General features: G+C 56.1%; 52 protein-coding genes (1 of these 52 running past the window's edge). 33 read left to right on the plus strand and 19 right to left on the minus strand.

Features of this window, described 5'->3' with window-relative positions; genetic code table 11:
• The first annotated feature begins 127 nt into the window (after positions 1 to 127).
• Both ACOI6Z_RS23625 and mdtD read left to right on the plus strand, forming a co-directional pair.
• Complete coding sequence (locus ACOI6Z_RS23625) at positions 128 to 829, plus strand: FadR/GntR family transcriptional regulator (RefSeq protein ID WP_023291487.1); 702 nt, start codon at positions 128 to 130, stop codon at positions 827 to 829.
• Positions 830 to 841: 12 nt separating this feature from the next.
• Positions 842 to 2239 (plus strand): multidrug transporter subunit MdtD, encoded by a 1398-nt coding sequence (gene mdtD / locus ACOI6Z_RS23630; protein WP_065813023.1) that lies wholly within the window; start codon positions 842 to 844, stop codon positions 2237 to 2239.
• Here the strand turns inward: mdtD and rbsR are convergent.
• From rbsR to kup, 7 genes are all read right to left on the minus strand, one after another.
• Positions 2236 to 3228, minus strand: a complete 993-nt coding sequence (gene rbsR / locus ACOI6Z_RS23635) for a ribose operon transcriptional repressor RbsR (RefSeq protein ID WP_086076398.1) — start codon at positions 3226 to 3228, stop codon at positions 2236 to 2238. The genes mdtD and rbsR overlap by 4 nt on opposite strands.
• Before the next feature lie 3 nt (positions 3229 to 3231).
• Positions 3232 to 4161 (minus strand): ribokinase, encoded by a 930-nt coding sequence (gene rbsK, locus ACOI6Z_RS23640; protein WP_023291484.1) that lies wholly within the window; start codon positions 4159 to 4161, stop codon positions 3232 to 3234.
• 103 nt (positions 4162 to 4264) lie between these two features.
• Positions 4265 to 5155, minus strand: a complete 891-nt coding sequence (rbsB, locus tag ACOI6Z_RS23645; protein ID WP_065813022.1) for a ribose ABC transporter substrate-binding protein RbsB — start codon at positions 5153 to 5155, stop codon at positions 4265 to 4267.
• 27 nt (positions 5156 to 5182) lie between these two features.
• A complete protein-coding gene (rbsC, locus tag ACOI6Z_RS23650) occupies positions 5183 to 6148 on the minus strand; it encodes a ribose ABC transporter permease (RefSeq protein ID WP_065813021.1) in 966 nt (321 codons plus the stop codon).
• A gap of 5 nt (positions 6149 to 6153) precedes the next feature.
• The gene (rbsA, locus tag ACOI6Z_RS23655; RefSeq protein ID WP_023291483.1) at positions 6154 to 7659 is read right to left on the minus strand and encodes a ribose ABC transporter ATP-binding protein RbsA; all 1506 of its coding nucleotides are present in this window, start codon (positions 7657 to 7659) and stop codon (positions 6154 to 6156) included.
• A gap of 10 nt (positions 7660 to 7669) precedes the next feature.
• Positions 7670 to 8089 (minus strand): D-ribose pyranase, encoded by a 420-nt coding sequence (gene rbsD / locus ACOI6Z_RS23660; protein ID WP_004202320.1) that lies wholly within the window; start codon positions 8087 to 8089, stop codon positions 7670 to 7672.
• A gap of 185 nt (positions 8090 to 8274) precedes the next feature.
• Positions 8275 to 10143, minus strand: coding sequence for a low affinity potassium transporter Kup (kup, locus tag ACOI6Z_RS23665; RefSeq protein WP_004202319.1), 1869 nt, complete (start codon positions 10141 to 10143; stop codon positions 8275 to 8277).
• A 217-nt stretch (positions 10144 to 10360) separates the two neighbouring features.
• On the opposite strand from kup, the gene ravA reads away from it, so the two are divergent.
• Positions 10361 to 11860, plus strand: a complete 1500-nt coding sequence (gene ravA, locus ACOI6Z_RS23670; protein ID WP_065813020.1) for an ATPase RavA — start codon at positions 10361 to 10363, stop codon at positions 11858 to 11860.
• Positions 11857 to 13305 (plus strand): ATPase RavA stimulator ViaA, encoded by a 1449-nt coding sequence (gene viaA / locus ACOI6Z_RS23675; RefSeq protein ID WP_032454444.1) that lies wholly within the window; start codon positions 11857 to 11859, stop codon positions 13303 to 13305. Before ravA ends, viaA begins: the two co-directional genes overlap by 4 nt.
• A gap of 3 nt (positions 13306 to 13308) precedes the next feature.
• Here the strand turns inward: viaA and asnA are convergent, their stop codons facing one another.
• Complete coding sequence (asnA, locus tag ACOI6Z_RS23680) at positions 13309 to 14301, minus strand: aspartate--ammonia ligase (protein WP_023291478.1); 993 nt, start codon at positions 14299 to 14301, stop codon at positions 13309 to 13311.
• A 151-nt stretch (positions 14302 to 14452) separates the two neighbouring features.
• Here asnA and asnC point away from each other — a divergent pair, with 151 nt between their 5' ends.
• The 22 genes from asnC to ACOI6Z_RS23790 all read left to right on the plus strand — a co-directional run bounded on the left by asnC (position 14453) and on the right by ACOI6Z_RS23790 (position 38303).
• Positions 14453 to 14911 (plus strand): transcriptional regulator AsnC, encoded by a 459-nt coding sequence (gene asnC, locus ACOI6Z_RS23685; protein ID WP_002882510.1) that lies wholly within the window; start codon positions 14453 to 14455, stop codon positions 14909 to 14911.
• Between the two features lie 99 nt (positions 14912 to 15010).
• The gene (gene mioC, locus ACOI6Z_RS23690; RefSeq protein ID WP_017899651.1) at positions 15011 to 15451 is read left to right on the plus strand and encodes an FMN-binding protein MioC; all 441 of its coding nucleotides are present in this window, start codon (positions 15011 to 15013) and stop codon (positions 15449 to 15451) included.
• Between the two features lie 381 nt (positions 15452 to 15832).
• On the plus strand, positions 15833 to 17722 hold the full coding sequence (gene mnmG / locus ACOI6Z_RS23695) for a tRNA uridine-5-carboxymethylaminomethyl(34) synthesis enzyme MnmG (protein WP_044525111.1): 1890 nt from the start codon (positions 15833 to 15835) through the stop codon (positions 17720 to 17722).
• Positions 17723 to 17837: 115 nt separating this feature from the next.
• On the plus strand, positions 17838 to 18461 hold the full coding sequence (gene rsmG / locus ACOI6Z_RS23700; protein WP_044525110.1) for a 16S rRNA (guanine(527)-N(7))-methyltransferase RsmG: 624 nt from the start codon (positions 17838 to 17840) through the stop codon (positions 18459 to 18461).
• A gap of 616 nt (positions 18462 to 19077) precedes the next feature.
• Positions 19078 to 19458: a F0F1 ATP synthase subunit I gene (atpI, locus tag ACOI6Z_RS23705; protein ID WP_004202310.1), complete on the plus strand. Its 381-nt coding sequence runs from the start codon at positions 19078 to 19080 to the stop codon at positions 19456 to 19458.
• A gap of 8 nt (positions 19459 to 19466) precedes the next feature.
• Positions 19467 to 20282, plus strand: coding sequence for a F0F1 ATP synthase subunit A (gene atpB, locus ACOI6Z_RS23710; protein WP_023291475.1), 816 nt, complete (start codon positions 19467 to 19469; stop codon positions 20280 to 20282).
• Positions 20283 to 20330: 48 nt separating this feature from the next.
• Positions 20331 to 20570, plus strand: coding sequence for a F0F1 ATP synthase subunit C (gene atpE, locus ACOI6Z_RS23715; protein ID WP_000429386.1), 240 nt, complete (start codon positions 20331 to 20333; stop codon positions 20568 to 20570).
• 50 nt (positions 20571 to 20620) lie between these two features.
• The gene (gene atpF, locus ACOI6Z_RS23720; RefSeq protein ID WP_004107293.1) at positions 20621 to 21091 is read left to right on the plus strand and encodes a F0F1 ATP synthase subunit B; all 471 of its coding nucleotides are present in this window, start codon (positions 20621 to 20623) and stop codon (positions 21089 to 21091) included.
• Between the two features lie 14 nt (positions 21092 to 21105).
• A complete protein-coding gene (gene atpH / locus ACOI6Z_RS23725; RefSeq protein WP_004202307.1) occupies positions 21106 to 21639 on the plus strand; it encodes a F0F1 ATP synthase subunit delta in 534 nt (177 codons plus the stop codon).
• 12 nt (positions 21640 to 21651) lie between these two features.
• On the plus strand, positions 21652 to 23193 hold the full coding sequence (atpA, locus tag ACOI6Z_RS23730; RefSeq protein WP_004144995.1) for a F0F1 ATP synthase subunit alpha: 1542 nt from the start codon (positions 21652 to 21654) through the stop codon (positions 23191 to 23193).
• 50 nt (positions 23194 to 23243) lie between these two features.
• The gene (atpG, locus tag ACOI6Z_RS23735; protein WP_004144996.1) at positions 23244 to 24107 is read left to right on the plus strand and encodes a F0F1 ATP synthase subunit gamma; all 864 of its coding nucleotides are present in this window, start codon (positions 23244 to 23246) and stop codon (positions 24105 to 24107) included.
• A 26-nt stretch (positions 24108 to 24133) separates the two neighbouring features.
• Positions 24134 to 25516 (plus strand): F0F1 ATP synthase subunit beta, encoded by a 1383-nt coding sequence (gene atpD, locus ACOI6Z_RS23740; RefSeq protein WP_023291474.1) that lies wholly within the window; start codon positions 24134 to 24136, stop codon positions 25514 to 25516.
• Positions 25517 to 25536: 20 nt separating this feature from the next.
• Complete coding sequence (locus tag ACOI6Z_RS23745) at positions 25537 to 25956, plus strand: F0F1 ATP synthase subunit epsilon (protein ID WP_004107274.1); 420 nt, start codon at positions 25537 to 25539, stop codon at positions 25954 to 25956.
• Between the two features lie 696 nt (positions 25957 to 26652).
• Positions 26653 to 28023: a bifunctional UDP-N-acetylglucosamine diphosphorylase/glucosamine-1-phosphate N-acetyltransferase GlmU gene (gene glmU, locus ACOI6Z_RS23750; protein ID WP_420687529.1), complete on the plus strand. Its 1371-nt coding sequence runs from the start codon at positions 26653 to 26655 to the stop codon at positions 28021 to 28023.
• A 186-nt stretch (positions 28024 to 28209) separates the two neighbouring features.
• Positions 28210 to 30039 carry a glutamine--fructose-6-phosphate transaminase (isomerizing) gene (gene glmS / locus ACOI6Z_RS23755; RefSeq protein WP_023291472.1) on the plus strand — a complete coding sequence of 610 codons (1830 nt, stop codon included), beginning with the start codon at positions 28210 to 28212 and terminating at the stop codon, positions 30037 to 30039.
• Between the two features lie 338 nt (positions 30040 to 30377).
• A complete protein-coding gene (gene pstS / locus ACOI6Z_RS23760; RefSeq protein ID WP_420687530.1) occupies positions 30378 to 31418 on the plus strand; it encodes a phosphate ABC transporter substrate-binding protein PstS in 1041 nt (346 codons plus the stop codon).
• Between the two features lie 127 nt (positions 31419 to 31545).
• Positions 31546 to 32505 carry a phosphate ABC transporter permease PstC gene (gene pstC / locus ACOI6Z_RS23765; RefSeq protein ID WP_004145004.1) on the plus strand — a complete coding sequence of 320 codons (960 nt, stop codon included), beginning with the start codon at positions 31546 to 31548 and terminating at the stop codon, positions 32503 to 32505.
• Positions 32505 to 33395, plus strand: coding sequence for a phosphate ABC transporter permease PstA (gene pstA / locus ACOI6Z_RS23770; protein ID WP_023291470.1), 891 nt, complete (start codon positions 32505 to 32507; stop codon positions 33393 to 33395). The genes pstC and pstA overlap by 1 nt, the downstream gene beginning before the upstream one ends.
• 46 nt (positions 33396 to 33441) lie before the next feature.
• Positions 33442 to 34215 (plus strand): phosphate ABC transporter ATP-binding protein PstB, encoded by a 774-nt coding sequence (gene pstB / locus ACOI6Z_RS23775; protein ID WP_004145006.1) that lies wholly within the window; start codon positions 33442 to 33444, stop codon positions 34213 to 34215.
• A 50-nt stretch (positions 34216 to 34265) separates the two neighbouring features.
• Complete coding sequence (phoU, locus tag ACOI6Z_RS23780; protein WP_004145007.1) at positions 34266 to 34991, plus strand: phosphate signaling complex protein PhoU; 726 nt, start codon at positions 34266 to 34268, stop codon at positions 34989 to 34991.
• A gap of 475 nt (positions 34992 to 35466) precedes the next feature.
• Complete coding sequence (locus ACOI6Z_RS23785; protein ID WP_065813017.1) at positions 35467 to 37098, plus strand: carbohydrate porin; 1632 nt, start codon at positions 35467 to 35469, stop codon at positions 37096 to 37098.
• A gap of 38 nt (positions 37099 to 37136) precedes the next feature.
• Positions 37137 to 38303 (plus strand): esterase, encoded by a 1167-nt coding sequence (locus ACOI6Z_RS23790; protein WP_065813016.1) that lies wholly within the window; start codon positions 37137 to 37139, stop codon positions 38301 to 38303.
• Between the two features lie 163 nt (positions 38304 to 38466).
• Here ACOI6Z_RS23790 and yieH read toward each other — a convergent pair whose 3' ends face one another.
• On the minus strand, positions 38467 to 39132 hold the full coding sequence (gene yieH / locus ACOI6Z_RS23795) for a 6-phosphogluconate phosphatase (RefSeq protein WP_065813015.1): 666 nt from the start codon (positions 39130 to 39132) through the stop codon (positions 38467 to 38469).
• Positions 39133 to 39301: 169 nt separating this feature from the next.
• On the opposite strand from yieH, the gene ACOI6Z_RS23800 reads away from it, so the two are divergent.
• On the plus strand, positions 39302 to 40639 hold the full coding sequence (locus ACOI6Z_RS23800; protein ID WP_023291466.1) for an NCS2 family permease: 1338 nt from the start codon (positions 39302 to 39304) through the stop codon (positions 40637 to 40639).
• A 45-nt stretch (positions 40640 to 40684) separates the two neighbouring features.
• Here the strand turns inward: ACOI6Z_RS23800 and ACOI6Z_RS23805 are convergent, their stop codons facing one another.
• The 10 genes from ACOI6Z_RS23805 to rpmH form a co-directional block, all read right to left on the minus strand.
• Positions 40685 to 41251, minus strand: a complete 567-nt coding sequence (locus ACOI6Z_RS23805) for an NADPH-dependent FMN reductase (protein WP_023291465.1) — start codon at positions 41249 to 41251, stop codon at positions 40685 to 40687.
• Positions 41252 to 41287: 36 nt separating this feature from the next.
• A complete protein-coding gene (locus ACOI6Z_RS23810) occupies positions 41288 to 41863 on the minus strand; it encodes a 4'-phosphopantetheinyl transferase family protein (protein WP_072096716.1) in 576 nt (191 codons plus the stop codon).
• 309 nt (positions 41864 to 42172) lie between these two features.
• Entirely contained in the window at positions 42173 to 43132 is a 960-nt protein-coding gene (yidZ, locus tag ACOI6Z_RS23815; RefSeq protein WP_004202291.1) for an HTH-type transcriptional regulator YidZ, read from the minus strand.
• Positions 43101 to 44285 (minus strand): MFS transporter, encoded by a 1185-nt coding sequence (locus ACOI6Z_RS23820; protein WP_044525103.1) that lies wholly within the window; start codon positions 44283 to 44285, stop codon positions 43101 to 43103. The genes yidZ and ACOI6Z_RS23820 overlap by 32 nt, the downstream gene beginning before the upstream one ends.
• A 99-nt stretch (positions 44286 to 44384) precedes the next feature.
• Positions 44385 to 44804, minus strand: coding sequence for a GNAT family N-acetyltransferase (locus tag ACOI6Z_RS23825; RefSeq protein ID WP_044525102.1), 420 nt, complete (start codon positions 44802 to 44804; stop codon positions 44385 to 44387).
• 118 nt (positions 44805 to 44922) lie between these two features.
• Positions 44923 to 46287 carry a tRNA uridine-5-carboxymethylaminomethyl(34) synthesis GTPase MnmE gene (gene mnmE / locus ACOI6Z_RS23830; protein WP_023291461.1) on the minus strand — a complete coding sequence of 455 codons (1365 nt, stop codon included), beginning with the start codon at positions 46285 to 46287 and terminating at the stop codon, positions 44923 to 44925.
• A gap of 122 nt (positions 46288 to 46409) precedes the next feature.
• The gene (yidC, locus tag ACOI6Z_RS23835) at positions 46410 to 48056 is read right to left on the minus strand and encodes a membrane protein insertase YidC (protein WP_023291460.1); all 1647 of its coding nucleotides are present in this window, start codon (positions 48054 to 48056) and stop codon (positions 46410 to 46412) included.
• 2 nt (positions 48057 to 48058) lie between these two features.
• Positions 48059 to 48316 carry a membrane protein insertion efficiency factor YidD gene (gene yidD / locus ACOI6Z_RS23840; RefSeq protein ID WP_004151536.1) on the minus strand — a complete coding sequence of 86 codons (258 nt, stop codon included), beginning with the start codon at positions 48314 to 48316 and terminating at the stop codon, positions 48059 to 48061.
• Complete coding sequence (rnpA, locus tag ACOI6Z_RS23845; RefSeq protein ID WP_004151535.1) at positions 48280 to 48639, minus strand: ribonuclease P protein component; 360 nt, start codon at positions 48637 to 48639, stop codon at positions 48280 to 48282. Before rnpA ends, yidD begins: the two co-directional genes overlap by 37 nt.
• A gap of 15 nt (positions 48640 to 48654) precedes the next feature.
• On the minus strand, positions 48655 to 48795 hold the full coding sequence (rpmH, locus tag ACOI6Z_RS23850; RefSeq protein WP_000831330.1) for a 50S ribosomal protein L34: 141 nt from the start codon (positions 48793 to 48795) through the stop codon (positions 48655 to 48657).
• A gap of 621 nt (positions 48796 to 49416) precedes the next feature.
• Between rpmH and dnaA the strand changes: the two genes are divergently transcribed.
• The 6 genes from dnaA to ACOI6Z_RS23880 all read left to right on the plus strand — a co-directional run.
• Positions 49417 to 50820 carry a chromosomal replication initiator protein DnaA gene (gene dnaA / locus ACOI6Z_RS23855; protein ID WP_017899658.1) on the plus strand — a complete coding sequence of 468 codons (1404 nt, stop codon included), beginning with the start codon at positions 49417 to 49419 and terminating at the stop codon, positions 50818 to 50820.
• Positions 50821 to 50824: 4 nt separating this feature from the next.
• Complete coding sequence (gene dnaN / locus ACOI6Z_RS23860; RefSeq protein WP_004145090.1) at positions 50825 to 51925, plus strand: DNA polymerase III subunit beta; 1101 nt, start codon at positions 50825 to 50827, stop codon at positions 51923 to 51925.
• A 144-nt stretch (positions 51926 to 52069) separates the two neighbouring features.
• Positions 52070 to 53143, plus strand: a complete 1074-nt coding sequence (gene recF, locus ACOI6Z_RS23865; protein ID WP_023291459.1) for a DNA replication/repair protein RecF — start codon at positions 52070 to 52072, stop codon at positions 53141 to 53143.
• Between the two features lie 28 nt (positions 53144 to 53171).
• Positions 53172 to 55586, plus strand: coding sequence for a DNA topoisomerase (ATP-hydrolyzing) subunit B (gene gyrB / locus ACOI6Z_RS23870; protein ID WP_004202281.1), 2415 nt, complete (start codon positions 53172 to 53174; stop codon positions 55584 to 55586).
• A gap of 200 nt (positions 55587 to 55786) precedes the next feature.
• The gene (gene yidA, locus ACOI6Z_RS23875; RefSeq protein WP_023291455.1) at positions 55787 to 56599 is read left to right on the plus strand and encodes a sugar-phosphatase; all 813 of its coding nucleotides are present in this window, start codon (positions 55787 to 55789) and stop codon (positions 56597 to 56599) included.
• 150 nt (positions 56600 to 56749) lie between these two features.
• Positions 56750 to 57671, plus strand: the 5' portion of a protein-coding gene (locus tag ACOI6Z_RS23880; protein WP_074423663.1) for a hypothetical protein. The gene runs 161 nt beyond the window's last position; 922 of the gene's 1083 nt are visible here — the first part of the coding sequence; its start codon is at positions 56750 to 56752; its stop codon lies beyond the right edge, outside the window.

Below are 57671 nucleotides of genomic sequence, written 5' to 3' on the forward strand. Positions count from 1 at the left end.
AACCGTCTCTTTTTTCAACAATGCGGCGAGGAATGTCGCAAAAAACCGCCGTTTTGCTGTTTTAACCGACGAAACGGGGCGCCTGGTGGCATACTGTTAGTGTAGAAAAAAGAAAGGAACGGCATTTATGTCTTTAAGCGCACAGCAACTGGCGGCACAAAAGAACATCTCCTGGGTACTGGCCGAGAAGCTCGCCCAAAAGATACTGACTGGCGAATATCAGCCGGAAAGCATTCTTCCCGGCGAAATGGAGTTAGGGGAGCAGTTCGGCGTGAGTCGTACCGCCGTCCGCGAAGCGGTGAAGACGCTGACTGCAAAAGGCATGCTGCTGCCCCGCCCTCGCATTGGCACCCGGGTAATGCCGCGCAGCAGCTGGAACTTTCTGGATAAGGAACTACTCTCCTGGTGGCTCACGGAAGACAACTTCGAAGAGGTGGTGAGCCACTTTCTCGTCATGCGCAGCAGCCTGGAGCCACAGGCCTGTTTCCTCGCCGCCGCCCACGGCACCGCGGAGCAGAAAGCGCAGCTCAATACCCTTATGGAAGAGATGATTGCCCTGAAACGTCATTTTCAGCGCGATCGCTGGATAGACGTCGATATGGCCTGGCATGAACATATCTATGAAATGAGCGGCAATCCTTTCCTCAGCTCATTCGCTTCTTTATTTCATTCCGTCTACCACACCTACTTCACGTCGATTACGCAAAATGAAGTCGTGAAGCTCGATCTCCACCAGGCGATCGTCGATGCCATTCTCAATAGCGATGCGCCAGGTGCCTTGCTCGCCTGCCAGGCGCTGCTGAACGCCCCACACCACGTAAATCAATAACAAGGATTTGGCATGAGCGGAAAAAAAGGGCGCAGCATGGCTGGCCTGCCGTGGATCGCGGCGATGGCCTTCTTTATGCAGGCGCTGGATGCCACTATTCTTAACACCGCCCTCCCGGCTATCGCCCACAGTCTTGATCGTTCTCCCTTAGCGATGCAGTCGGCCATCATCAGCTATACGCTGACGGTGGCGATGTTGATCCCGGTCAGCGGCTGGCTGGCCGATCGCTTCGGCACGCGCCGGGTCTTTATCATCGCCGTTAGCCTGTTTACTCTCGGCTCCCTCGCCTGCGCGCTCTCGAGTTCATTAACGGAGCTGGTCATTTTTCGCGTTATTCAGGGGGTCGGCGGGGCGATGATGATGCCGGTGGCGAGGCTAGCCCTCCTGCGCGCCTATCCGCGCAGCGAACTGCTGCCGGTACTGAACTTTGTCACCATGCCGGGACTGGTAGGACCGATTCTGGGCCCGGTTCTCGGCGGGGTATTTGTGACCTGGGCCAGCTGGCATTGGATTTTCCTGATAAACATTCCCATCGGCGTGATCGGCATTCTGTATGCCCGTAAATATATGCCAAATTTCACAACGCCGCGCCGACGCTTCGATATAACCGGTTTTCTGTTATTTGGCTTAAGCCTGGTGTTATTTTCCAGCGGTATTGAACTGTTTGGCGAAAAAATCGTGGCGACATGGCTGGCGCTGGCGGTGATCGCCGTCAGTCTGATACTGCTCCTGGCCTATGTCCGTCACGCGCGCCGCCATCCTGCGCCGCTGATCTCGCTCTCTTTATTTAAGACCCATACGTTCTCGGTCGGCATTGCCGGCAACCTTGCCACGCGGTTGGGTACCGGCTGCGTACCTTTTCTGATGCCGCTCATGCTGCAGGTTGGCTTTGGCTATCCGGCCATTATCGCCGGCTGTATGATCGCCCCCACCGCTATCGGCTCGATTATTGCGAAATCTACCGTTACCCAGGTGCTGCGCTGGTTTGGCTATCGTAAGACCCTGGTGGGGATCACCGTGTTTATTGGCCTTATGATTGCCCAGTTCTCGCTGCAGTCGCCAGAAATGCCGCTGTGGATGCTGCTTCTGCCGCTGTTCGTGCTGGGGATGGCGATGTCCACGCAGTTTACCGCCATGAATACCATTACCCTGGCCGATCTGACGGATGACAATGCCAGCAGCGGTAATAGCCTGCTGGCAGTCACCCAGCAGCTTTCCATCAGTCTCGGAGTGGCCATCAGCGCTGCGGTGCTGCGCTTCTATGAAGGTTTTGACAGCGCCAGCACCGTAGAGCAGTTTCACTACACCTTTATTACCATGGGCGTGATAACCATCGTGTCGGCGCTGATGTTTATGCTGTTGAGAGCGAAGGATGGCCGCAACCTGATTAGCGAGCGGCACAAACGCTAAGCGGAGCCGCGGACCACCAGCTCCGGGGTTAACTGTACGCGCTGCTGTTTTTGCTGCGGGTCGGCCATGCGATGGATCAGCACGTCGATGGCCAGTTCCCCCAGCTCATCTTTCGGCTGGTGAATGGTGGTTAACGGCGGCGTCATATAGCGAGCCAGTTCAATATCATCGTAACCCACCAGCGCCATATCCTGCGGGATCTGCAACCCGGCCTGGTATAACGCCTGATAAGCGCCAACCGCCATGGCGTCGTTACCGACAAACACCGCCTGCGGCCGCTGCGGCAACGCCAGCAGCTGCTGCATCGCGCTAAATCCGCCGCCAAACTCAAAATCACTGGTCACCACGTATCCCTCGGCTACGGGCAGACCGCAGCGCGCCATCGCGGCATGGTAACCTTCAAGGCGCAGACGCGCCGGGGTTTTATCCAGCGGGCCGGCAATGCAGGCTATGTGTGAATACCCTTGATCGATCAGGTACTGGGTCGCCATATCGCCACCGAGCAGTGAGTTATCCTGAATCAGATCGCTATCGCCATCAAACGGCGCCCAGTCCATCATGACCGTCGGAACCGACGGATAGCGCTGCATAATTTCCGGGGAGGGTTGGTGGGTCTCAGTGCACAGCAGCAGTAATCCATCGACGCGTTTTTGCATTAACGTCTCCAGATTACGATTCATTCGCTGCTCATCACCTTCCGTATTACAGAGTACGAGACTATAACCCCGCTCAAAGCAGCTGCGCTCCACGCCCCGCACTAGCTCGGAATAAAACGGATTGGTACTGGCGGTGATCAGCATGCCGATGGTGCGGGTTTGATTAAGCTTGAGGCTACGCGCCAGCGCCGAGGGGGCGTAGTTGAGGCTTTTGATCGCGGCGTCGACTTTGGCGGTAATCGCCTCGCTGACAAAGCGGTCCTTATTGATGACGTGTGACACCGTCGATGTGGAAACGCCCGCGACGCGGGCCACATCTTTCATCGTAGCCAAGCATTACCCCTGTTGCGCTAAAAATTCATCAATCTCTGTGCGCCACGGCACGGAAGGCTGCGCGCCTTTGCGAGTCACGGCAATCGCCGCCGCGGCATGCGCAAAGCGGATCGCCTCCGGCAGGGCGGTCCCTTCCAGCAGCGCGGTCACCAGCGCGCCGTTGAAAGTGTCGCCGGCCGCGATAGTATCAATAGCCTGCACGCGAAACCCTGGGATCCGGCGGCTTTCGCCTTCGGCACTGAGCCAGACGCCGCGACTGCCGAGGGTGATCATTACCGTACCAATGCCTTTGGCATGCAGCACGTCGGCGGCTTTTGCCGCATCCTCGTCACTCTCAACGCGAATCCCCGTCAGCTTTTCCGCTTCGGTTTCGTTGGGGGTAATGATATCCACCAGCGCCAGCAGTTCATCGGACAGTTCACGCGCTGGCGCGGGATTAAGCACCACGGTGGTCTGATGGTGATGGGCGATTTTCGCCGCCGCCAGCACGCTCTCCAGCGGCGACTCGAGCTGCATCAACAACGCCTGCGCGCTGGCGATCCGCTCTTTTTCCGCCTCTACCTGAGCGACGGATAAGGCCGCATTGGCGCCGGCATGAATACCGATGACATTCTCACCTTCGGCGTTAACGAAGATTAACGCCACGCCGGTTGCTTCCCCGGCGACCGCGCGCACAGGCGCCACATCGATTTTATCGCTCGCCAGCTGGCGACGGATGCGTTCACCGATGTCGTCATCGCCGGTGCAGGCGATAAACGCGATATCCGCCCCGCTGCGCCCGGCGGCCACCGCCTGGTTGGCCCCTTTACCACCGAACGCCAGCTGGTAGTGGTTGCCGGTGACGGTTTCACCCGGCGTCGGGAAAGCGTCAAGGTTGAGAATGTGATCGGCATTGATGCTGCCAAGGACGACAAGTTTGCCTGCAGTTTTCATCGTTTCTGTTCCCGGGAAAGCGCGCCACCGGGATCCGGTGGCGCATGCCCTGCTTTTCTTTTTTTATATTGTCCCTCGGACCGTTGCCAGTCCGAATCGCATATTACTGCTTAACGACCAGCTTCAGCTCAACCGGGTAGTTAGCTTCCACTTTTTCGCCCTTCAGTACCTTATCAGCAGTCTCAACGCCTTTCGCGCCGATCTGCTCCGGCAACTGTGCGACGGTCGCCGCCAGTTTGCCACTGTTTACTGCTTTTTCGCCATCCGGAGTGCCGTCAAATCCAACCACCATCACATCGGACTTGCCTGCGGTCTGCAGCGCGCGCAGAGCGCCGAGCGCCATTTCATCATTCTGCGCGAACACCGCCTGGACGTCAGGATGGGCGGTCAGCAGGTTCTGCATCACGTTCAGCCCTTTGGTACGGTCGAAATCGGCCGGCTGGCTGGCCAGAATGTTGAACTTGTGCGCCGCCACGGCCTGTTTGAAGCCTTCGCCGCGCTCACGCGCCGCGGAAGTCCCGGCAATGCCCTGCAGCTCAATGACTTTCGCACTTTCACCCAGCTTTTTCGCAATGTAATCGCCCGCCATTTTTCCGCCCTGCACGTTGTCAGAGGCGATGTGGCTCACGACATCGCCTTTTGTCGCCTGACGGTCGAGGGTGATGACCGGGATTTTCGCCTGGTTCGCCATCTTCACGGCATTGCCGACGGCATCAGAGTCGGTTGGGTTGATCAGCAACAGCTTCGCGCCGCGCACCGTTAAATCCTGAACGTTAGCCAGCTCTTTCGCCGGGTTGTTCTGGGAATCGAGCACCACCAGGTTGTAGCCCAGTTTGTCAGCTTCTTTTTGCGCGCCGTCTTTCAGCGACACGAAGAAGGGATTGTTGAGAGTAGAGATAACCAGAGCGATGGTGTCTTTGGCCATCGCGTTCGCGCTAACGGTCGCACTTAGCGCAACAGCAGAGACCAGGGTCGCCAGTTTTTTCATATTCATAGTTAAGATGTCCTGTAGAGTTCTCAGTTACTGCTTTTTGTTATCTACCAGTACCGCCAGCAAAATCACCACCGCTTTAACGATCATCTGGTAATAGGAAGAAACGCCTAAAAGGTTCAAACCATTATTCAGGAAGCCAAGGATCAGCGCGCCAATCAGCGTGCCGACAATGCGTCCTTTGCCGCCCGCCAGACTGGTGCCGCCGAGCACGACTGCCGCAATGGCGTCCAGCTCATAGCCTGTCCCGGCCGTCGGCTGCGCGGAGGAGAGGCGCGCCACTTCGATAATCCCGGCCAGCGACGCCAGGATCCCGCACAACGCGTAGACGATAATTTTGACTTTATTGACGCTAATCCCGGACAGGCGCGTCGCCGCCTCATTACCGCCAAGGGCGTAGATATAACGACCCAGGCGAGTATGGTGCAGCATGTACCAGGCCGCCAGGAAGACAATCGCCATGATCCATACCGGCGTCGGGATCCCCAGCGGACGCCCGATACCAAACCAGCCGAACAGATCGGCATTATCGCTAAAGCCGGTATTGATCGGGCTGCCGTTGGTGTACACCATGGTCACGCCGCGCAGCAGCAGCATCATCACCAGGGTGGCGATGAAAGCCTGCACGCGGCCTTTCGCCACAATCACCCCGGTGACTGCGCCGATCGCCGCACCTAATGCGAGGGCAGCAGCGACCGCCACCAACGCATTCACTTCAATGCCAACGATCGACGCCGCCACCGCGCCGGTGAGCGCCAACAGGGAACCGACGGACAGGTCGATCCCCGAGGTCAGTATGACCAGCGTCATCCCTACCGCCATAATGGCGTTAACGGAGGTCTGCTGCAGAATATTGAACAGGTTATTGACGGTAAAAAAGTTGGGGCTCATGGTCGATACCACCGCGATCAGCACCAGCAGGGCAATCAGCGATTTTTGCTCCATCAGCCACGCTTTCGTGAAATAACGGCGACCAGAAACAGCCTGGGTTGTCATCTTTCTTACTCCTGATTCACACGGTTAAGCTTGCCCACAGCGGCAGCCATCAATACTTCCTGGGTGGCCTGCTCGCGTGTGAATTCACCGCCGAGATGCCCTTCATGCATCACTATGATGCGATCGCTCATGCCCAACACTTCCGGCATCTCGGAGGAGACCAGAATGATGCTCAGGCCATCGGCTTTGAACTGATTGATAAGCTGGTAGATCTCTTTCTTCGCCCCAACGTCGACGCCACGGGTCGGCTCATCGAGGATCAGGACCTTCGGCCGGGTCATCAGCCCGCGGGCGATGGCGACCTTTTGCTGGTTGCCGCCGGAGAGCAGGCCGATCGCCTGCTCCATGGACGGCGTTTTCACGTTAAACAGCCGGATGAAATCACTGACCGCCTGCTGTTCATCTTTATGCTTGAGACTCCCCCCCGTCCGGCTGAAGTAGCGCAGGGCGGTCAGGGACATGTTTTCTTTTACCGACATCCCGAGCACTAAGCCGTCACGCTTACGGTCTTCGGAGATATAGACAATGCCGTTCGCCAGACCATCCTGCGGCGAACGGGTCACCACTTCGTGACCGTCGAGCGTCACGGAGCCGCTGCTGCGCGGCAGCGCGCCATACAACACTTTCATCAGCTCGGTCCGCCCGGCGCCCATCAGCCCGGCGACACCGAGGATTTCCCCCTGGCGCAGGGTAAAGGTCACGTTTTCCACGCCCGGGCCGCAGAGATTATCGACTTTCAGGCGCACCGCGCCCGGCGCCTTAGCCAGATGCGGATACTGATCTTCCAGCTTCCGGCCAACCATCATTTCAATCAGACGGTCTTCATCCAGCGAGGAGACCTCGCGTTCGGCAATAAACTGCCCGTCGCGGAACACGGTCACGTCGTCGCAAATCTCGAAGATCTCTTTCATGCGGTGGGAGATGTAGACGATGCCGCGCCCCTGCGATTTCAGTTCGCGGATCACACGGAACAGCGATTCGGTTTCGGTATCGGTCAGCGCGTCGGTCGGTTCATCCATAATGATGACCTTCGACTCGAAGCTCAGCACTTTGGCGATCTCCACCATTTGCTGATCGCCAATCGACAGATCGCCCACCAGCTTCTGGCTGGTAAAACGGAGATTCAGCTTCGCCAGCAGCTTGTCGGCTTCGGCATACATCCGCTTCCAGTCGATTTTGCCAAAGCGGTTAACGAATTCGCGGCCGAGGAAGATGTTCTCGGCGATCGTCAACTGCGGGATCAGGTTCAGCTCCTGATGGATAATGCCGATCCCGGCTTCCTGGGAAGATTTTGGGCCGCTAAAGGTGGTCTCTTTGCCCAACCACAATAAAGCGCCAGCATCACGGGTATAGATCCCGGTCAGCACTTTCATCATGGTGGATTTACCGGCGCCGTTCTCACCCACCAGCGCCATCACCCGGCCAGGGTAGACATTCAGCGAGGCGCCGGAGAGCGCCTTGACGCCAGGGAACGCTTTATCGATCCCTTTCAGTTGCAATAAGGCTTCCATGACGGCGATCTCAGAAGGTGACGCCGGCACAGAGAATGATATTCGCAAACGGGGAACACTCCCCGCTGCGAATTACCGCCTGACTGTCTGCGGTTTGTTTTTTGAACTGCTCATGACTGGTGTAACGAATTTCAATGGTGTTTCCCTGGTGCTGCTGCAGCTGCTCAAGATGGTTGAGCAACGTCGCGTGGAGCTGCGGATTATGCGTCTTAATTTCCTCCGCGATGACAGCCGCTTCAACCTGCATTTCCGTCGTCACCACTTCCAGAACCTGCATAAATGAAGGTACGCCCTGGGTCAACGCCATATCGATGCGCGCGCTGCTGCGGGGAACCGGTAATCCGGCATCGCAGACCACCAGCGTATCGGTGTGGCCCAGGCGGGAGATAACCGCGGAAATATCAGCGTTAAGTACGGTGCCTTTTTTCATTTTTTCTCTTTTGCTCCACTAGCGAAACGTTTCGCTAAAATAATTATTATCAATGCGTGAGCAGAAAACCATCACCAGAAGAGAGAAATGTGATCGCTATCGAAACGTTTCGCGAGACAGCGACAGGAGATGACAGCCGGAGTGAGAAACAAAAAGCCCTTCGCAATGGAAGGGCTTTTTTGACATCAGATTTCGACCTGAGTACCGAGCTCGATAACCCGGTTTGGCGGGATTTCAAACTGATCCGGCGCGCGCAGGGCGTTACGCTGCAGCAACAGATAAAGCTTGCCGCGCAGGCGCAGATACCACGGTCGTTTGCCGATAATCAGCGACTCATGGGACATAAAGAACGAGGTCTCCATCATCCGGCAGCTGAGTCCTTCCAGGCCACAGCGATGGAACACCTCTTCGACATTTGGCGTTTCCCGCCAGCCGTAGCTGGCCACCACCCGCCAGAACGAGGGCGAAAGCTGCTCAATCTGCACCCGGCGAACGTTATGCACGTAAGGCGCGTCTTCGGTGCGCAGGGTCAGGAGGATCACTCGCTCATGCAGCACCTTGTTGTGCTTCAGGTTATGCAGCAGGGCAAACGGGATCACGTTCAGGGCGCGGGACATATACACCGCAGTACCCGGCACGCGCACCGGCGGCGATTTCTCCAGCGAAGAGATCATCGCCTCCAGCGAGTTGCCGTGCTCGTGCATTCGACGCAGCAGGCGGAAACGCTCGCTCTTCCAGGTGGTCATCACCGTAAACATCACCAGACCCAGCGACAACGGCAGCCAGCCGCCGGAGACAATCTTATCGAGGTTCGCCGAGAACAGCGGAACATCAATGCACAGGAAGGCCACCAGCATCAGCCCAACGAACAGTTTATTCCAGTGCCAGTTTTTGCGCGCCACCGTTGCCGACAGGATGGAGGTCAGCACCATGGTCCCCGTGACCGCGATACCGTACGCCGCCGCCAGGTTAGACGAATGTTCGAAGCTGACGATGACGATCACTACCGAGACATACAGCAGCCAGTTAATGAACGGGATATAGATCTGGCCGGACTCCATTTCCGAGGTGTGGATGATGCGCATCGGCGACAGATAGCCCAGACGCACCGCCTGACGGGTTAAGGAGAAGACCCCCGAGATCACCGCCTGCGAGGCGATAACCGTCGCCAGTGTGGCGATAATCAGCATCGGGATCAGCGCCCACTCCGGCGCCAGCAGGAAGAACGGGTTTTTAATCGCTTCCGGATGCTTAAGCAGCAATGCCCCCTGGCCAAAATAGTTCAGCACCAGCGAAGGCAGCACGACGGAGAACCAGGCGACACGGATCGGCAGTTTGCCGAAGTGCCCCATATCGGCGTACAGCGCTTCCACCCCGGTAATCGACAGCACCACCGCGCCAAGCGCAATAAAGGAAACCGTTTTGTACTGCAGGAAGAAGTGCACCGCCCAGTAGGGGTTTAGCGCCTGCAGAACTTCCGGGTTAGCGTAAATGCTTCGCGCGCCAAGCACCGCCAGCAGCAAGAACCAGATCAGCATAATCGGCGCAAACAGCTTGCCGACCATCCCGGTCCCGTGCTTCTGGATCATAAACAGCAGGGTAAGCACGATAATGGAGATCGGCACAATCCAGCTATCGAGCTGCGGAGCGATAATTTCTAACCCCTCTATCGCCGACATCACCGAAATCGCCGGGGTAATCACCACTTCGCCATAGAAGAAACTGCCGCCGATCAGGCCGAGGATCACCAGCACAGAGGTCATCCGCGCCGAGGTATTGCGTCCGGCCAGCGACATCAGCGTTAAGATCCCGCCTTCCCCGGCGTTATCCGCCCGCATCACGAAGGTGATGTATTTAATCGATACGGTAAAGATTAACAGCCAGAAAATCAGCGACAAAAAGCCAAAAACGGCATCGCGCTCAACGCCAAAGCCAAACTGACCTGACAGGCATTCACGCAGGGTATACAGTGGACTGGTACCGATATCACCGTACACCACGCCGATGGCCGCCAGCGTTAACGCCGGCAACGATTGTTTATTATCAGTGCTCATAGACTAGTCTTTTCGTTTATAAAACAAATGTGTGCCTAGTCCCTTGGCCCACAAAAAGCGCACAGTATGCACGATTATTTGTGAAATCGTACCCCTAACAGACACCATATTAACCTGGCTCAAAAAAAATAAATCGATTCTTCAGGCTATTACCGCCCCTGCTCTAACATCTATACTCGTCCCAATAACGATACATGACAAAGCACGCAACTCAATTATGGCTCAAACACATTTACTGGCTGAAAGAATTTCCCGACTCAGCACGGCACTCGAAAAAGGACTCTTTGAACGCAGCCACGCGATACGCCTGTGCCTGCTGGCGGCGCTCAGCGGCGAGAGCGTATTTTTGCTCGGTCCGCCGGGGATCGCCAAAAGCCTGATTGCCCGCCGCCTCAAGTTCGCCTTCCAGCAGGCGCGCGCTTTTGAATACCTGATGACCCGCTTTTCCACCCCGGAAGAGGTTTTTGGCCCGCTGTCCATTCAGGCGCTGAAAGATGAAGGCCGCTACGAGCGTTTAACCGCCGGTTACCTGCCGGAAGCAGAAATCGTGTTCCTCGATGAAATATGGAAAGCGGGGCCGGCTATCCTCAACACCCTGCTGACGGCGATTAACGAACGTCACTTCCGCAACGGCGCTCACGAAGAGAAAATCCCGATGCGCCTGCTGGTGGCCGCCTCGAACGAACTGCCCGAAGCCGACAGCAGCCTGGAAGCGCTGTATGACCGAATGCTGATCCGTCTGTGGCTCGATAAAGTACAGGATAAAGGTAATTTCCGTTCGATGCTGGTCAGCCAGCAGGATGAAAACAGCAATCCGGTGCCCAGCGCGCTGCAGGTTAGCGATGAAGAGTTTACGCAATGGCAGCAGCAGATCGGCAATATCAAACTGCCGGACGCGGTGTTTGAGCTGATATTCCAGCTGCGCCAGCAGCTGGATGCCCTGCCAAACGCGCCATACGTTTCGGATCGCCGCTGGAAAAAGGCTATTCGCCTGCTGCAGGCCAGCGCCTTCTTCAGCGGCCGCGACAGCATCGCGCCGATAGATCTTATCCTGCTGAAAGATTGTCTGTGGCACAACGTCGAGAGCATGAACCTGATGTCGCAGCAGTTGGAAACGCTGATGACCTGCCACGCCTGGCAGCAGCAGGCAATGCTGACGCGGCTCGGGGCGATTGTGCAGCGACGCATTCAGATCCAACAGCAGCAAAGTGACAAAACGGCGCTAAAGGTCACCCGCCTTGGCGGCATGTTTAGCCGCAAGCCGCACTATGAGCTGCCGGCGGAGATCCAGGGGACCAGCCTGACCCTGCTGCTGCAGCAGCCGCTCAAACTCCACGATATGGAAGTGATCCACATTACTTTTGAGCGCGAGGCGTTAGCCAGTTGGCTGGAAAAGGGCGGCGAAATCCGCGGCAAGCTCAACGGGATCGGCTTTGCCCAACTGCTCAATATGGATGTCGATACCAGCCAGCATCTGGTTGTTCGCGACGTCAGCCTGCAGGGCTCACGCCTCTCGCTGCCCGGCAGCGCGTCGCAGGAAAACATGCCGGCGGAAATTCGCCAGCAGCTGGAGGCGCTGGACGATGAGTGGCACCAGCAACATAACCGCTTCAGCGAGCAGCAGAAGTGCCTGTTTATCCCGGTCGAGTGGCTGGGAAGAATCGAAGCCAGCCTGCAGGACGTCGGCGCGCAGATTAAACAGGCGAAGCAGCCATGACGCTCGATATGCTGAATGTCATGCTGGCAGTCAGCGAAGAGGGAATGATCGAGGAGATGCTGCTGGCGCTGCTGGCCTCTCCGCAGCTGGCGGTTTTCTTTGAGAAATTTCCCCGCCTGAAAAACATCATCGCGGCGGATATTCCGCGCTGGCGGGAAGCCGTTCGCGCCCGCTTAAAAGAGGTTAACGTCCCGCCGGATCTGGACGCCGAGGTGCAAACCTATCAGCAGGCTCAGCTGCTCTCTACCTCGCAGTTTATCGTCCAGCTGCCGCAGATCCTCGGCAAGCTACACCAGCTCCAGTCCCCTTTTGCCGCCCAGGCGCAGAAGCTGGTGGACGACAATGCGACCTTTACCCCGGCGCTGCATACGCTGTTTTTACAGCGCTGGCGCCTGAGCCTGGTGGTGCAAGCCACCAGCCTTAACCAGCAGCTGCTGGATGAGGAGCGCGATCAGTTGCTCAGCGAGGTCCAGGAACGAATGACGCTCAGCGGTCAGCTCGATCCGGTGCTGGCTGAGAATGACACCGCCGCCGGACGCCTGTGGGATATGAGCGCCGGCGAACTCAAACGTGGCGACTATCAGCTGATCGTGCGCTATGGCGATTTTCTTAACCAGCAGCCGGAGCTACTGCAGCTGGCGGAACAGCTGGGGCGCTCACGGGAAGCGAAATCCGTGCCGAAGAAAGACGCGCCGATGGAGACCTTCCGTAGCCTGGTGCGCGAGCCAGCGACGGTGCCGGAACAGGTCGACGGCCTCCAGCAGAGCGATGACATTCTGCGCCTGCTGCCGCCGGAGCTGGCGACGCTCGGCATCACGGAGCTGGAGTTTGAATTTTATCGCAAGCTGGTGGAGAAACAGCTCCTGACTTACCGGCTGCACGGCGACGCCTGGCGCGAAAAAATCACCGAACGCCCGGTGACGCGGCAGGATTTTGATGAACAGCCGCGCGGGCCCTTTATTGTCTGCGTCGATACGTCAGGATCGATGGGCGGTTTTAACGAGCAGTGCGCCAAAGCCTTTTGTCTGGCCCTGATGCGCGTCGCGCTAGCGGATAACCGCCGCTGCTTTATTATGCTGTTCTCCAGCGAAGTGGTGCACTACGAACTGACCTGCGAGGGCGGCCTGGAGCAGGCGATCCGCTTTCTGAGCCAGCGCTTTCGCGGCGGCACCGATCTGGCCAGCTGTTTTCGCGCCATTATTGAACGTCTGCAAAACCCGCAGTGGGTGGATGCGGATGCCGTGGTGATCTCCGACTTTATTGCCCAGCGGTTGCCGGATGAGGTGATTGCTCAGGTGGGGGAGTTACAGCGAAAGCATCAGCACCGTTTTCACGCGGTGGCGATGTCGGTACACGGCAAACCCGGCATCATGCGCATCTTCGATCATATCTGGCGCTTTGATACCGGGTTGCGTAGCCGCCTGCTGCGACGCTGGCGGCGCTAATCGTTACAGCAGCGCGGAAACGCTTTCGCGAACCTGTGCCGGCCATACGCCGCACTGCACCTGGCCGATATGGTCGAGCTGCAGCAACAGCATCGTCAGCCGAGACTGGCCAATGCCGCCGCCGATAGTCTGCGGCATCTCGCCGCGCAGCAGCGCCTGGTGCCACTCCAGTTTCAGGCGATCTTCATCGCCGGTCAGCGCCAGCTGGCGTTTCAGCGCCGCGGCGTCAACGCGGATCCCCATTGAGGAGATCTCGAACGCATCTTCCAGCACGGGGTTCCACACCAGGATATCGCCGTTCAGTCCGGCAAAGCCTTCAGAAACCTCAGTGCTCCAGTCATCATAGTCCGGCGCACGTACATCATGGCGCTTGCCATCAGAGAGTTTGCCGCCGATGCCGATTAAGAAGACGGCGCCCAGCTCTTTAGCAATCGCTCGCTCGCGGCCCTTGGCATCAAGATCCGGATAGCGACTCAGCAGCGCCTGGCTGTGAACAAAGTGGATCTGTTCCGGCAGGAACGGCGTCAGGCCAAATTCCTGGCTGACCGCCAGCTCGGTGGCTTTGATCCCGGCGTAAATCGCTTCGACGGTCGCCTTCAGCGTGCCGACGTGGCGCTCTTCATCCCCCATCACCCGCTCCCAGTCCCACTGGTCGACATAGACGGAATGGATCGGCGTCAGACGGTCTTCATCGGGGCGAAGGGCCTTCATGTGCGTGTACAGCCCTTCGCCCGCGCTGAAGTCGTGTTGTCCCAGGGTTTGACGCTTCCACTTCGCCAGCGAATGCACCACTTCGAACTGGGCGTCGGGCAGTGTTTTCACTTTCACCTGAACCGCTTTCTCACAGCCGGACAAGTTATCCTGCGTCCCATCGCCCACGCGGCTTAAGATTGGCGCCTGGACTTCAATCAGGCCAAGCTTCTCTTCCAGCTGACGGGAAAAGTGGGATTTAACGAAACTGATCTGGCGTTGTTTTGCGATATATGCGGTTTTCATTTTTATGACTCCTGCGTCCTGTTGCCATTGATTAAGCAACAAAACAGGCCACCAATACAATAATCAATCAATAAAAAGGCTCATCAACTTTTAATTCATCAAAATATGGCGCTAAAATAGTAAGAACCCTCAAACTTCATAAGAAAAAGATATGGAAAATTATCAGATCGACAATCTGGACCGCGGCATTCTCGATGCGCTAATGGCCAACGCCCGTACCGCCTATGCCGAACTGGCCAAACAGTTCAGCGTCAGCCCCGGCACTATTCATGTACGCGTCGAAAAGATGAAACAGGCGGGCATCATTACCGGCGCGCGCATTGACGTCAGCCCCAAACAGCTGGGCTACGACGTCGGCTGCTTCATCGGCATTATTCTCAAGAGCGCCAAAGACTATCCCTCCGCCCTCGCCCGCCTGGAAAGCCTGGAGGAGGTCACCGAGGCTTACTACACCACCGGCCACTACAGCATCTTTATTAAGGTGATGTGTAAATCCATCGATGCCCTGCAGCAGGTACTTATCAACAAGATCCAAACAATTGATGAAATTCAGTCCACCGAGACCCTGATCGTGCTGCAGAACCCGATCATGCGCACCATTAAGCCCTGATCGTTTTTTTTAATCCCACATTTTTCCACAGGTAGATCCCAGCTCGCTCACAGCGTACAATACGCCACTCTGAACAGTTGAGCGGGCGATCGGCGATCTATGGCAGACATTACACTTATCAGCGGCAGCACCCTGGGCAGTGCGGAATACGTAGCGGAGCATCTGGCGGAAAAGCTGGAAGAAGCAGGCTACAGCACTGAAATCCAGCACGGCCCGCTGGTGGACGATCTGCAGGCGCAGGGGATCTGGTTAGTTATCTCTTCCACCCATGGCGCCGGCGACATTCCCGACAACCTGGTTCCCTTCTATGACGCGCTGCTGGCGCAGCAGGCCGATCTTTCCGCCGTGCGCTTTGGCGCCATCGGGATCGGCAGCCGCGAATACGACACTTTTTGCGGCGCGATCGATAAATTAGAAGCGGCGCTGAAGGCCTGCGGGGCAAAACAGATCGGCGAGACCCTGAAGATCAACGTGCTGGAACATGAAATTCCCGAGGATCCGGCGGAAATTTGGCTGGGATCCTGGAAAAATTTGCTCTGAGAATTGTAAAGATCGTCCGTTCTTCTGTGGATAACCATGCTTAAAAGCTTGGATCAACCGGTAGTTATCCAAAGAATAACCGCAGTACGGTTTTTGAGCTGTGTATAACCCTTCATTCTGATCCCAGCTTATACGGACCAGGATCACCGATCATTCACAGATAGTGATCCTTCTTAAGCTTTTGATCTTACTTCGCGGATCCGACTTATCCACAAAGAGAGTCGATCCTAATAAGAGATCACAATAGAACAGATCTCTATATAAAGATCTTCTTTTTAATACTCAGGATCCCGGAGTCTTTCTCAAAAGACCAAAGCCGAGTAGAATCCACGGCCCGGGCTTCAATCCATTTTCAAACCGCGTTATGCGAGGCAGACCACCATGTTTTATCAGGATCCTTTTGACGTCATTATCATTGGCGGGGGTCATGCAGGCACTGAGGCCGCAATGGCCGCAGCGCGTATGGGTCAACAGACCCTGCTTTTGACACACAATATCGACACGCTGGGGCAGATGAGCTGCAACCCGGCGATTGGCGGCATTGGGAAAGGACACCTGGTAAAAGAAGTGGACGCGCTCGGCGGCCTGATGGGCAAAGCGATCGATCAGGCAGGCATCCAGTTTAGGATACTAAACGCCAGCAAAGGCCCCGCGGTGCGCGCCACTCGCGCCCAGGCTGACCGCGTGCTGTACCGTCAGGCGGTACGCACTGCGCTGGAGAACCAGCCGAATTTGATGATCTTCCAGCAGGCAGTGGAAGATCTGATTGTCGAAAACGATCGCGTCGTAGGCGCAGTCACCCAGATGGGCCTCAAATTCCGTGCCAAAGCGGTGGTGCTGACCGTCGGAACCTTCCTTGACGGCAAAATCCATATTGGTCTGGATAACTACAGCGGCGGACGCGCCGGCGATCCGCCGTCGATCCCGCTGTCTCGTCGTCTGCGTGAACTGCCGCTGCGCGTAAGCCGACTGAAAACCGGGACCCCGCCGCGCATTGACGCGCGCACCATCGATTTCAGCGTGTTGGCTCAACAGCATGGCGATAACCCGATGCCGGTCTTCTCGTTTATGGGATCTGCCGATCAGCATCCGCGTCAGGTGCCGTGCTACATCACCCACACTAACGAGAAAACCCATGACGTGATCCGCAATAACCTCGATCGCAGCCCCATGTACGCTGGGGTGATCGAAGGGATCGGTCCACGCTACTGCCCGTCGATCGAAGACAAAGTCATGCGCTTTGCCGATCGCAACCAGCATCAGATCTTCCTCGAACCGGAAGGCCTGACCTCAAACGAAATTTATCCGAACGGCATCTCCACCAGCCTGCCGTTCGATGTGCAAATGCAAATCGTCCGCTCCATGCAGGGGATGGAAAATGCGCGGATCGTCCGTCCTGGCTACGCTATTGAGTACGACTTCTTCGACCCGCGCGATCTGAAACCGACGCTCGAGAGCAAATTCATTCAGGGTCTGTTCTTCGCCGGTCAGATCAACGGCACTACCGGTTATGAAGAAGCGGCGGCTCAGGGTCTGCTGGCCGGTCTTAACGCTGCTCGCTTCTCGGCGGAAAAAGAGGGCTGGGCGCCGCGTCGCGATCAGGCGTACCTCGGCGTGCTGGTGGATGACCTGTGTACTCTGGGTACCAAAGAACCGTACCGCATGTTTACCTCTCGTGCTGAATATCGTCTGATGCTGCGCGAAGACAACGCCGACCTGCGTCTGACTGAGCAGGGGCGTGAGCTGGGTCTGGTGGATGATGAACGCTGGGCGCGTTACAACGAGAAGCTGGAAAGTATTGAGCGCGAACGCCAGCGCCTGAAATCGACCTGGGTGAACCCGCAGGCTGAGAGCGCTACCGAAGTGAACGCTCACCTGACCGCGCCGCTGTCGCGCGAAGCCAGCGGTGAAGATCTGCTGCGTCGCCCGGAAATGACCTACGAGCAGCTGGTTCAGCTCTCGCCGTTCGCGCCGGGGCTGGAAGATCGGCAGGCGGCTGAGCAGGTTGAGATCCAGGTGAAGTATGAAGGCTATATCGCGCGCCAGCAGGATGAGATCGAGAAACAGCAGCGCAACGAGAATACCTTGTTACCGGCGACACTCGACTACCGTCAGGTCACCGGACTGTCTAATGAAGTGATCGCTAAACTAAACGACCATAAACCGTCGTCGATAGGGCAGGCGTCACGTATTTCCGGGATCACCCCGGCGGCGATCTCTATTTTGCTGGTTTGGTTGAAAAAGCAGGGGATGCTGCGTCGCAGCGCCTGATTGCGGCAGCCTGCCGCGCTGATTTCCCACTTGCATAATCAGCGCTCGCCTTTATCATTCCTGGCCCGGTAAGCGTTAGCGCCTCCGGGCTCATTATTTTTTGAAGGTACTTACCGTGCTCAACAAACTTTCTCGTCTGCTGGATGAAGCGGGTATTTCGCTCACCGATCACCAGAAAAATCAGCTGGTGGCTTACGTCGGGCTGCTCGATAAGTGGAACAAAGCCTATAACCTGACCTCCGTTCGCGATCCAAATGAGATGCTGGTGCGTCATATCCTCGACAGCATCATCGTCGCGCCTTATCTGCAGGGCTCGCGCTTTATCGATGTCGGTACGGGACCGGGGCTGCCGGGGATCCCATTGGCTATCGTGCGCCCGGAGTCGCATTTCACCCTGCTGGACAGCCTTGGCAAACGCGTGCGCTTCCTGCGTCAGGTGCAGCATGAACTGAAGCTGGATAACGTCACGCCGGTGCAGAGCCGCGTGGAAGCTTTCCCGGCCGAGCCGCCGTTTGATGGCGTGATAAGCCGCGCCTTCGCGTCGCTTAATGATATGGTGAGCTGGTGCCATCATTTGCCGGCCGCGAACGGTCACTTCTATGCGCTCAAAGGGTTAGCGCAAAAAGACGAAATGGAAAACCTGCCGGAAGGGTATGCCATAGCCGAGGTCATTGAGCTGCATGTTCCTCAGCTGGAAGGGGAGCGGCACCTGGTGGTGATTACGCCAAAATCGAGTTAATTTTTATCAAAAAATGTGGAAAAAATGTGGCCCATGAATGTTACAAAAATAAAGGTCACCTCCCGTTCTTATCGGGCTGCATTTAACCATGTTTTTACTATGGTTTTTCTTGCGGTTAACTTAGCGTAACTGATTCACTGACAAAATAGTCAACTTTGAAAATATCAGGGTGCTAAAAATCGACAACGATAAACAGCATAGCGATGTTAAATTTTTATTATAAATGTCAATAAAAGGTTTTTATTGTATGTGGGGTTGTTTTAGATAATGTCCTCACTTTTTATCTTGAATATCAAAAACATGAAAAATAGTGTTTTATGTCCTTGATTCATTAAAGGGCGCTCGAAATGTTTATTATGTGATCTAATGCACGCTTTAATTGCCGTGTTTCCACGTTATTTGCAGTTTTGTATGACCGCTCACAGAACGCTGAAATGCACGGAAAGTTGTCCGTTGGAAAATAATTAAACATTTATTCACTATTTTGCTACTTATTGTTTGAAATCACGGGGCGTCACCGTATAATTTGTCCGCTTTTTGATGCTTGACTCTTCGTCTTAAAGGACGTTTTATACGACACGCGACATACCTCAAAGGGAGCAGGAGTAAAAACGTGATGTCAGTGTCGCTCTTGAGTCGAAACGTTGCTCGCAAGCTTCTGTTTATTCAGTTACTGGCAGTAATGGCAAGTGGACTGCTGTTTAGCCTCAAAGACCCCTTCTGGGGCATTTCCGCGGTATGCGGCGGTTTGGCAGTGGTTTTGCCAAACCTGATGTTTATGATTTTTGCCTGGCGTCATCAGGCGCATACACCAGCAAAAGGCCGTGTGGCCTGGACCTTCGCCTTCGGTGAAGCCTTCAAGGTGTTGCTGACCTTCGCCCTCCTGGCGGTGGCGCTGGCCGTTTTAAAAGTGGTATTTTTGCCACTGATCGTGACGTGGGTTTTGGTGCTGGTGGTACAAGTTCTGGCGCCAGCTGTAATCAACAACAAAGGGTAAAAGGCATCATGGCTTCAGAAAATATGACGCCGCAGGAATACATAGGTCACCATCTGAACAACCTTCAGATTGATCTGCGTACTTTCTCGCTGGTGGATCCGCACAACCCCCCGGCCACCTTCTGGACGCTCAACATTGACTCCATGTTCTTCTCGGTGGTTCTCGGTCTGCTGTTCCTGGCCATGTTCCGTAGCGTTGCTAAGAAAGCGACCAGCGGCGTACCAGGGAAATTCCAGACCTTCATCGAAATGATCATCGGCTTCGTCCATGGCAGCGTCAAAGACATGTACCATGGCAAGAGCAAGGTTATCGCGCCGCTGGCGCTGACCGTGTTCGTCTGGGTCTTCCTGATGAACCTGATGGACCTGCTGCCAATCGACCTGCTTCCTTATATCGGCGAACACATTTTCGGCCTGCCTGCACTGCGCGTGGTTCCGTCTGCTGACGTGAACATCACCCTGTCGATGGCGCTTGGCGTGTTCATCCTGATTATTTTCTACAGCATCAAAATGAAAGGCGTAGGTGGGTTCGTTAAAGAACTGACCATGCAGCCGTTCAATCACTGGGCGTTCATTCCTGTCAACTTAATCCTTGAAGGGGTAAGCCTGCTGTCCAAACCGGTCTCTCTCGGTCTGCGACTGTTCGGCAACATGTATGCCGGTGAGCTGATTTTCATTCTGATTGCTGGTCTGTTGCCGTGGTGGTCACAGTGGGTTCTGAATGTGCCTTGGGCCATTTTCCACATCCTGATTATTACGCTGCAAGCCTTCATCTTCATGGTTCTGACGATTGTCTATCTGTCGATGGCGTCTGAAGAGCATTGATTTTTACCAACACTACTACGTTTTAACTGAAACAAACTGGAGACTGTCATGGAAAACCTGAATATGGATCTGCTGTACATGGCTGCCGCTGTGATGATGGGTCTGGCGGCAATCGGTGCTGCGATCGGTATCGGCATCCTCGGAGGTAAATTCCTGGAAGGCGCAGCGCGTCAGCCGGATCTGATCCCTCTGCTGCGTACTCAGTTCTTTATCGTTATGGGTCTGGTGGATGCTATCCCGATGATCGCTGTAGGTCTGGGTCTGTACGTGATGTTCGCCGTCGCGTAGTAAGTTGTTAGAAACCTAAGCCACAGAGTTAATTAAAGAGGTATTGTGCTGTGAACATGAACGCAACAATCCTCGGCCAGGCCATCGCGTTTGTTATCTTCGTATGGTTCTGCATGAAGTACGTATGGCCGCCTTTAATGGCTGCCATCGAAAAACGCCAGAAAGAGATTTCTGACGGTTTAGCTTCTGCAGAACGCGCTAAGAAAGATTTGGACCTTGCACAGGCCAACGCGACCGACCAGCTGAAAAAAGCGAAAGCGGAAGCCCAGGTAATCATTGAGCAGGCGAACAAGCGCCGCTCTCAGATTCTGGACGAAGCTAAAGCTGAAGCAGAACAGGAACGCACCAAAATCGTTGCACAAGCGCAGGCTGAAATTGATGCTGAGCGTAAACGTGCACGCGAGGAGCTGCGTAAGCAGGTCGCTATCCTGGCTGTTGCTGGCGCCGAGAAGATCATCGAACGTTCCGTGGATGAAGCTGCTAACAGCGACATCGTGGATAAACTTGTCGCTGAACTGTAAGGAGGGAGGGGCTGATGTCTGAATTTGTAACGGTAGCTCGCCCCTACGCCAAAGCAGCTTTTGACTTTGCCGTCGAACACAACAGTGTTGAACGCTGGCAGGATATGCTGGCGTTTGCCGCCGAAGTGACCAAAAACGACCAAATGGCAGAGCTTCTCTCCGGTGCTTTGGCGCCGGAAACGCTCTCAGAAGCGTTTATCGCTATCTGCGGCGAGCAACTTGACGAAAACGGCCAGAACCTGATTAAGGTGATGGCGGAAAATAATCGTCTGAAGGTGCTCCCGGACGTTCTTGAGCAATTCATTCACCTGCGCGCGGCCAGTGAGGCCATCGCAGAGGTAGAAGTCATATCTGCCAACCAACTGAGTGATGAACAGCTTGCCAGGATCGTCAGCGCGATGGAAAAACGTCTGTCACGCAAAGTTAAGCTGAATTGCAAAATCGATAAGTCTGTTATGGCAGGTATTATCATCCGTGCGGGTGATATGGTCATTGATGGCAGCGTACGCGGCCGTCTTGATCGCCTTGCAGACGTCTTGCAGTCTTAAGGGGACTGGAGCATGCAACTGAATTCCACCGAAATCAGCGAACTGATCAAGCAGCGCATTGCTCAGTTCAATGTTGTGAGCGAAGCTCATAACGAAGGTACTATTGTTTCTGTAAGTGACGGTGTTATCCGCATCCACGGCCTTGCCGAATGTATGCAGGGTGAGATGATCTCCCTGCCGGGTAACCGTTACGCTATCGCACTGAACCTGGAGCGCGACTCCGTTGGTGCGGTGGTGATGGGTCCGTACGCTGACCTCGCCGAAGGCATGAAGGTGAAATGTACTGGCCGTATCCTGGAAGTTCCGGTTGGCCGTGGCCTGCTGGGCCGCGTGGTTAACACCCTGGGCGCGCCAATTGATGGTAAAGGTCCGCTGGAAAACGACGGTTTCTCCGCCGTTGAAGCGATCGCGCCGGGCGTAATCGAACGTCAGTCCGTCGATCAGCCGGTACAGACCGGTTATAAATCCGTTGACGCCATGATCCCAATCGGTCGTGGTCAGCGTGAACTGATCATCGGCGACCGTCAGACCGGTAAAACTGCGCTGGCTATCGATGCCATCATCAACCAGCGTGATTCCGGCATCAAGTGCGTCTATGTTGCTATCGGCCAGAAAGCGTCCACCATCTCTAACGTGGTGCGTAAACTGGAAGAGCACGGCGCGCTGGCTAACACCATCGTGGTGGTAGCGACTGCATCCGAATCTGCTGCACTGCAATACCTGGCGCCATACGCGGGTTGCGCAATGGGCGAATACTTCCGCGACCGCGGTGAAGATGCGCTGATCGTTTACGATGACCTGTCTAAACAGGCTGTTGCTTATCGTCAGATCTCCCTGCTGCTCCGTCGTCCGCCAGGACGTGAAGCGTTCCCGGGCGACGTATTCTACCTCCACTCTCGTCTGCTGGAGCGTGCTGCGCGTGTTAACGCCGAATACGTTGAAGCCTTCACCAAAGGTGAAGTGAAAGGGAAAACCGGTTCTCTGACCGCGCTGCCGATTATCGAAACCCAGGCGGGTGACGTTTCCGCGTTCGTTCCGACCAACGTAATCTCCATTACCGATGGTCAGATCTTCCTGGAAACCAACCTGTTCAACGCCGGTATTCGTCCTGCGGTTAACCCGGGTATCTCGGTATCCCGTGTGGGTGGTGCAGCGCAGACCAAGATCATGAAGAAACTGTCCGGTGGTATCCGTACCGCGCTGGCGCAGTATCGTGAACTGGCGGCGTTCTCCCAGTTTGCATCCGACCTTGACGATGCAACCCGCAAACAGCTGGACCACGGTCAGAAAGTGACCGAACTGCTGAAACAGAAACAGTATGCGCCGATGTCCGTCGCGCAGCAGTCTCTGGTTCTGTTCGCAGCAGAACGTGGTTATCTGGCTGATGTAGAACTGGCGAAAATCGGTAGCTTCGAAGCCGCTCTGCTGGCTTACGTCGACCGTGATCACGCTCCGCTGATGCAAGAGATTAACCAGTCCGGTGGCTATAACGACGAAATCGAAGGCAAGCTGAAAGGCATCCTCGATTCCTTCAAAGCAACCCAGTCCTGGTAACGTCTGGCGGTCTGTCTTAGGGCAGGCCGCAAGGCATTGAGGAGAAGCTCATGGCCGGCGCAAAAGAGATACGTAGTAAGATCGCAAGCGTCCAGAACACGCAAAAGATCACTAAAGCGATGGAGATGGTCGCCGCTTCCAAAATGCGTAAATCGCAGGAGCGCATGGCGGCCAGCCGTCCTTACGCAGATACTATGCGCAAAGTGATTGGTCACCTTGCGAACGGTAATCTGGAATATAAGCACCCTTACCTGGAAGAACGCGACGTTAAGCGCGTGGGCTACCTGGTGGTGTCGACCGACCGTGGTTTGTGCGGCGGCTTGAACATTAACCTGTTCAAGAAACTGCTGGCGGAAATGAAAGCATGGTCCGATAAAGGCGTTCAGTGCGACCTCGCAATGATCGGCTCTAAGGGCGTCTCTTTCTTTAACTCCGTTGGCGGCAACGTCGTTGCACAGGTGACCGGTATGGGGGATAACCCATCCCTGTCCGAACTGATCGGCCCGGTAAAAGTGATGTTGCAGGCCTATGATGAAGGCCGTCTGGACAAGCTGTACGTTGTCAGCAACAAATTTATTAACACCATGTCTCAGGTTCCGACGATCACTCAGCTGCTGCCGTTACCGGCATCAGAAGACGCTGATCTGAAACGTAAATCCTGGGATTACCTGTATGAGCCCGATCCGAAAGCGCTGCTGGATACCCTCCTGCGCCGCTACGTCGAGTCTCAGGTTTATCAGGGCGTGGTTGAAAACCTGGCCAGCGAGCAGGCCGCCCGTATGGTGGCGATGAAAGCCGCGACCGATAATGGCGGCAGCCTGATTAAAGAGCTGCAGTTGGTATACAACAAAGCTCGTCAGGCCAGCATTACTCAGGAACTCACCGAGATCGTCTCGGGGGCCGCCGCGGTTTAACCAGGTTATTTCGTAGAGGATTTAAGATGGCTACTGGAAAGATTGTCCAGGTAATCGGCGCCGTGGTCGACGTCGAGTTCCCTCAGGATGCCGTACCACGCGTGTACGAAGCCCTTGAGGTACAGAATGGTAATGAAGTTCTGGTGCTGGAAGTTCAGCAGCAGCTGGGCGGCGGTATCGTGCGTACCATCGCCATGGGTTCTTCCGATGGTCTGCGCCGCGGTCTGGATGTAAAAGACCTCGAGCACCCGATCGAAGTCCCGGTTGGTAAAGCTACGCTGGGTCGTATCATGAACGTACTGGGTCAACCGGTCGACATGAAAGGCGACATCGGCGAAGAAGAGCGTTGGGCTATCCACCGCGCAGCACCGTCTTATGAAGAGCTGTCCAGCTCTCAGGAACTGCTGGAAACCGGCATCAAAGTTATCGACCTGATGTGTCCGTTCGCGAAGGGCGGTAAAGTCGGTCTGTTCGGTGGCGCGGGTGTAGGTAAAACCGTAAACATGATGGAGCTGATCCGTAACATCGCGATCGAGCACTCCGGTTACTCCGTGTTTGCGGGCGTAGGTGAACGTACTCGTGAGGGGAACGACTTCTACCACGAAATGACCGACTCCAACGTTATCGACAAAGTATCCCTGGTGTATGGCCAGATGAACGAGCCGCCGGGAAACCGTCTGCGCGTTGCGCTGACCGGCCTGACCATGGCTGAGAAGTTCCGTGACGAAGGTCGTGACGTACTGCTGTTCGTCGATAACATCTATCGTTACACCCTGGCCGGTACGGAAGTATCCGCACTGCTGGGTCGTATGCCTTCAGCGGTAGGTTACCAGCCGACCCTGGCGGAAGAGATGGGCGTTCTGCAGGAACGTATCACCTCCACCAAAACCGGCTCTATCACTTCCGTACAGGCGGTATACGTACCGGCGGATGACTTAACTGACCCATCCCCAGCCACTACCTTTGCTCACTTAGATGCAACCGTAGTACTGAGCCGTCAGATCGCATCCCTGGGTATCTACCCGGCCGTTGACCCGCTGGACTCCACCAGCCGTCAGCTGGATCCGCTGGTTGTTGGTCAGGAGCACTACGACACCGCTCGTGGCGTTCAGTCCATTCTGCAGCGTTATCAGGAACTGAAAGACATTATCGCCATCCTGGGTATGGATGAACTGTCTGAAGAAGATAAACTGGTGGTAGCTCGCGCACGTAAGATCCAGCGCTTCCTGTCCCAGCCGTTCTTCGTGGCAGAAGTATTTACCGGTTCTCCGGGCAAATACGTCTCCCTGAAAGACACCATCCGTGGCTTTAAAGGCATCATGGAAGGCGAATACGATCACCTGCCGGAGCAGGCGTTCTACATGGTCGGTTCTATCGACGAAGCCGTGGAAAAAGCCAAAAAACTTTAACGCCTTAATCGGAGGGTGATATGGCAATGACTTACCACCTGGACGTCGTCAGCGCAGAGAAACAAATGTTCTCTGGTCTGGTCGAGAAAATCCAGGTAACGGGTAGCGAAGGTGAACTGGGTATTTACCCGGGGCACGCGCCGCTGCTCACCGCCATTAAGCCTGGTATGATTCGCATCGTTAAGCAGCACGGTCACGAAGAATTTATCTACCTGTCAGGCGGCATTCTTGAAGTGCAGCCGGGTAGCACGACCGTCCTGGCGGATACCGCAATTCGTGGCCAGGATCTCGACGAAGCGCGAGCCCTGGAAGCGAAACGTAAGGCTGAAGAGCACATTAAGAGCTCTCATGGTGACGTGGATTACGCTCAGGCGTCCGCGGAACTGGCCAAAGCGATCGCTAAACTGCGCGTTATCGAGTTGACCAAAAAAGCGATGTAACACCGGCTTGAACGTAAAAAGCCAGTCTGGTTTCCAGGCTGGCTTTTTTTATGGCTAGCTGCTGACGAGCAGATGAAGTGAAAACAGAGTTCACCCTTAATTGTTATTGATTAGTTAAATGATGAAGCGTAGACTCTGTTTTATGTGATGTATGTCACATAAAAGAGCGTTATCAAATTGCACCTGCGTCAGGAATTCATCATGAAACTGTTCCATAAAATCATCGCTAAATTTAGCGTCCTGAGCTTCTAAGCTCCGCGCTATCTCCCCCGCTGACACGACGTATCGCCCATCAAAACGACAACACTGGCGATGTGAAACCGGGCAAAGAAGGTCACCTGACGGTGGCCTTTCGTTTTTAATCACTACATCAATCACTTTGCCGCCCTCCCCCCGCCAGCGACTGGTGACGATTATCCTGGTTCTTCCCGCTATGGGTGCTGAAAACCGCTTTCCGCAGCGGCTTTATTCAGGTGGCGAAAAAACAGCAAAAGCAGTGAGATAGTCAATGATTATCCTCCCTACCCTCCTTTTTCAGCGTTAAACTGATTTGCAGTGGTTAAAAATAGCGTCATAAAATGGTGTATAGCGGTGAGCCTGGACGTTTTCTCCACGTCTCGTTTTATGATGAAAAATATGTAGAAATTTCAACGTGAAAGGCTTTTACTTTTCGTTCTAACTACCGTCAGGATGAGTATGTCAAATAGTGCGATGAGCGTGGTTATCCTTGCCGCAGGCAAAGGGACCCGCATGTATTCCGATCTTCCTAAGGTGCTGCATACCCTGGCCGGGAAGCCAATGGTGCAGCATGTCATTGATGCCGCTAACGATTTAGGCGCATGTGCGGTACACCTGGTGTACGGCCACGGCGGCGATCTGCTGCGTCAGACGCTGCATGAAGACAACCTGAACTGGGTGCTGCAGGCCGAGCAGCTAGGAACCGGGCACGCCATGCAGCAGGCGGCGCCGTTCTTCAATGATGATGAAGACATCCTGATGCTCTACGGCGACGTGCCGCTGATCTCCGTCGAGACGCTACAGCGCCTGCGCGCCGCGAAACCGCTGGGCGGGATTGGTCTGCTGACGGTGAAGCTGGATGATCCAACCGGCTATGGCCGCATTACCCGTGAGAATGGCCAGGTGACAGGCATCGTTGAGCACAAAGATGCCAGCGAGGCGCAGCGCCAGATTCAGGAAATTAACACCGGGATCCTGATCGCCGGCGGAGCAGATCTCAAGCGCTGGCTGGCGAAGCTCACCAATAACAACGCCCAGGGCGAATACTACATCACCGATGTCATCGCCATGGCGCATCAGGAAGGTCACGAGATCGTTGCCGTGCATCCCCAGCGCCTGAGCGAAGTCGAAGGCGTCAACAATCGCCTGCAGCTTGCGCGCCTGGAGCGCGTCTACCAGGCTGAGCAAGCGGAAAAGCTGCTGCTGGCGGGGGTGATGTTGCGCGATCCGGCGCGTTTCGATCTGCGCGGTACGCTGCAGCACGGGCGCGATGTGGAGATCGATACTAACGTTATTCTGCAAGGCCGCGTCGTGCTGGGCGATCGCGTGAAAATCGGCGCCGGCTGTGTGATTAAAAACAGCACTATCGGCGATGATTGCGAAATCAGCCCCTACAGCGTGGTGGAAGATGCCCAGCTGCAGGCGGCCTGCACCATCGGCCCATTTGCCCGTCTGCGCCCGGGCGCCGAACTGCTGGAAGGCGCCCACGTTGGCAACTTCGTGGAAATGAAAAAGGCGCGTCTCGGCAAAGGCTCCAAGGCGGGTCATCTGACCTATCTGGGCGATGCGGAGATCGGTGATAACGTCAATATCGGCGCGGGCACCATCACCTGCAACTATGATGGCGCGAATAAACATAAAACGATTATTGGCGATGATGTCTTTGTCGGCTCGGATACCCAGCTGGTGGCCCCGGTCACGGTAGGCAACGGCGTCACGATCGCCGCCGGCACCACCGTCACACGCAATATCGCCGATAACGAACTGGTGTTGAGCCGTGTACCGCAGGTCCACAAACAGGGCTGGCAGCGTCCGGTGAAGAAAAAATAAACAGGATTGTCGCCGGGGGTGAAAAACGCCCGGCGAACCAGGATGAGAGGGTCAATATAGATCCCCGTCCGCAGGCAGTACCATAACAATAACCCCACTCTCTACAAGGCTCGGGGCGCCCGGAAAACGGGCAAATACAGGTCAGCGACAACGCATGGCATATCGCCATTATCAGGAAATTTAACTATGTGTGGAATTGTTGGCGCAGTCGCGCAGCGTGATATTGCTGAAATCCTTCTCGAAGGTTTACGTCGTCTGGAATACCGTGGCTATGACTCTGCCGGTCTGGCGGTAGTCGACAGCGAAGGTCATATGACCCGCGTGCGTCGCCTGGGTAAGGTACAGATGCTGGCTCAGGCGGTCGAAGAGCAACCGTTACACGGTGGTACCGGGATCGCCCATACTCGTTGGGCGACGCACGGCGAACCGTCTGAGAGCAATGCGCATCCGCATGTTTCTGAACACATTGTGGTGGTCCATAACGGGATCATCGAAAACCACGAGCCGCTGCGCGCACTGCTGCAGTCTCGCGGCTATGTCTTCGTCACTGAGACCGATACCGAAGTTATCGCCCATCTGGTGCACTGGGAGCTGGAACAAGGTGGTACCTTACGTGAAGCCGTGCTGCGCGCCATCCCGCAGCTGCGCGGCGCCTACGGCACCGTCATCATGGATACCCGCGACCCGGGAACTCTGCTGGCGGCCCGCTCCGGTAGCCCACTGGTTATCGGTCTGGGCATGGGTGAAAACTTTATCGCCTCCGACCAGCTGGCGCTGCTGCCGGTTACCCGCCGCTTCATCTTCCTCGAAGAGGGCGATATTGCGGAAGTGACTCGTCGCTCGGTGGTGATTTTCGATAAATCCGCTGCGCAAGTGAAGCGCCAGGAGATCGAATCCAATCTGCAGTATGACGCCGGCGATAAAGGTATCTATCGCCACTATATGCAGAAAGAGATTTTCGAACAGCCGAACGCGATTAAGAACACCCTGACCGGGCGTATCAGCCACGGCGAAGTCGATCTCAGCGAGCTGGGGCCGAACGCCAATGAAATGCTGGCTCAGGTCGAACATATTCAGATTGTTGCCTGCGGGACTTCCTATAACTCCGGGATGGTCTCCCGCTACTGGTTTGAAGCGTTAGCCGGCGTGCCGTGCGATGTGGAAATCGCCTCCGAATTCCGCTATCGCAAGTCCGCGGTGCGTCGTAACAGCCTGATGATCACCCTTTCCCAGTCCGGTGAAACTGCCGATACGCTGGCGGCGCTGCGATTGTCGAAAGAGCTGGGCTATCTCGGCTCGCTGGCCATCTGCAACGTGCCGGGCTCGTCGCTGGTGCGCGAATCCGATCTGGCGCTGATGACCAAAGCCGGAACGGAAATTGGCGTGGCCTCGACCAAGGCCTTTACCACTCAGCTGACGGTGCTGCTGATGCTGGTGGCGAAACTGGCGCGATTGAAAGGTCAGGATGCGTCCATTGAGCATGATATCGTCCACGGCCTGCAGGCGCTGCCGAGTCGTATCGAGCAGATGCTCTCTCAGGACAAGCGTATTGAGCAGCTGGCAGAGCGTTTCTCTGATAAGCACCATGCGCTGTTCCTCGGCCGCGGCGATCAGTATCCGATCGCCATGGAAGGGGCGCTGAAGCTGAAAGAGATCTCCTACATTCACGCGGAAGCCTACGCGGCGGGCGAGCTGAAACACGGCCCGCTGGCGCTGATTGATGCGGAAATGCCGGTGATCGTGGTGGCGCCGAACAACGAGCTGCTGGAAAAACTGAAATCCAACATCGAAGAAGTTCGCGCCCGCGGCGGTGAGCTGTACGTCTTCGCCGACGGTGACGCCGGCTTCAACGGCAGCGACAACATGCACATCATTGAGATGCCGCATGTCGAAGAGACCATCGCCCCCATCTTCTACACCGTGCCGCTGCAGCTGCTGGCTTATCACGTTGCGCTGATCAAAGGCACAGACGTTGATCAGCCGCGTAACCTGGCGAAATCGGTCACGGTTGAGTAACGTATTACCTCTTTGCAAAGGGCTGCCGGCGGTGGCCCTTTTTTATTTTCACCTGCTGTTTTTCGCCGATCTTGTGCGCAATATGTGGGATGGCGATAGACGACAAACGATCGTTTTGCACTGCGATTTGGCTGTCATAAAAAGAAAATTATTCCGTCATTGTATGGTCATGCTTGCAAGTAACCATTTGAGTTATAAGCGTATTATTTGACGCAAAATCCCGTCTCCCGGCCTGTCATAAAACTGTCATAATTCGTACATTTTACTGTCACCTCTTTGACCTATTTTGCTCACCATAGCCTCGAAACAATGATTTACGAATCCCAGCAGGAGACATTATGAACGTTATGCGTACCACCGTCGCAACAGTTGTCGCCGCGACCTTATCGATGAGCGCTTTCTCTGCTTTCGCAGCAGCAAGCCTGACTGGCGCAGGTGCAACTTTTCCTGCGCCGGTGTATGCCAAATGGGCTGACACCTATCAGAAAGAAACCGGCAATAAAGTGAACTACCAGGGTATTGGTTCCTCTGGTGGCGTTAAGCAGATTATTGCCAACACCGTTGATTTCGGTGCTTCTGATGCTCCGCTGGCTGATGACAAACTGACCCAGGAAGGTCTGTTCCAGTTCCCGACCGTGATCGGCGGCGTGGTGCTGGCGGTTAACCTGCCTGGCGTGAAATCCGGCGAGCTGGTGCTGGATGGCAAAACCCTCGGCGATATCTATCTGGGTAAAATTAAAAAATGGGATGACGAAGCGCTCGCTAAACTCAACCCGGGTCTGAAGCTGCCGTCGCAGAATATCGCCGTGGTTCGCCGCGCCGATGGTTCCGGTACCTCCTTCGTCTTCACCAGCTACCTATCCAAAGTGAATGAAGAGTGGAAATCGAAAATCGGCGCAGGCTCTACCGTTAACTGGCCAACCGGTCTTGGCGGTAAAGGCAACGACGGTATCGCCGCCTTTGTTCAGCGTCTGCCGGGCTCGATTGGTTACGTCGAATACGCTTACGCCAAACAAAACAATCTGGCGTACACCAAACTGGTCTCTGCCGATGGCAAACCGGTTAGCCCGACTGAAGACAACTTCGCTAACGCCGCAAAAGGCGTTGACTGGAGCAAGTCTTTCGCTCAGGACCTGACTAACCAGAAGGGTGAAAATGCATGGCCGATCACCTCAACCACCTTCATCCTGGTGCATAAGGCGACTAACAAGCCTGAGCAGACCGCTGAAGTGCTGAAGTTCTTCGACTGGGCGTATAAAAACGGCGGGAAAGAAGCGAATGCGCTGGATTACGCATCGCTGCCGGAAAGCGTGGTTGAGCAGGTTCGTGCGGCATGGAAAACCAACGTCAAAGACAGCAGCGGTAAAGCGCTGTACTAACAGTAGATTTTTGACGAAGATGGCGGGGGCGTTCAGCGCTGCCCGCCCTACGGTTCAGACTGTAGGCCCGGAAGCGAACGCCACCGGGCATTTATTCGAACAAGCTTTAATACGTAAAGAGTAATCTATGGCTGCAACCAAGCCTGCATTTACCCCTCCGGGGAAAAAGGGTGACATGATTTTCAGTGCGCTGGTAAAACTGGCTGCGCTGATTGTGCTATTGATGCTGGGCGGCATCATCGTTTCCCTGATCATCTCTTCCTGGCCGAGCATTCAAAAGTTTGGCTTTGCCTTTTTGTGGACCAAAGAGTGGGATGCGCCCAACGAAATCTTCGGCGCGCTGGTGCCGATTTACGGGACCCTGGTGACTTCTTTTATCGCGCTGCTGATCGCCGTACCGGTGAGCTTCGGCATCGCGCTATTTCTGACGGAACTGTCCCCCGCCTGGCTCAAGCGTCCGCTGGGCATTGCGATTGAGCTGCTGGCCGCGATCCCGAGTATCGTGTACGGCATGTGGGGCCTGTTTATTTTCGCCCCGCTGTTTGCGACTTACTTCCAGGAGCCTGTCGGTAACGTCCTGTCGACTATTCCGTTCGTCGGCGCGCTGTTTGCTGGCCCGGCGTTTGGTATCGGTATTCTCGCCGCTGGCGTTATTCTGGCCATCATGATCATCCCTTATATCGCCGCGGTAATGCGTGATGTTTTCGAACAGACGCCGGTGATGATGAAAGAGTCGGCCTATGGCATCGGCTGCACCACCTGGGAAGTTATCTGGCGCATCGTTTTACCGTTCACCAAGAACGGGGTGATCGGCGGCGTGATGCTCGGTCTGGGCCGTGCGCTGGGTGAAACCATGGCGGTCACCTTTATCATCGGTAACACCTACCAGCTCGACAGCATATCGCTGTATATGCCGGGGAACAGCATTACCTCCGCGCTGGCCAACGAATTCGCCGAAGCCGAAACCGGTCTGCACGTGGCGGCGCTGATGGAACTGGGTCTGATCCTGTTCGTTATCACCTTTATCGTTCTGGCGGCGTCGAAGTTTATGATTATGCGCCTCGCGAAGAATGAGGGGGCACGCTAATGGCGACCATTGAAATGCAAAGCACCGCCGAGCTGGCGGAGTCTCGCCGCAAGATGCAGGCTAAACGCCGCATGAAGAACCGCATCGCCCTGGCGCTGTCGATGGCCACCATGGCGTTTGGTTTGTTCTGGCTTATCTGGATCCTGATGGCGACGATAACCCGCGGCTTCGACGGCATGAGCCTGGCGCTGTTTACCGAAATGACGCCGCCGCCGAATACCGCGGGCGGCGGTCTGGCCAACGCCCTCGCCGGCAGCGGCCTGCTGATCCTGTGGGCAACCATCTTTGGTACGCCGCTGGGTATCCTCGCTGGAATTTATCTGGCGGAGTATGGCCGCAAGTCGGTGCTGGCGGAAATTATCCGTTTTATTAACGATATTCTGCTTTCCGCGCCGTCTATCGTGGTTGGTCTGTTCGTCTACACCATCGTGGTGGCGCAGATGCAGCACTTCTCCGGCTGGGCGGGGGTGATCGCCCTGGCGCTGCTGCAGGTGCCTATCGTTATTCGTACCACCGAAAACATGCTGAAACTGGTGCCGGATAGCCTGCGTGAAGCGGCCTATGCGCTGGGTACGCCGAAGTGGAAGATGATCTCGGCGATCACCCTGAAAGCGTCCGTCTCGGGGATTATGACCGGGATCCTGCTGGCTATCGCCCGTATTGCCGGGGAAACGGCGCCCCTGCTGTTTACCGCGCTGTCCAACCAGTTCTGGAGCACCGACATGATGCAGCCGATTGCCAACCTGCCGGTGACCATTTTCAAATTTGCCATGAGTCCGTTTGCGGAGTGGCAGCAACTGGCATGGGCCGGGGTATTGATTATCACTCTGTGCGTCTTGCTGCTGAACATCCTGGCGCGCGTTATCTTCGCCAAGAAGAAACACGGTTAATTTTTGCGGCGCAGCGACAGCTGCGCTGAATGAGGAAGAGATTGAGATGAGTATGGTGAATACAGCCCCGGGTAAGATTTCAGTTCGCAACCTGAACTTCTACTACGGTAAATTCCATGCCCTGAAGAACATCAACCTGGATATCACCAAAAACCAGGTGACGGCGTTTATCGGTCCGTCAGGCTGTGGTAAATCCACCCTGCTGCGTACGTTCAACAAAATGTTTGAACTGTATCCGGAGCAGCGCGCGGAAGGCGAGATCCTGCTGGATGGCGACAACATTCTGACCAACACCCAGGATATCGCCCTGCTGCGTGCCAAGGTTGGCATGGTATTCCAGAAGCCAACGCCGTTCCCGATGTCCATTTACGACAACATCGCTTTCGGCGTGCGCCTGTTTGAAAAGCTGTCCCGTGCCGATATGGATGAGCGCGTGCAGTGGGCGTTGACCAAAGCCGCATTATGGAATGAAACCAAAGATAAACTGCACCAGAGCGGGTATTCTCTCTCCGGCGGTCAGCAGCAGCGCCTGTGCATCGCCCGCGGTATCGCGATCCGCCCGGAAGTCCTGCTGCTTGATGAACCTTGCTCAGCGCTGGACCCGATCTCTACCGGGCGTATCGAGGAGCTGATCACCGAGCTGAAGCAGGATTACACCGTCGTTATCGTGACTCACAACATGCAGCAGGCTGCGCGTTGCTCCGACCATACGGCATTTATGTATCTTGGCGAGCTGATTGAGTTCAGCAACACGGATGACCTGTTCACCAAGCCCGCGAAGAAACAAACTGAAGATTATATTACTGGCCGCTACGGTTGATTTGCCCTTGTGCTTTCAGGCTCTCACCAGTTGGGCAATCAGGAGACACCATGGACAACCTAAATCTTAACAAACATATTTCCGGCCAGTTCAACGCTGAACTGGAGTATATCCGCACCCAGGTGATGACCATGGGTGGGCTGGTGGAGCAACAGCTTTCTGATGCGATCACCGCCATGCATAACCAGGACAGCGATCTGGCGAAACGCGTGATTGACGGCGACAAGCAGGTCAACATGATGGAAGTGGCGATCGATGAAGCCTGCGTGCGCATCATCGCCAAGCGCCAGCCGACCGCCAGCGACCTGCGCCTGGTGATGGCGATCATCAAGACCATCGCTGAGCTGGAACGCATTGGCGACGTGGCGGATAAAATCTGCCGTACCGCGCTGGAGAAGTTTTCCCAGCAGCACCAGCCGCTGCTGGTGAGCCTCGAATCGCTGGGCCGCCATACGGTGCAGATGCTGCATGACGTGCTGGATGCCTTCGCGCGTATGGATCTCGACGAGGCGGTACGTATCTATCGCGAAGACAAGAAAGTCGACCAGGAGTATGAAGGCATCGTGCGTCAGCTGATGACCTACATGATGGAAGACTCGCGCACTATCCCCAGCGTTCTGACGGCGCTGTTCTGCGCGCGCTCCATTGAACGTATCGGCGACCGCTGCCAGAATATTTGCGAATATATTTTCTACTTCGTCAAAGGCCAGGATTTCCGTCATGTGGGCGGCGATGAACTGGATAAACTGCTCGCCGGAAAAGATCCGAAAGAGTAATAATCATTTTGTTTAATTCTGATAAATGGATTTATCAGAATTAGATATGATTCCTCCAGCGGCAGCGATATTGCTGCGATTATCGTCACAATTAACAGGCTGCCCGTTTGAGTTCTTCATTTTATCGCGTAACAATCAGTATCCACTGACTGAGCGCGCAAGCTCAGAATGTTTTAAACGGATTGTTACTGCGACAGCAGGCAAAACCTGATATTGCCCCCCCACGGCGGCGATATCAGGTTTTTTTATGCGCGCTAAGAATGAATTAATAAGGGTTGCTACCGCGATGCGCGGGCAAAACCTGAAGAGGATTATCTGTTTAGGCAGATCGTCTTCTTCGGGTTTTTTTGCTTTTTTCTCACCGCAAAAATAACAGCCCTCGCGCCCTTAAGCGGTATGGATACAGCTATTAGAACCCGCGCGATGCTTGTCGCTGTCGTATTTATTTATGCCAACACTTATATAAGGGAATATTATGTTTAGAAAAACCAGGATCGCTTCGGCGATGGTATTGCTGGCGCCGCTTTGTTATTCAACCACGCTGTTCGCGAGCCAGTTGACGGTAGAGCAACGGCTTGAGTTGCTGGAAAAAGCGCTTAGCGATACGCAAAAAGAGCTCAAAAAATATCAGGACCAGGAGAGAAAAAGAGACCAGATTTGGGCCACATGGTCTTCGCCTGCAGAGAGCCAGACGCGCACCGTCGCGGCGGCGGCAGGACCGAAAGCAGCAGTGAAACCGGATGCGGTACTGGTCAAAAATCAACAACCTGCCACAGACGGCGCGCCAGCCTACAGCGCGATGACGCTGAAAGACTTTAGCAAGTTCGTCAAAGATGAAATTGGCTTTAGCTATAACGGCTACTTCCGCTCGGGCTGGGGAACCGCCTCGCATGGCTCGCCAAAGTCGTGGGCCATTGGCTCGCTTGGCCGTCTGGGCAATGAATATTCCGGCTGGTTCGATCTGCAACTGAAGCAGCGGGTGTTTCAGGAAGGCGATAAACGCGTCGACGCCATCGTGATGCTCGACGGGAACGTTGGCCAGCAGTATTCCACTGGCTGGTTTGGTGACAATGCCGGCGGCGAAAACTACATCCAGTTCTCGGATATGTACGTCAACACCAAAGGATTCCTGCCGTTTGCCCCGGAAGCCGATTTCTGGGTCGGCAAACACGGTGCGCCAAAAATCGAGATCCAGATGCTGGACTGGAAAACGCAGAGAACCGATGCGGCGGCTGGCGTGGGGCTGGAAAACTGGCAGGTAGGCGCCGGGAAATTCGATATTGCGCTGGTCCGGGAGGATGTGGATGACTACGATCGTTCTTTAAGCAATAAGCAGCAAATTAACACCAATACCCTCGATATCCGTTACAAAGAGATCCCGTTGTGGGATAAAGCCAGTCTGATGGTCAGCGGGCGCTATGTCGCCGCCAACCAAAGTTCTTCTGAGAAATATAAAGAGGGCAATGAAGGCTATTATCCATGGAAAGATACCTGGATGGCCGGCACCTCGTTAACGCAAAAATTTGCTCACGGCGGCTTTAACGAATTTTCTTTGTTGCTGGCGAATAACTCCATTGCCAGCAGCTTCTCGCGCTATGCCGGATCCAGCCCCTATACCACCTTTAACGGCCGCTATTATGGCGACCATACCAATGGCACCGCCGTGCGCTTAACCTCGCAAGGGGAAACCTATTTACGCGATGACATTATTATGGCGAATGCCATCGTTTACTCCTTTGGCAACGACGTTTACAGCTACGAGACCGGGGCCCACTCCGATTTTGAATCCATCCGTACGGTCCTGCGGCCGGCCTATATCTGGAATAAATATAACCAGACCGGCGTCGAACTGGGGTACTTCAGGCAGCAAAACAAAGATGTGACCGGCAAGAAATATAACGAGTCCGGCTATAAGACCACGCTGTTCCATACCTTCAAAGTTAATACCAGTATGCTGACCTCGCGCCCGGAAATTCGCTTCTATGCCACCTATATTAAAGCGAAGGATATCGACCTGGATAAGGCCGCGAATAACACCACCCGCATTTTTGAAGACGGTAAAAACGATCAGTTTGCCGTAGGGGCGCAGGCGGAAATCTGGTGGTGAGACGATAACAGAACGGACACAACGTAAGAGGAATAACGATGAAACGACATGCCATTTATTTCGCCCTCGCGCTGGCGGGCGCGGCGTTCACCATTCAGGCGGCACCGTTGCCAGCGGTGCCCGAGCCCTCCCTGCCGGTGAGCCACTTTATCACTCAGGTTAACGCGGATAAGAGTATCACTTACCGCCTGTTTGCCCCTGATGCCCGGCGGGTTTCGGTGGTGACAGGCGCCACGCCGGACACCTTTGTCTCGCACGACATGACCAAAGCGGACCACGGCGTCTGGACATGGAAAAGCGAGCCAATGAAACCCAATCTCTATGAATACTATTTTGATGTGGACGGCTTCCGCTCGGTGGATACCGGCAGCCGCTATCAGAAGCCGCAGCGTCAGGTGAACACCAGCCTGATTCTGGTTCCCGGCAGTATTCTTGACGATCGCCCGGTCGCGCACGGCGATCTGCGCACCCTTACCTATCACTCGAAGGCGCTGAATGCGGAACGGCGGCTCTATGTCTGGACGCCGCCGGACTATAGCGGCAGCGGCGAGCCGCTGCCGGTGCTCTATTTCTATCATGGCTTTGGCGACAGCGGGCTGTCGGCCATCGATCAGGGGCGTATTCCGCAAATCATGGATAACCTGCTGGCGGAGGGCAAGATCAAGCCTATGCTGGTGGTGGTCCCGGATACCGAAACCGATACCCCGGAAGCCATCGCGGAAAACTTCCCGCCGCAGGAGCGACGCAAAACCTTCTATCCGCTGAATGCGCAGGCGGCGGATAAGGAGCTGATGCAGGACATTATTCCGCTGATCGATGCCCGGTTTAACGTGCGTAAAGATGCCGACGGTCGGGCGCTGGCTGGCCTCTCTCAGGGCGGGTATCAGGCGCTGGTTTCCGGGATGAATCATCTGAAGAGCTTTGGCTGGCTCGCCACGTTTAGCGGCGTCACGACCACCACGGTGCCGAATGCCGGTGTGGAAGCGCAACTGAAACATCCTGAGGCGATCAATAAACAGCTGCGTAACTTTACCGTGGTCGTCGGGGAAAAAGATTCCGTAACCGGCAAAGACATCGCGGGTCTGAAAAGCGAGCTGGAAAAACAGAAGATCAACTTTGACTATCACGCCTATCCCGGCCTGAACCATGAAATGGACGTCTGGCGCCCGGCCTACGCGGAGTTTGTGCAAAAACTGTTTAAATAGCCGGTGGGGGCGTTTAGCCCCCGCTTTCCGCGAGTGAAGAAAGACAAGATGAAAGTCATTGTGTCCGAAGATGATGAAGAGATAGCCGGTCGCCAGCCGTCCTGTTCTGGGCTAGATCATAGCGCTACCTGCCAACCGTCGCCCGGCTGGGCGACGCCGGGGGCTAGCGAGTGATATCCCAACCGCGCGCTTTCCACAATGCCGAAAGCGCAGCCAGATCGGTAAAGGTCGTCACGTTGGGATGATCGATGGGCGGGTTGTGCGGATCGGCGCAGAAGTAGAACACCTCCATGCCGGCGGCTATTCCCGATTGTGCTCCTGCCCTGGAATCATCAACCAGAATACAGTTCTCGACGTTAACGCTCATCGCCTTTGCGGCATGGAACATCAGCGCCGGATCGGGTTTCCAGCGCTGAATATCGTAGCCGCTGTACAACCGGTCAGCGAAATGGCGCAGCAGGCCGGTGCGGCCGAGAGAGTGTTGCATCTTACTGACCGGGCCATTGGAAACCACGCACATCGGGACGCTTACCGCATCCAGCAGCGCCTGGGCTCCGGCAATCACCTCCAGTTCGCTATCAAACAGGCGGGCGACTTCCGCACGGTAAATCGGCTCCAGAGTGGCCTTTTGCAGGTTAACGCCATGCTCGGCGTTGATGGTGTCGATTATTTCGTACAGTTTTACGCCTTTGAAGCGCTTAAAAATTTCTGCCAGCTCCAGCGTAATGCCAAATTCCTGGAACATGTGCACGTAGGCGCGGGAGCAAATCACCTCGCTGTCGACCAGCGTGCCGTCACAGTCAAAAAATACTGCTTCTGGTTGAGTCATAGCCATTCCATATTAACAAGTTTAACGTTTTCGTCATGTCCAATACCGCGACGCAATCGTTGCCGTATAAGCAAAATAAATGAAAAAAATTACCATACAACCGCGCCTGGTGCTGTAATTTGGTATAGGATAGCGTCGAATTTTCCCTCCTTACGTTCGGAAACCGATAATGAGTCAACAACAAACCAGCCAGTCTTCTGGCCAGGGTCTGCTGGAGCGCGTATTTAAACTGCGCGAGCACGGCACCACGGTGCGCACGGAAGCCATCGCCGGTTTCACCACGTTCCTGACGATGGTGTATATCGTTTTTGTTAACCCACAAATTCTTGGCGTAGCGGGCATGGATACCAGCGCCGTGTTTGTGACCACCTGTCTGATTGCCGCTTTCGGCAGTATCCTGATGGGGCTGTTCGCGAACCTGCCGGTCGCCCTGGCGCCGGCGATGGGCCTGAACGCCTTTTTCGCCTTTGTGGTGGTGCAGGCGATGGGCCTGCCGTGGCAGGTCGGGATGGGCGCGATTTTCTGGGGCGCCGTCGGCCTGCTGCTGCTGACGATCTTCCGCGTACGCTACTGGATGATCGCCAATATTCCGCTGAGCCTGCGCGTGGGCATCACCAGCGGTATCGGTCTGTTTATCGGTATGATGGGCCTGAAGAACGCCGGGGTTATCGTCGCAAACCCGGAAACGCTGGTCAGCATTGGTCATTTGACCTCCCACAGCGTGCTGCTGGGCGTGCTGGGCTTCTTTATCATCGCGATTCTGGCGTCGCGCAACATTCATGCCGCGGTTCTGGTCTCTATCGTGGTGACCACCCTGCTGGGCTGGATGCTGGGTGATGTACACTACACCGGAATCGTCTCGGCGCCGCCGAGCGTGACTTCGGTGATCGGTCATGTCGATCTGGCGGGCTCCCTGAATCTGGGCCTGGCCGGGGTGATCTTCTCCTTTATGCTGGTCAACCTGTTTGACTCCTCCGGGACGCTCATCGGCGTGACGGATAAAGCGGGTCTGGCGGACGCCAACGGTAAATTCCCGCGCATGAAGCAGGCGCTGTTTGTCGATAGCGTCTCGTCGGTGGCAGGCTCCTTCATCGGCACCTCGTCGGTAACTGCGTATATCGAATCCTCCTCCGGCGTTTCCGTGGGCGGGCGCACCGGCCTGACCGCCGTGGTCGTCGGTATCCTGTTCCTGCTGGTTATCTTCCTCTCTCCGCTGGCGGGGATGGTTCCGGCCTATGCGGCCGCCGGCGCGCTGATTTACGTCGGCGTGCTGATGACCTCAAGCCTGGCGCGCGTGAAGTGGGATGACCTGACGGAAGCGGTACCGGCGTTTATCACCGCGGTGATGATGCCGTTTAGCTTCTCGATCACCGAAGGCATTGCCCTGGGCTTTATCTCCTACTGCGTGATGAAAATTGGCACCGGCCGTCTGCGCGACCTCAGCCCTTGCGTCATTATCGTCTCGCTGCTGTTCGTGCTGAAGATTGTCTTTATCGATGCACATTAATCCGCACGTATGATGAAAAAGCCCGGCATCGCTGCCGGGCTTTTTTTATGCTTTAACCCGCTGAATATAGTCGCCAAAGGCAGTCAGCTGGCCGCGCAGATGGTCGAGGGTGCTCTGATCGACCACTTCACCCGACTGCGGATCCACTTTGTTCTGGATCACGCCGCCCATAAATTCCGGTTTATTCATCACCATCGCATCGAGGAACACCAGAATCTGCCGCAGATGATACTGGCAGCGCGCGCCGCCGATGGCGCCCATAGAGCTGGTTTGAATCAGCACCGGCTTGCCGGACAGCGGCTGCTCGGGCAGGCGTGAAAGCCAGTCGATGGCGTTTTTCAGGCCGCCAGGCACGGAATAGTTATACTCGGGGGTGACAATCACCACGCCATCCGCCTCGCGGATCTGCTGCGCAATCTCCTGCACGCTCTGCGGGAATCCCTCTTCCTCCTGAATATCAGCATCGTACAGCGGAATATCGCCGATCGACGGCAGCGCGGAGATGTGCATACCCGCCGGCGCGATGCCGGGCAGGGTACGCGCGACCATTCCATTAAACGACCCTTTACGCAGGCTGCCGAGTAACGTAACCACTTTCAAGGTATCTGACATGATTGCTCCTTTGGATCATGATGCCGGCAAGACCGGTCAATTGAGGGATAAGGTTTTTTCCGTGGGCAGACTGGTAAAGCGCATCAGGCGGGCTGAGGGTTCGCGTGCGCGGCGCTGAGCGTCCGCCAGGCTGTGCCAGTCGCCTCCCTTAGCATCATACTCCCAGACCTTCAGCGGGCCGATATTCGGGGTAGCGGCAATCGACCACACCAGCAGCGATTCGGCGTCACAGACGGCTTCGATCGGCAGGCTGCCGGCGGTACGCAGGCGGCCGGAGCCAGGCAGCAGCTGCAGCTGCGTTGATGTCTCACCGGTCAGTTTCAGCACGCTGCGCCGCAGCGCCACCAGCTGGCTGCGCGCTTCGTCCGGGTCATGCTGAATGTTAATCCACAGATTCTCATTGTTACTGAAATTTTGCCGGTCGGCGTCGTGGCTGCGAACGGCGCGCTGCAGCTCCATGTCGAGGCCGCAATCCCCCTCGGTGGTCAGCGCCACGCCAACGATATTGCCAGTATAAGAGATAGAGAAGCGGGGAAGGTGACGATCGCTAAAAACCGGTCTGCCATTGGCTTCGTTAACGATTTCAGGCAGCTCGCTGATGCCGTAAAGCATAAACAGCAGTTCGGCGAGCAGCGACCGCGAAGCGCGAAAGCGGGCTTGCCGGTATTCAGGGAGCCGACGTGCGGATTGATGACAGGCCGCTGACAAACGTGTCGATAGCGGCTCCCCGGTACTGAGTATCCCTCGTGCAAAATGCGTTGCCATACGTCGCTCCGTGAGTAATGGTCTGAATAAAACGGCGGGCGCTATTATCGCCTGGTATTAACAGGTTTTAATGCCGAAATCCCCCCTTGAAAAGGGAATTTGTTTGAATTTTACAAATTCTTGCGCAAATAAGGTGCTATGGGCACGAAACAAGGCTTACAGCGTACCGGAATAGAGCGCTTTCAGCGTATCTCTAAGCCAGACAAGCTTCGGGTTGTAGCTGTTGCGTTTATGCCATAGCAAGGTGAAGGGGACGCGAAGCTTTTCCAGATGCTGCGGCTCCAGCGGCAGCGGTCGGGAGACCAGCGGTAGCTGGTGCTGCTGATTATAGTGCTGGCAGTAGCGCGGCGCGGTGGCCAGCATGGTGTGCTGCGGCTGGGCCGCCATAAAGAGGGATTGCTCAAACCCCGGCACGGTCAGCGCCACGTTACGTTTATGCCCCAGCTCCTGCAGCACGTCGTCCAGCGCCCAGGTATCGCGTTGTTCCCAGCAGATGGTGATATGCGGATAGCGTAAGAATGCCGCCAGATCCCACTCCTCCCTGAGCGCCGGATGATCGGCGCGCAGCCAGACCTGCGGCAGGTCGGTGAACAGCACATCAAAATCGATATACCACGGCAGCAGGCTTAGCAGCTCCCGCGACTGCGGATGGCTTTCGCGCCCGCAGAAGCCGATATCCACCTCGCCGCGAATGATGGCGTCCAGGGAGTCGTAGTCCCAGTTGCGCAAACGAATCAATGCCTGCGGATAGCGCTGATAGATGCGCTGGGAGAGGGTGTTAAACAGGATCATCAGCAGCGGCGTTTCCGCCGCTAGCTCGAACTTGAGGCCGCTCGGCATGGTGTGGTGCGGTTTATCGAGGATCTGGTTGCCCATCTGCATCCAGTCCGCCAGATCCTGCTCCATGCTGCTGACCAGCGGCGTGGGCGCCAGGCCCAGCGGCGTTTTGACAAACAGCGGATCGTCAAACCAGGCGCGCAGTTTGGCCAGCGACTTGCTCACCGCCGAGGGCGAAACGTTCATCCGCTTCGCCGTACGGGTAACGCTGAGCTCCTGGGTCAGGAGCTGCAGACAGAGGAGTAAATTAAGATCGAGACTCGAAAGCGGCTTCTTCATCGTGTTGCGCAACCCGCGGCGGGGTGGCGACCAGTAGCAGAACAAGACTCACTATGCTACAGGCAATGAGTATCCCGATCAGCATATTCATTGCGCTGAGTCCGATGATAGCGGCGAGCCATATCCACAGCGACGAACCGCACACCTGCGCGATGCCGAGGACCGAGCTGGCGACACCGGCGCGCAGCGTGAATGGCCCCAGGGCCTGGCTCATCGCGACGCCGAAGCCGACGGAGAAGCCGGCGCAAATCATGCCCAGCCCGACCAGGGTGACGGCCTGGTGGGTGGCGAGGCTCAGCGCCACGCCAGCCGCCAGAAACAGCAGCTGCGAGGTTATCATCAGGGTGCGCGGTTTAAACAGCGACAGGGCGAACGGCGTCGAGAAGGAGACCGCCATGCTGACCATCGCCATCAGCGCCATCGTCATGGAATAGGTGCCGCGATCGAACCCCATCTCCTCCATCATCAGTACCGGCGAGACGTTCACGTAGGTGAGGATCGCCGTTACGCTGAGGGTGGTGATGAGAATGCGGCTGAGGAAAAAGCGATTCAACAGCGATTCGTCCGCGCCATGCTGCGGCATAGCCGTCTGCGGAGGCGCCGTCGGACGCGTCTCGCGCAGGATAAATACCGCCAGTAAACCCACCGTTACCCCCATGCCGATCATGGTGTAGAACAGACTCTGCCACGGGTATTTCAGCATGATCAGGTGGCCGAGCACCGGCGCCAGAACGGGGATGATGCAGGTAATGCCGTTGAGCAACGACAGCACTTTGGCCCGCCGACGGTCGTCCAGCGTATCGCGCAGAATAGCGAAAGCCACCACGTAGCAGCAGCCGGCGCCGATCCCCTGGATAAAGCGTCCGGTAAGGAAGTGGCTGCTGGTGTGCGCCTGCGCGCAGAGCAGGGAGGCGATAACAAAGATCGCCGCGCCCACAATGGCGACAGGCTTGCGCCCCGAGCGGTCGGCGATACGGCCAGCAAACAGCATCGCGGAGGCCATTCCGGCCAGATAGACCGAGAAGGCGATATGTAATTGCGCCTCGCTGGCTCCCAGATCCTGAGCAATACGCGGCAGGCCGACGAGATACATATCGATGCCGGAGGGATAGAGCAGAACCAGGGCAAAGCTGCAGAGAAGAAAGCGTGTCATGAGATCCTCGCGATGTGAATGGCGTTCAGCATAGTGAGATACGCTCCGCAAGACGAGTTGCCATTTGGACAACGCTATTTTCCTGGCAGGAAACGCGAACTAGCGGCCCCGGCGTCGCCAGACGCGGGCCATCCCTTCGCTTTCCGGCCGAACGCTTTCGAAGCCAAACTTCGCGTACAGCTCCGGAACATCCGCCACCAGCGTAACGTAGGCGCCGTCAAAGGCGTTCGCATCCAGCCAGGCGACCAGTTTCTCCATCACCAGCCGGCCAAGGCCCTTCCCCTGGTGAGCCGGATCGACGGCGACGTCGACAATGTCGAAATTAATCGCGCCGTCGCCGACGATGCGCCCCATGGCGATCGGCGTCTCCTGCCAGAGGATATGTACGCCATAACAGCTTTGCGGCAGCCCGGCTCTGGCGCCTTCTATGGGGCGCGGCGACATGCCCGCTACCACCCGCAGGTGGCAAAACGCTTCGGCGGAGGGCACCTTCTCGATCACGGTATATTCAACGATCATGCTTTAGTCTCGTGGTTAGGGGGAGATAAAAGTAGAGAACGTTGCGCCGCAAAGGGCAAGAAAAAACCCGCATTAACGCGGCGCTAATGCGGGTGAGTGAACGTTTACGGACTAAACGTTATTTGCCGATACAGAAGCTGGAGAAGATGCGGCCCAGCAGGTCGTCGGAGGTGAACTCCCCGGTGATCTCGCTCAGCGCCTGCTGCGCGAGACGCAGCTCTTCCGCCAGCAGCTCGCCGGCCCAGGCGCCCAGCAGCTGGGCTTTGCCCTGCTGCAGATGGTTCGCCGCCTCTTCCAGCGCCTGCAGATGGCGACGGCGGGCGAGGAAGCCGCCTTCCATATTGGTATCGAAGCCCATGCTCTGCTTGAGGTGATTACGCAGCACCTCGACGCCTTCGCCGGTGCGTGCCGACAGGCGGATCAGTGAGTGGCCATTTACTTCGCTGATACCCAGCGCTTCGCCGGTAACATCGGCTTTATTGCGCACCACGGTAATCGGCAGTTTAGCGGGCAGGCGCTCGATAAAATCTGGCCAGATCTCCGCCGGGTCAACGGCGCTGGTGGTGGTGCCATCGACCATAAACAGCACCCGGTCAGCCTGCGCAATCTCCTGCCAGGCGCGCTCGATGCCGATACGCTCCACTTCGTCATTGGCGTCGCGCAGGCCCGCGGTATCAATGATATGCAGGGGCATGCCGTCGATATGGATATGCTCGCGCAGCACATCGCGGGTGGTGCCCGCAATGTCGGTGACGATCGCCGCTTCGCGGCCCGCGAGGGCGTTCAGCAGGCTTGATTTACCGGCATTTGGCCGCCCGGCGATCACCACTTTCATCCCTTCGCGCAGCAGACTGCCCTGACGGGCTTCGGCGCGGACGGCGTCGAGGTCGACCATCACCTCGTTCAGCTGGGCTTCAATTTTGCCGTCGGAGAGGAAATCAATTTCTTCATCCGGAAAATCAATCGCCGCTTCCACGTAGATGCGCAGGTGAGTGAGCGCTTCCACAAGGTGGTTCACCCGCGCGGAGAACGCCCCCTGCAGCGAGTTCAGCGCCGAGCGCGCCGCCTGTTCTGAGCTGGCGTCGATAAGATCGGCGATGGCCTCTGCCTGCGCCAGGTCGAGCTTGTCGTTAAGGAACGCGCGCTCGGAGAATTCGCCCGGTCTGGCGATGCGCAGGCCCGGCAGGGTCAGAATACGTTTGAGCAGCAGGTCGAGAATGACCGGGCCGCCGTGGCCCTGCAGCTCAAGCACATCTTCCCCGGTAAAGGAGTTCGGCCCGGGGAACCACAGCGCAATCCCCTGATCCAGCGGCGTACCGTCAACGTCGTTGAACGGCAGGTAGTCGGCATAGCGCGGCTTCGGCAGCTTGCCGAGTACCGCCTGCGCGACGTCGCGCGCTTTGAGGCCGGAGATACGCAGGATGCCCACACCCCCGCGTCCCGGTGGGGTTGCCTGGGCGACGATAGTGTCGTTATGGCTCATGGTGACTCTCTATGTAGATGTAAAAAAGGCGGTCCATTGACCGCCTTCTCTGGCATTAACGTTACCGTAACTACTCTAAATTATCCAGGTCGCAGATGCGTTGGCTTGAAGAATGAAGAGTATCAGGATTTCTTCTTCTCGCGGCTATGCAGGCCACGCTTCTCCAGACCACGGTAAATCAGCTGCTGCTGGATAATGGTCACCAGGTTGCTGACGATGTAGTACACCACCAGGCCAGACGGGAACCACAGGAAGAACACCGTGAAGATGACCGGCATAAAGGTCATGATCTTCTGCTGCATCGGGTCGGTCACGGTGGTCGGCGACATCTTCTGGATGAAGAACATCGTCGCGCCCATGATGATCGGCAGGATGTAGTACGGGTCTTGTGCAGACAGATCGTGGATCCACAGGATAAACGGCGCATGACGCAGTTCTACCGAGGCGCTCAGCATGTAGTACAGCGCAAGGAAGATCGGCATCTGGATAATCAGCGGGAAGCAGCCGCCCAGCGGGTTCACTTTTTCCGCTTTATACAGCGCCATCATCTCCTGGCTTTGACGTTGTTTATCGTCGCCCAGACGCTCGCGCATGGCCTGAATTTTCGGCTGCAGCATACGCATCTTCGCCATGGAGGTGTACTGCGCTTTGGTCAGCGGGTACATGATGCCACGAACGATAAAGGTGATGACGATAATCGAGAAGCCCCAGTTGCCGAGGAAGCCGTGGATGAATTTCAGCAGCTTGAACAGCGGTTGGGAGATGAACCACAGCCAGCCGTAGTCGACGGTCAGATCCAGGTGCGGCGCGACGGCAGCCATTTTGTCCTGAATCGCCGGGCCGACCCACAGCGTGCTCTGCAGTTTGTCGGTTTGACCAGGCTGCACCAGTACCGGCTGAGATTTATAGCCGATAGCGACAATGCCGTTGCCGAGGTTGGCGGTGTAGAAGTTATTCGTCCCGTTATTCTGCGGCACCCACGCGGTGGTGAAGTACTGCTGCAGCATGGCAACCCAACCGTTTTTGGTGCTGACGTTCAGGTTTTCATTGTCCAGGATGGTATCGAATTTGTATTTTTCGTATTTCGAATCCGCGGTGGAGAACGCCGCGCCACGGAAAGTATGCATCGTGGACAGGCCGCCGGTCTGCGTATCGCGACTGGACGGCAGCGCGGCGGTCTGCTTCAGCTGACCGAAGGTCGAGACTTCCAGCGGTTTCTCGCTGGCGTTCTGCACGCTATAACCCACGTTCACCGCATAATCACCGCGTTTCAGGGTGAAGGTCTTGGTGAAGACGTTGCCGGCTTTGTCGGTATAGGTCAGCGGAATAACGATTTCGTTCTGGCCATCAGCCAGTACATACGCATCTTTATCAGCGTTATACAGCGGACGCGGGCCGTTAGCCGGGTTATCCGGGCCGTCACGACCGGTTAAGCCGCTCTGCGCCTGGTAGATAAACTGTGGCGTAGTTTCCAGTAACTGGAACGGTTCAGTCGATTTCAGCGCTTTCGGGTAAGCCGGAAGCAGCGCTTGCTCAACATCACCACCGCGGGTGTTGATGGTCAGATCAAGCACATCAGTTTTAACCGTAATCAGTTTCCCCTGCCCACTGGCCGGTACGCCCTGGTCGGCGGCGCTACCCGCTGCTGTGGTCGTAGTCTGCGTGGTCTGCTGCTGGGGTTGCGGATTTTTGTCCTGCTCCCAGGCTTGCCAGATCATGAAAGACACGAACAACAAAGCGATGATAAGAAGATTGCGTTGCGAATCCATCGTTAGTGTTCTCTGGTATCAAATGGTCCAGGCGGGACGGGATCGTCACCACCAGGGTGTAAAGGGTGGCATTTTAATACGCGTTTCATCGTCAACCAACTGCCTTTTATCACTCCAAACCTGCGTAAGGCCTCAATTCCGTATTGAGAACAGGTTGGGGTGAAACGGCAATGCGGCCCGAGTAGCGGACTAATCAGGCGCTGATAAACTCGAATCAGGCCGATCAGGACCCGCGAGCCAGGCGACAATGGCGGCGCCATAATTTTTCCAACGCTTCCGAGAGAGCACGGTTATCGAGGTCGGCAACCCCTCTTTTCGCCACCACCACGAAATCCATTGGCGGGAGTTCATGTTGACGCAAACGAAAACTTTCACGCGTCAGACGTTTAATCCGATTGCGTTCATGTGCGCGTTTCACGTTTTTCTTGGCGACGGTGAGACCGATGCGGGGATGCCCCAGCGAATTCAGGCGGCCGAGGATGGTGATTTGCGGCGTGCCAGCCCGTTGTGGCTGCTGGAAGACGAAAGTGAAATGACTGGGAGTTAACAAGCGTAACTCCCTGGGAAATGCGAGCTTAACCACGCAGGGTTAGCTTTATTACTTGGAAACGGTCAGACGAGCGCGGCCTTTAGCACGACGACGTGCCAGAACCTGACGACCATTTTTAGTAGCCATACGAGCACGGAAGCCGTGAGAACGGTTGCGCTTCAGTACAGACGGTTGAAAAGTGCGTTTCATGGCGATTTCTACCTAAACTTGAATAAATTCACTGACTTTTGCGTAGACCCGAACGAACTTCGAACGACTTACGCCTCAGCGTGGGTGATTAAAGAGGCCGGATTGTAATAATTGTACACTCCGGAGTCAATTCTCTTTCCTTATTTCTCGCACCTCGTCGCACAAAAAATAAGCTGAGACGCGTGACGAAAACGGGCATTACGCGCCGGGTGGGGGATTATACGGCCTGGCCAGTAAAGCGCAAGGATCCTGAAGGATCTTTGTTAGATCGTTTCCGCCCAAAAGCGGCATAGCTCATTAATTTTTCCAATATGCGGCGGAAATCGTGCTTCACTCTTCCCAGGATCGATTACACTTACCCGGTTTCGATCCTTCCTGTGGATAAATCGGGAAGAATCTGTTGAGAAACACAAGATCTCTTTCTCAGTTTAGGCTATGATCCCCGGTCCCGATCGCGATCCCCGGATCCGCAGCGGGAAATAACCGCAGATAGCGGTTCGCACGTCACCCCTTTTGTGCAGGGGCTTTTCGGCTAATGCAGGGTCTTGTCGACGTGTGCCAACAATCACGATTGTTTCAGTTTTTCTTTGATATCGATTTTATGTTCGAGTGGAGTCCGCCGTGTCACTTTCGCTTTGGCAGCAGTGTCTTGCCCGATTGCAGGATGAGTTACCAGCCACAGAATTCAGCATGTGGATCCGCCCATTGCAGGCGGAACTGAGCGATAACACGCTGGCACTGTATGCGCCAAACCGTTTTGTGCTCGACTGGGTAAGGGACAAATACCTCAATAATATCAATGGACTCCTCAATGATTTTTGCGGTGCGGACGCCCCACAGCTGCGTTTTGAGGTGGGAGCTAAGCCCGCCAGCTCGCTGCAGAAAGGGGCGGTAAGCCCGGCCGCGGCGACTATCCCGGCGGCGCAGGTGCAGACCGCGCGCGTGGCGCCGACGATCGTGCGCCCTGGCTGGGATAATGTCCCGGCGCCGGCGGAGCCGACCTACCGTTCTAACGTTAACGTGAAACACACGTTTGATAACTTCGTCGAAGGTAAATCTAACCAGCTGGCCCGCGCGGCGGCGCGTCAGGTGGCGGATAACCCGGGCGGCGCCTATAACCCCCTGTTCCTCTACGGCGGAACGGGTCTGGGTAAAACCCACCTGCTGCACGCGGTGGGGAACGGTATCGTGGCGCGTAAACCGAACGCCAAAGTGGTCTATATGCACTCGGAGCGTTTCGTTCAGGACATGGTTAAAGCGCTGCAGAACAACGCCATCGAAGAGTTTAAGCGCTACTACCGATCCGTTGACGCCCTGCTGATCGATGACATTCAGTTCTTCGCTAATAAAGAGCGATCCCAGGAAGAGTTTTTCCACACCTTCAATGCCTTGCTGGAAGGTAATCAGCAGATCATTTTGACTTCGGATCGTTATCCCAAAGAGATCAACGGCGTTGAAGATCGTCTGAAATCCCGCTTCGGCTGGGGGCTGACGGTGGCGATCGAGCCGCCGGAGCTGGAAACCCGCGTCGCGATCCTGATGAAAAAAGCCGATGAGAACGACATCCGCCTGCCGGGCGAAGTGGCGTTCTTTATTGCCAAGCGCCTGCGCTCAAACGTGCGTGAACTGGAGGGGGCGCTGAACCGCGTTATCGCCAACGCCAACTTCACCGGCCGGGCGATCACTATCGATTTCGTGCGCGAAGCGCTGCGCGATCTGCTGGCGCTGCAGGAAAAACTGGTCACCATCGACAATATTCAAAAGACGGTGGCGGAGTACTACAAGATTAAGGTAGCGGACCTGCTGTCCAAACGCCGCTCCCGTTCGGTGGCGCGTCCTCGCCAGATGGCGATGGCGCTGGCCAAAGAGCTGACCAACCACAGCCTGCCGGAAATCGGCGATGCGTTTGGCGGCCGCGACCATACCACCGTGCTGCACGCCTGCCGCAAGATTGAGCAGCTGCGTGAAGAAAGCCACGACATTAAAGAAGATTTTTCCAATTTAATCAGAACATTATCCTCGTGACGCTATGAAATTTACCGTAGAACGTGAACATTTATTAAAACCGCTGCAACAGGTGAGCGGTCCGTTAGGTGGTCGTCCGACGCTGCCCATTCTCGGTAACCTGCTGCTTCAGGTCGCGGACGGCGCGCTGTCGCTGACCGGTACCGATCTTGAAATGGAGATGGTGGCGCGCGTGGCGCTGGTTCAGCCGCACGAAGCGGGCGCCACCACCGTTCCGGCGCGTAAATTCTTTGATATCTGCCGCGGCCTGCCGGAAGGCGCGGAGATCGCGGTGCAGCTGGAAGGCGATCGCATGCTGGTGCGTTCCGGCCGCAGCCGCTTCTCGCTGTCGACCCTGCCCGCTGCCGACTTCCCGAATCTTGACGACTGGCAGAGCGAGGTGGAATTTACCCTGCCGCAGGCGACCATGAAGCGTCTGATCGAAGCGACGCAGTTCTCGATGGCGCACCAGGATGTTCGTTACTACTTAAACGGTATGCTGTTCGAAACCGAAGGCAGCGAACTGCGCACCGTCGCTACCGACGGTCACCGTCTGGCGGTCTGTTCGATGCCGCTGGAAGCGTCGCTGCCGAACCATTCGGTGATCGTGCCGCGTAAAGGGGTGATTGAGCTGATGCGGATGCTCGACGGCGGTGATACGCCGCTGCGCGTGCAGATCGGCAGCAATAATATCCGCGCCCATGTCGGCGATTTTATCTTCACTTCGAAGCTGGTTGATGGCCGTTTCCCGGATTATCGCCGCGTATTGCCGAAAAATCCGGATAAACACCTCGAAGCGGGCTGCGATATTCTGAAGCAGGCTTTTGCCCGCGCGGCGATTCTCTCCAATGAGAAATTCCGCGGCGTGCGGCTGTACGTTAGCGAAAATCAGCTGAAAATCACCGCCAATAACCCGGAGCAGGAAGAAGCGGAAGAGATTCTGGACGTGACCTACGCCGGCACGGAGATGGAGATTGGCTTCAACGTTAGCTACGTGCTGGATGTGCTGAACGCGCTGAAGTGCGAGAATGTGCGCATTCTGCTGACGGATTCGGTGTCGAGCGTGCAGATTGAGGATGCGGCTTCACAAAGCGCAGCCTATGTTGTCATGCCTATGCGCTTATAGAAAATATCGGGCTATCTTACTTGCCATTTTCAACCTGGGCTGTGCTCGTCCCTGTCACGTACTTCGTGTACGCTCCAGGGTCTGCGCGCAGTCCGCGTTGAAACTGGCTGCGCCGATTACGCCCTGGCCCGAAGAAACCCAGATATGTCACTGACGCGCTTACTTATCAAAGATTTCCGCAATATTGAACATGCGGATCTCGCTTTATCTCCCGGCTTTAACTTCCTGGTTGGCGCGAACGGCAGCGGCAAAACCAGCGTGCTGGAAGCCATCTACACGCTTGGCCATGGCCGGGCGTTTCGCAGTTTGCAAATTGGCCGGGTGATCCGCCACGAGCAGGAGGCCTTTGTTCTGCATGGCCGTCTGCAAGGCGAAGAGCGGGAAACCGCCATCGGCCTGACCAAAGACAAACAGGGCGACAGCAAGGTGCGTATCGACGGCACCGACGGCCACAAAGTGGCGGAGCTGGCGCACCTGATGCCGATGCAGCTGATTACGCCGGAGGGGTTTACTTTACTCAACGGCGGCCCCAAATACAGAAGAGCATTCCTTGACTGGGGATGCTTTCATAACGAAGCCGGATTCTTCACCGCCTGGAGCAACCTGAAGCGCCTGGTCAAGCAGCGCAACGCCGCGCTGCGTCAGGTCAGCCGTTATGCCCAGCTGCGCCCATGGGATCTGGAATTAATCCCGCTGGCGGAGCAGATCAGCCGCTGGCGTGCCGAATACAGCGCCGCTATCGTCGAAGACATGGCGGATACCTGTCAGCAATTTTTACCGGAATTCTCGCTCTCTTTCTCCTTCCAGCGCGGCTGGGAAAAAGAGACCGACTACGCTGAAGTGCTGGAGCGGAATTTCGAGCGTGACAGAATGTTAACCTATACCGCCCACGGCCCGCATAAAGCGGATTTCCGTATTCGCGCCGACGGGGCGCCGGTGGAAGATACCTTGTCGCGCGGGCAGCTTAAGCTGCTGATGTGCGCCCTGCGTCTGGCGCAGGGCGAGTTCCTCACCCGCGTCAGCGGGCGGCGCTGCCTGTACCTGATAGATGATTTTGCCTCGGAACTCGATGATGCCCGCCGCGGTCTGTTATCCAGTCGCCTGAAAGCGACGCAGTCGCAGGTTTTCGTCAGCGCCATCAGCGCTGAGCACGTTATGGACATGTCGGACAAAAATTCGAAGATGTTCCGCGTGGAAAAAGGTAAAATAACGGATTAACCCAAGATTAAATGAGCGAGAAACGTTGATGTCGAATTCTTATGACTCCTCCAGTATCAAAGTCCTGAAAGGGCTGGATGCGGTGCGTAAGCGCCCGGGTATGTATATCGGCGACACGGATGACGGCACCGGTCTGCACCACATGGTATTCGAGGTTGTGGATAACGCTATCGACGAAGCGCTCGCGGGTTACTGCAAAGATATCGTGGTGACCATCCACAGCGATAACTCCGTCTCCGTCCAGGATGACGGCCGCGGCATCCCGACCGGCATTCACCCGGAAGAGGGCGTCTCCGCAGCGGAAGTTATCATGACCGTCCTGCACGCTGGCGGTAAATTCGATGATAACTCCTATAAAGTCTCCGGCGGTCTGCACGGCGTAGGCGTCTCGGTGGTTAACGCCTTGTCGCAGAAGCTGGAGCTGGTTATCCAGCGCGATAACAAAGTGCACAAGCAGATGTATGAGCACGGTGTGCCGCAGGCGCCGCTGGCCGTGACCGGCGAGACCGACAAAACCGGCACCATGGTGCGTTTCTGGCCGAGCCTGGAAACCTTCACCAACGTCACCGAGTTTGAATACGATATCCTGGCGAAACGCCTGCGCGAACTGTCGTTCCTGAACTCCGGAGTCTCTATCCGCCTGCGCGATAAGCGCGACGGCAAAGAAGATCATTTCCACTACGAAGGCGGCATCAAGGCGTTCGTTGAGTATCTCAACAAGAACAAAACGCCGATCCACCCGAATATCTTCTATTTCTCTACTGAAAAAGACGGTATCGGCGTGGAAGTGGCCCTGCAGTGGAACGACGGCTTCCAGGAAAACATTTACTGCTTTACCAACAACATTCCGCAGCGTGACGGGGGGACTCACCTTGCCGGCTTCCGCGCGGCGATGACCCGTACCCTCAACGCCTACATGGACAAAGAGGGCTACAGCAAAAAAGCGAAAGTCAGCGCCACCGGCGACGACGCCCGTGAAGGCCTGATTGCCGTGGTATCGGTGAAAGTGCCGGATCCGAAGTTCTCCTCGCAGACCAAAGACAAGCTGGTCTCCTCCGAGGTGAAATCGGCGGTTGAGCAGCAGATGAACGAACTGCTGAGCGAATACCTGCTGGAAAATCCGTCCGATGCGAAAATCGTGGTCGGCAAAATTATTGACGCCGCGCGCGCGCGCGAAGCCGCGCGTCGTGCCCGTGAGATGACCCGCCGTAAAGGCGCGCTGGATCTGGCTGGCCTGCCGGGCAAACTGGCGGACTGCCAGGAACGCGACCCGGCGCTCTCCGAACTGTACCTGGTGGAAGGGGACTCCGCGGGCGGCTCTGCGAAGCAGGGGCGTAACCGCAAGAATCAGGCGATCCTGCCGCTGAAGGGCAAAATCCTCAACGTTGAGAAAGCCCGCTTCGACAAGATGCTCTCTTCCCAGGAAGTGGCCACGCTGATCACCGCTCTGGGCTGCGGCATCGGCCGCGATGAGTACAACCCGGACAAACTGCGCTATCACAGCATCATCATCATGACCGATGCGGACGTCGACGGCTCGCACATTCGTACCCTGCTGTTGACCTTCTTCTATCGTCAGATGCCGGAGATCGTCGAGCGCGGCCATGTCTATATTGCTCAGCCGCCGCTGTACAAAGTGAAGAAAGGCAAGCAGGAACAGTATATTAAAGACGACGAAGCGATGGATCAGTATCAGATTGCCATCGCCCTCGACGGCGCCACCCTGCATACCAACGCCAATGCGCCAGCGCTGGCGGGCGAACCGCTGGAAAAACTGGTTGCTGAGTTTAACGCCACCCAGAAAATGATTGGCCGCATGGAGCGCCGCTTCCCGAAAGCGCTGCTGAAAGAGCTTATCTATCAGCCGACCCTGACCGAGGCCGATCTGGCGGACGAACAGAAGGTGACCCGCTGGGTGAACACTCTGGTCTCCGAGCTGAATGAGAAAGAGCAGCACGGCAGCCAGTGGAAATTTGATCTCCATGAGAACAAAGAGCTGCAGCATTTTGAACCGGTTATTCGCGTTCGTACCCACGGCGTGGATACCGACTATCCGCTGGATAATGAGTTCATTATGGGGCCGGAATATCGCCGTATCTGTACCCTGGGCGAGAAACTGCGCGGCCTGATGGAAGAAGATGCTTACATCGAGCGCGGCGAACGCCGTCAGCCGGTAGCCAGCTTTGAGCAGGCTCTGGACTGGCTGGTGAAAGAGTCCCGTCGCGGCCTCTCTATCCAGCGCTATAAAGGTCTGGGCGAGATGAACCCGGATCAGCTGTGGGAGACCACCATGGATCCGGACAGCCGCCGTATGCTGCGCGTGACCGTCAAGGACGCGATTGCCGCCGACCAGCTGTTCACTACCCTGATGGGTGATGCCGTTGAACCGCGTCGCGCGTTTATCGAAGAGAACGCCCTGAAAGCGGCGAATATCGATATCTAAGCCGTGTGTTCCCCCGGCGCGAGTTTGACCGGGGTAACGGAATGTCTGAGCCCGGTCGCATAGCGCGACCGGGCTTTTCTTTGCCAGTAAAAGGGGAATCCTCTGCTGCGGTTCCATCCCCCTTTCTGGCCGACACTTTTACTGTTTTTTGAGCGGAATCGCGTTAGCATGAGGGAAGACTCATCTTACCCGGGGATCCTATGGCTATTAAACTGATTGCAATTGATATGGATGGCACGCTGCTGCTGCCCGATCACACTATCTCTCCCGCCGTTAAAAACGCCATTGCCGCCGCCCGTGAAAAAGGGGTGAACGTGGTGCTGACTACCGGCCGCCCTTACGCGGGTGTCCACAGCTATCTGAAAGAGCTGCATATGGAGCAGCCGGGTGATTACTGCATCACCTACAATGGCGCGCTGGTGCAGAAAGCCGGGGACGGCAGCACCGTCGCACAAACCGCGCTGAGCTATGACGACTATCGCTTCCTCGAACAGCTCTCCCGCGAAGTCGGCTCCCACTTCCACGCGCTCGATCGCAATACGCTGTATACCGCGAATCGCGATATCAGCTACTACACCGTGCATGAATCCTATGTGGCGACCATCCCGCTGGTGTTCTGCGAAGCGGAAAAGATGGACCCTGAGATCCAGCTGCTGAAGGTAATGATGATCGATGAGCCGGCGATCCTCGACAAGGCCATCGCCCGTATCCCGGCGGAAGTGAAAGAAAAGTACACCGTGCTGAAAAGCGCGCCTTACTTCCTCGAAATACTGGATAAACGCGTCAATAAAGGCACCGGCGTGAAGTCGCTGGCCGATGCGCTGGGTATCAAACCGGAAGAGATTATGGCGATAGGCGATCAGGAAAATGATATCGCGATGATTGAATTTGCCGGCGTCGGCGTGGCGATGGATAACGCCATTCCGGCGGTCAAAGAAGCGGCGAACTTCATTACCAAATCGAACCTCGATGATGGCGTCGCCTTCGCTATTGAAAAATACGTTTTAGCGTAAGCTTCCTTCAGGTCCGGCGTTCGTCGGGCCTGTCTTCTCTTTTTTCATGAACAGATGTTAATCCGCATTTAAATCCCTTATTCCGCACAGGGGATTCTATAAGCTACCCGCCCTCTTTTTTTGCAATTCAGAACTAACATCAGATTTTTCATGAATAAACGCCATTATTTGATGTTGGTTACGCTGCCATTCGCCTCTGTTCAGATCTGCGCGGCCGCGGAACCAACGACGCCGCTTGAGCCGGCGTACGCCTATCACGGCGCCGAGCCCGCGGATCTGCCGGCGCCAGAAAGTCGCCAGTCTGCGGCGACAGCATCGTCCTCGCTACTCCCTTTGCTAGGCGACGAGGCCAGAAAGCGTGGCTACGTCCTGCCGCTGCCGTTTGGCGTCAGCATTAACTATATGGATATGCGGCAGAATATTAATGTCGACAGCATTAGCTTCACCGGCCTGTCGCTGGACGGCCGCAATATCGATTGCGGTAAGGATCCTGTTTGCAAACGCGCCGTGAAGCACATTTTCGGAAATGGGCCGGTCTCGCTGGATAACGCCTTCCAGATTGGCGTCGGTAATACGCGGGAAAGCAGCAAAACCGAGACGCTCAAGCTGGATGCCTGGCTGCTGCCGTTTATGAATGTTTATGGTCTCGTCGGACACACCGAGGGGCACTCCATTTCGCAGATTGCCGTCGGGCTGAAGGGGCCGAACGGCAAAGTGGTGCCGATGCCGGGGATGCAGGACCTCGACTTTCGCCTCGATTTTAAAGGCACCACCTATGGGATGGGCACCACGCTGGTGGGCGGCATCGGCAACTGGTTTACCGTACTGGACGCTAACTACACCCAGACGCGCTTTGATATCCTCGACGGCAGCATCGATGCGTTTACCTTTTCTCCTCGCGTAGGCTATCGTTTCAATACGCCATCGGTCGATGCGCTACATCTCCCGGCCGGAAAGCTGAATCTATGGGTCGGCAGCATGTATCAGGACGTGCAGCAAGAGTTTAAGGGTAGCCTTAACGATCTCTCGATGCCGTCGCCGATGCTGCAAAACATGGTCAACCTGGCCAACC

Source organism: Klebsiella sp. C239 (assembly GCF_048822715.1).
Taxonomy (GTDB): Bacteria; Pseudomonadota; Gammaproteobacteria; order Enterobacterales; family Enterobacteriaceae; genus Klebsiella; species Klebsiella quasipneumoniae.

Excerpts from the sequence above, each read along its gene's own strand:
- ACOI6Z_RS23785 (WP_065813017.1), top strand. The coding sequence starts at position 35,467 with ATGTTTAGAAAAACCAGGATCGCTTCGGCGATGGTATTGCTGGCGCCG.
- ravA (WP_065813020.1), top strand. The coding sequence starts at position 10,361 with ATGGCTCAAACACATTTACTGGCTGAAAGAATTTCCCGACTCAGCACG.
- ACOI6Z_RS23625 (WP_023291487.1), top strand. The coding sequence starts at position 128 with ATGTCTTTAAGCGCACAGCAACTGGCGGCACAAAAGAACATCTCCTGG.
- ACOI6Z_RS23800 (WP_023291466.1), top strand. The coding sequence starts at position 39,302 with ATGAGTCAACAACAAACCAGCCAGTCTTCTGGCCAGGGTCTGCTGGAG.
- pstA (WP_023291470.1), top strand. The coding sequence starts at position 32,505 with ATGGCGACCATTGAAATGCAAAGCACCGCCGAGCTGGCGGAGTCTCGC.
- pstB (WP_004145006.1), top strand. The coding sequence starts at position 33,442 with ATGAGTATGGTGAATACAGCCCCGGGTAAGATTTCAGTTCGCAACCTG.
- pstC (WP_004145004.1), top strand. The coding sequence starts at position 31,546 with ATGGCTGCAACCAAGCCTGCATTTACCCCTCCGGGGAAAAAGGGTGAC.
- ACOI6Z_RS23820 (WP_044525103.1), bottom strand. The coding sequence starts at position 44,285 with ATGACACGCTTTCTTCTCTGCAGCTTTGCCCTGGTTCTGCTCTATCCC.
- ACOI6Z_RS23825 (WP_044525102.1), bottom strand. The coding sequence starts at position 44,804 with ATGATCGTTGAATATACCGTGATCGAGAAGGTGCCCTCCGCCGAAGCG.
- yidZ (WP_004202291.1), bottom strand. The coding sequence starts at position 43,132 with ATGAAGAAGCCGCTTTCGAGTCTCGATCTTAATTTACTCCTCTGTCTG.
- yidA (WP_023291455.1), top strand. The coding sequence starts at position 55,787 with ATGGCTATTAAACTGATTGCAATTGATATGGATGGCACGCTGCTGCTG.
- atpD (WP_023291474.1), top strand. The coding sequence starts at position 24,134 with ATGGCTACTGGAAAGATTGTCCAGGTAATCGGCGCCGTGGTCGACGTC.
- mdtD (WP_065813023.1), top strand. The coding sequence starts at position 842 with ATGAGCGGAAAAAAAGGGCGCAGCATGGCTGGCCTGCCGTGGATCGCG.
- dnaN (WP_004145090.1), top strand. The coding sequence starts at position 50,825 with ATGAAATTTACCGTAGAACGTGAACATTTATTAAAACCGCTGCAACAG.
- ACOI6Z_RS23810 (WP_072096716.1), bottom strand. The coding sequence starts at position 41,863 with ATGCTTTACGGCATCAGCGAGCTGCCTGAAATCGTTAACGAAGCCAAT.
- asnA (WP_023291478.1), bottom strand. The coding sequence starts at position 14,301 with ATGAAAACCGCATATATCGCAAAACAACGCCAGATCAGTTTCGTTAAA.
- yidC (WP_023291460.1), bottom strand. The coding sequence starts at position 48,056 with ATGGATTCGCAACGCAATCTTCTTATCATCGCTTTGTTGTTCGTGTCT.
- atpI (WP_004202310.1), top strand. The coding sequence starts at position 19,078 with ATGTCAGTGTCGCTCTTGAGTCGAAACGTTGCTCGCAAGCTTCTGTTT.
- rbsK (WP_023291484.1), bottom strand. The coding sequence starts at position 4,161 with ATGAAAACTGCAGGCAAACTTGTCGTCCTTGGCAGCATCAATGCCGAT.
- glmS (WP_023291472.1), top strand. The coding sequence starts at position 28,210 with ATGTGTGGAATTGTTGGCGCAGTCGCGCAGCGTGATATTGCTGAAATC.
- recF (WP_023291459.1), top strand. The coding sequence starts at position 52,070 with ATGTCACTGACGCGCTTACTTATCAAAGATTTCCGCAATATTGAACAT.
- atpB (WP_023291475.1), top strand. The coding sequence starts at position 19,467 with ATGGCTTCAGAAAATATGACGCCGCAGGAATACATAGGTCACCATCTG.
- rbsD (WP_004202320.1), bottom strand. The coding sequence starts at position 8,089 with ATGAAAAAAGGCACCGTACTTAACGCTGATATTTCCGCGGTTATCTCC.
- atpG (WP_004144996.1), top strand. The coding sequence starts at position 23,244 with ATGGCCGGCGCAAAAGAGATACGTAGTAAGATCGCAAGCGTCCAGAAC.
- mioC (WP_017899651.1), top strand. The coding sequence starts at position 15,011 with ATGGCAGACATTACACTTATCAGCGGCAGCACCCTGGGCAGTGCGGAA.
- pstS (WP_420687530.1), top strand. The coding sequence starts at position 30,378 with ATGAACGTTATGCGTACCACCGTCGCAACAGTTGTCGCCGCGACCTTA.
- ACOI6Z_RS23805 (WP_023291465.1), bottom strand. The coding sequence starts at position 41,251 with ATGTCAGATACCTTGAAAGTGGTTACGTTACTCGGCAGCCTGCGTAAA.
- glmU (WP_420687529.1), top strand. The coding sequence starts at position 26,653 with ATGTCAAATAGTGCGATGAGCGTGGTTATCCTTGCCGCAGGCAAAGGG.
- mnmG (WP_044525111.1), top strand. The coding sequence starts at position 15,833 with ATGTTTTATCAGGATCCTTTTGACGTCATTATCATTGGCGGGGGTCAT.
- atpH (WP_004202307.1), top strand. The coding sequence starts at position 21,106 with ATGTCTGAATTTGTAACGGTAGCTCGCCCCTACGCCAAAGCAGCTTTT.
- atpE (WP_000429386.1), top strand. The coding sequence starts at position 20,331 with ATGGAAAACCTGAATATGGATCTGCTGTACATGGCTGCCGCTGTGATG.
- atpA (WP_004144995.1), top strand. The coding sequence starts at position 21,652 with ATGCAACTGAATTCCACCGAAATCAGCGAACTGATCAAGCAGCGCATT.
- rbsA (WP_023291483.1), bottom strand. The coding sequence starts at position 7,659 with ATGGAAGCCTTATTGCAACTGAAAGGGATCGATAAAGCGTTCCCTGGC.
- viaA (WP_032454444.1), top strand. The coding sequence starts at position 11,857 with ATGACGCTCGATATGCTGAATGTCATGCTGGCAGTCAGCGAAGAGGGA.
- kup (WP_004202319.1), bottom strand. The coding sequence starts at position 10,143 with ATGAGCACTGATAATAAACAATCGTTGCCGGCGTTAACGCTGGCGGCC.
- ACOI6Z_RS23790 (WP_065813016.1), top strand. The coding sequence starts at position 37,137 with ATGAAACGACATGCCATTTATTTCGCCCTCGCGCTGGCGGGCGCGGCG.
- rbsC (WP_065813021.1), bottom strand. The coding sequence starts at position 6,148 with ATGACAACCCAGGCTGTTTCTGGTCGCCGTTATTTCACGAAAGCGTGG.
- gyrB (WP_004202281.1), top strand. The coding sequence starts at position 53,172 with ATGTCGAATTCTTATGACTCCTCCAGTATCAAAGTCCTGAAAGGGCTG.
- mnmE (WP_023291461.1), bottom strand. The coding sequence starts at position 46,287 with ATGAGCCATAACGACACTATCGTCGCCCAGGCAACCCCACCGGGACGC.
- phoU (WP_004145007.1), top strand. The coding sequence starts at position 34,266 with ATGGACAACCTAAATCTTAACAAACATATTTCCGGCCAGTTCAACGCT.
- ACOI6Z_RS23745 (WP_004107274.1), top strand. The coding sequence starts at position 25,537 with ATGGCAATGACTTACCACCTGGACGTCGTCAGCGCAGAGAAACAAATG.
- rbsB (WP_065813022.1), bottom strand. The coding sequence starts at position 5,155 with ATGAATATGAAAAAACTGGCGACCCTGGTCTCTGCTGTTGCGCTAAGT.
- yieH (WP_065813015.1), bottom strand. The coding sequence starts at position 39,132 with ATGACTCAACCAGAAGCAGTATTTTTTGACTGTGACGGCACGCTGGTC.
- rpmH (WP_000831330.1), bottom strand. The coding sequence starts at position 48,795 with ATGAAACGCACTTTTCAACCGTCTGTACTGAAGCGCAACCGTTCTCAC.
- yidD (WP_004151536.1), bottom strand. The coding sequence starts at position 48,316 with ATGGCGCCGCCATTGTCGCCTGGCTCGCGGGTCCTGATCGGCCTGATT.
- asnC (WP_002882510.1), top strand. The coding sequence starts at position 14,453 with ATGGAAAATTATCAGATCGACAATCTGGACCGCGGCATTCTCGATGCG.